This is a genomic window from Pseudomonas sp. GW821-FHT09C08 (assembly GCF_059418125.1).
In genome coordinates this window covers 1-57231 of sequence record NZ_JBWKPG010000015.1, presented here as the reverse complement: position 1 = coordinate 57231, position 57231 = coordinate 1, and the positions used below count along the sequence as shown (strand labels likewise).

The window sequence follows — 57231 nt, the reverse complement described above, 5'->3', positions numbered from 1 at the left end:
CCACAAGCTGGAGATCTTCCCGGTCTACAAGCGCGTTGACACCTGCGCCGCCGAGTTCTCCACCGACACCGCCTACCTGTACTCCACCTATGAGGAAGAGTGCGAAGCCGCCCCGTCGGGTCGCGACAAGATCATGATCCTGGGCGGCGGTCCGAACCGTATCGGCCAGGGTATCGAGTTCGACTACTGCTGCGTACACGCCGCTCTCGCCCTGCGCGAAGACGGGTACGAGACCATCATGGTCAACTGCAACCCGGAAACTGTTTCCACCGACTACGACACCTCTGATCGCCTGTATTTCGAGCCAGTGACCCTGGAAGACGTGCTGGAAATCGTGCGCGTCGAGAAGCCAAAAGGCGTGATCGTCCAGTACGGCGGCCAAACTCCGCTGAAACTGGCGCGTGCCCTTGAAGCGGCCGGCGTGCCGATCATTGGCACCAGCCCAGATGCCATCGACCGTGCGGAAGACCGTGAGCGCTTCCAGCAGATGGTTGAACGCCTGAACCTGCGTCAGCCGCCGAACGCCACCGTGCGCAGCGAAGACGAGGCCATCCGCGCCGCCAGCAAGATCGGCTACCCGCTGGTGGTGCGTCCGTCCTACGTACTGGGCGGTCGGGCGATGGAAATTGTCTACGAAGAAGAAGAACTCAAGCGTTACCTGCGCGATGCGGTGAAAGTGTCCAACGACAGCCCGGTGCTGCTGGACCACTTCCTCAACTGCGCTATCGAAATGGATGTGGATGCGGTCTGCGACGGCACTGACGTCGTGATCGGCGCGATCATGCAGCACATCGAGCAGGCGGGTGTTCACTCCGGTGACTCGGCGTGCTCGCTGCCACCGTACTCGCTGCCGGCGCACATCCAGGACGAGATGCGCGAACAGGTCAAGAAAATGGCCCTGGAACTGGGCGTGGTCGGCTTGATGAACGTACAGTTGGCGCTGCAAGGCGAAGACATCTACGTCATCGAAGTCAACCCGCGCGCTTCGCGTACCGTGCCATTTGTTTCCAAGTGCATCGGTGTGTCCCTGGCCATGATCGCTGCCCGCGTGATGGCCGGTAAGACCCTGAAGGAAATCGGCTTCACCAAGGAAATCATTCCGAACTTCTACAGTGTGAAAGAGGCGGTGTTCCCATTCGCCAAATTCCCTGGTGTGGACCCGATCCTGGGCCCAGAGATGAAGTCCACCGGTGAAGTGATGGGCGTGGGCGATACCTTCGGTGAAGCGTTCGCCAAGGCCCAGATGGGTGCCAGCGAGGTGCTGCCGACCGGCGGTACTGCGTTTATCAGCGTGCGTGATGATGACAAGCCACTGGTTGCAGGCGTGGCCCGTGATCTGATCAACTTGGGTTTTGAAGTCGTGGCCACCGCCGGGACCGCCAAGCTGATCGAGGCTGCCGGCCTGAAAGTGCGTCGCGTGAACAAGGTGACGGAAGGCCGTCCGCACGTGGTCGACATGATCAAGAATGACGAAGTCACGCTGATCATCAACACCACCGAAGGTCGCCAGTCGATCGCGGACTCCTATTCCATTCGTCGTAACGCCTTGCAGCACAAGATCTACTGCACCACCACCATTGCTGCTGGCGAAGCCATCTGCGAAGCACTCAAGTTCGGTCCGGAAAAGACCGTGCGTCGCTTGCAGGATCTACACGCAGGATTGAAGGCATGACCAAATACCCAATGACCGTCCAGGGCTTCAAGGCCCTGGAAGAGGAGCACGCCCATCTGACCAAGGTCGTACGTCCAAAGCTGAGCCAGGACATCGGTACGGCCCGCGAACTGGGTGACCTTAAGGAAAACGCCGAATACCATGCTGCTCGCGAGCAGCAAGGTATGGTCGAGGCGCGGATCCGTGACATCGAAGGCCGCCTGCAGAACTCGGTGGTCATCGACGTAACGACCATTCCGAAGACCGGCAAGGTGATTTTCGGTACCACCGTGGAAATCGCCAACGTCGAGACTGACGAAAGCGTGGTCTACCACATCGTCGGGGAAGACGAAGCTGACTTCAAACTCGGCAAGATCTCCGTCGGCTCCCCGCTTGCCCGCGCCTTGATTGCCAAGGAAGAGGGTGACGTGGTGGCGGTCAAGACGCCGGGTGGCGTGATCGAGTACGAGATTGTTGAAGTTCGTCACGTCTGAACGGCGGCGCCCGCTTCGTGCGGGCGCCATGCTTTGGCAGCTTGCCCAGATGCTTTGGGTGGGCGGCCTGTGGTTGTTGCACATTGGCGTGTTACCGGCGCTGGGCCTGATTGGCCTGGCACCGTTGCTGATCGATGAGATCGATGGATTACTGAGTGCGCTGCTGGTGGGTTTTGCGGCGGCGTGCGTGACGCTCCAGGCGTTGGTGCTGGTCAAGGCCGAAGGCTTGGAGAGTTTGTGGCGGGATATTCGCGGCCAACTGCTGTTGATGGCGCTGTATGCATGTGCGATGTACTGCATTGTGCATGTGTGGCTGCCGGAAGCGTTGCGCTGGCAGCTATTCAGCTATCTTGTGCTAGGGTTCTCCGGCCTGGTGCTGGTTATACAGCCTGCACCGGGATGGAGTGGCGGGGCGCGCGAAGCACGCCCGTGACCCTTGTTGTCATTTGAAGCGATGAACGTTCGACAGTTGCTTGTTGACGCTGAAGTTCTTGCGATACAGCAGCGCCATCTTGCCGATGACCTGGACCAGGTCCGCTTTGCCAACCTTGCACAGTTCTGCAATGGCGGCCAGGCGCGCTTCACGGTCAAGGATATTGACCTTGATCTTGATCAGTTCGTGATCGTTCAGTGCGCGTTCAAATTCGGCTAACACACCTTCAGTCAAACCGTTATCTGCCACAATCAAAACTGGTTTCAGATGGTGGCCAATGGATTTGTACTGTTTCTTCTGCTCTTGAGTGAGCGGCATAATCTGACCCCTGCGTCTGATCTTGTAAAAAGCGGCGGCCAGTTTACCCGAGCGAGTCCGGGACCGCCCAGTTAATCACGACCCGTTTTATTTTTCGAGGTGGCCCGTGGCCCGTTCCAAAACTAGCCTTAAGTGGCTGCAAGAGCATTTCAACGATCCTTACGTCAAAAAGGCGCAGAAGGACGGCTACCGGTCCCGGGCCAGCTACAAGCTGCTGGAGCTCCAGGACAAGGACAAATTGTTTCGCCCCGGCATGAGCGTAATCGACCTGGGTGCAGCACCCGGTGGCTGGTCCCAGGTGGCCAGTCGTCTGATTGGCGGGCAAGGCCGATTGATCGCTTCCGACATCCTCGAGATGGACAGCATCCCGGATGTAACCTTCGTGCACGGCGATTTTACCCAGGACGCCGTACTGGCCGAGATCCTGGAAGCCGTCGGAAATTCGCAGGTAGACCTTGTGATTTCCGACATGGCCCCCAATATGAGTGGATTACCGGCTGTTGATATGCCGCGAGCCATGTTCCTGTGCGAGTTGGCGCTGGATCTGGCGGGGCGGGTATTGCGTCCGGGTGGTGATTTCCTGGTCAAGGTCTTCCAGGGTGAAGGCTTCGACGAGTACCACAAGAACATCCGCAAGCTGTTCGACAAGGTACAGATGCGTAAACCGGACTCTTCCCGGGACCGGTCTCGCGAGCAATATCTGCTGGCGCGGGGGTTCCGCGGCATTGAAGGCGCTGCCAGTGATGAGCGTCTTTGAAGGTTTGAAGGGAGTCGATAGGTTTTTTTATATCGCTTTCGTCACGAAGCTTTACGAATATTGTGTAGTCAAAGTTTCACAAAGGGTTACAGACGGCGCCTGCCAGAGTTGTAGGTAATGTAGTAAGTTAGGCCGGTGAATATCATGCGAAGCGCGCGCCAGTAGCGGAGCTTGCTTCAGAGGGTAGTTAATTGAACGATATGGCAAAGAATCTGATCCTGTGGTTGATCATCGCGGCTGTCCTGGTGACGGTGATGAACAACTTCTCCAGCCCTAACGAGCCGCAGACCCTCAACTATTCCGACTTCATCCAGCAAGTTAAGGATGGCAAGGTCGAGCGCGTGGCGGTTGATGGCTACGTGATCACCGGCAAACGCAACGATGGCGATAGCTTCAAGACCATTCGTCCGGCCATTCAGGACAACGGTCTGATCGGCGACCTGGTGGATAACCATGTGGTTGTCGAAGGCAAGCAGCCTGAGCAGCAGAGCATCTGGACTCAACTCCTGGTGGCCAGCTTCCCGATCCTGGTGATCATCGCCGTGTTCATGTTCTTCATGCGCCAGATGCAAGGCGGTGCGGGAGGCAAGGGCGGGCCGATGAGCTTCGGCAAGAGCAAGGCGCGCCTGCTCTCCGAAGATCAGGTGAAGACCACCCTGGCTGACGTCGCGGGTTGCGACGAGGCAAAGGAAGAAGTCGGTGAGTTGGTTGAATTCCTGCGCGATCCGGGCAAGTTCCAGCGCCTGGGCGGCCGTATTCCTCGCGGCGTGCTGATGGTCGGTCCTCCGGGTACCGGTAAAACCTTGCTGGCCAAGGCGATTGCCGGTGAAGCCAAGGTGCCTTTTTTCACCATTTCCGGTTCTGACTTCGTCGAAATGTTCGTCGGTGTCGGCGCCAGCCGCGTTCGCGATATGTTCGAGCAGGCCAAGAAACACGCACCGTGCATTATCTTCATCGATGAAATCGACGCTGTTGGTCGCCATCGTGGTGCTGGCATGGGCGGTGGTCACGATGAGCGTGAGCAGACCCTCAACCAGTTGCTGGTCGAGATGGATGGTTTCGAGATGAATGACGGCATCATCGTCATCGCTGCGACCAACCGTCCTGACGTGCTGGACCCTGCGCTGCTGCGTCCAGGCCGCTTCGACCGTCAGGTTGTCGTAGGCTTGCCGGATATCCGTGGTCGCGAGCAGATCCTCAAAGTCCACATGCGCAAAGTGCCGATGGGTGACGATGTCGCTCCAGCAGTGATTGCGCGTGGTACGCCGGGTTTCTCCGGTGCCGACCTGGCCAACCTGGTGAACGAAGCTTCGTTGTTCGCGGCCCGTACAGGCAAGCGCATCGTCGAGATGAAAGAGTTCGAACTGGCGAAAGACAAGATCATGATGGGCGCAGAGCGCAAATCCATGGTCATGTCCGAGAAAGAAAAGCAGAACACCGCTTACCACGAAGCCGGTCACGCCATTGTGGGTCGCGTTGTGCCAGAGCATGATCCGGTCTACAAAGTGTCGATCATTCCTCGGGGTCGGGCGCTGGGTGTCACCATGTTCCTGCCGGAAGAGGATCGTTACAGCCTCTCCAAGCGTGCGCTGATCAGCCAGATCTGCTCACTGTACGGCGGTCGAATTGCTGAAGAGATGACCCTGGGCTTTGATGGCGTAACGACCGGTGCTTCCAATGACATCATGCGTGCCAGTCAGATTGCGCGGAACATGGTGACCAAGTGGGGCTTGTCGGAGAAACTCGGTCCGTTGATGTACGCCGAGGAAGAGGGTGAGGTGTTCCTGGGTCGTGGGGGTGGTGGTCAGAGTGCCAGCTTCTCCGGCGAGACAGCCAAACTGATCGACTCCGAAGTGCGCAGCATCATTGACCAGTGCTATGGCACGGCCAAGCAGATCCTGACCGACAACCGTGACAAGTTGGACGCCATGGCTGACGCGTTGATGAAGTACGAGACTATCGATGCTGACCAGATCGACGACATCATGGCGGGCCGTACGCCGCGTGAGCCGCGTGATTGGGAAGGTGGTTCGGGCACCTCTGGCACTCCGCCTGTCGTGCAGAACGAACGCCCTGAAACCCCGATCGGTGGTCCGGCAGCTGACCACTAAGGTTTTAAATGACTTCTGTGTTGTCCTCCACCCGGTTGCCTTGCGGCAACCGGGCTCTTGATTTGGCCCATACGCACGTGATGGGCATTCTTAATGTCACCCCTGACTCCTTTTCCGACGGCGGCCGCTTCAGTCAGCTCGATGCTGCGTTGCGCCATGCCGAAGCAATGGTGTCGGCGGGGGCGACCCTGATTGATGTCGGCGGTGAGTCGACTCGGCCGGGCGCTCGGGTGGTTTCTCCGTTGGAGGAGCTGGAGCGTGTGGCGCCGATTGTCGAGCGCATTGCTCGCGAGCTGGATGTCATTATCTCGGTCGATACTTCCACCCCGGCAGTCATGCGTGAGACGGCGCGCCTGGGGGCAGGGTTGATCAACGACGTGCGTTCCCTGCGGCGTGACGGCGCCCTGGACGCGGCGGCGGCTACCGGTCTGCCGGTGTGCCTGATGCATATGCTGGGTGAGCCCGGCAATATGCAGGACAACCCGCACTATGATGACCTGGTGGGTGAAGTGAGCAGCTTCCTGGCTGAAAGGGTCGCCCAATGCGCCGCAGTCGGGATTGCGCCTGAAAAGATTATCCTGGATCCAGGGTTTGGCTTCGCCAAGTCCTTGCAGCACAACTTAAGCCTGTTCAAGCACATGGAGTCCCTGCATGCCCTTGGTCGGCCCCTGTTGGTCGGTGTTTCGCGCAAGAGCATGATAGGGATGGCACTGAATCGTCCGGTAGGTGAGCGGTTGTACGGCGGTCTCGCACTCGCGGCGCTTGCTATGACCAAGGGTGCGCGTATCTTGCGCGTGCATGATGTCGCCGAGACGGTGGATGTGGTGCGCATGATTGCCGCGGTAGAATCAGCCGAATAAGAATGATGGAGCACTTATGACTAAAAAATATTTTGGCACCGACGGTATCCGTGGGCGGGTCGGCGAGTTTCCGATTACTCCGGACTTCATGCTCAAGCTGGGGTGGGCGGCAGGTATGGCGTTCCGTAGCATGGGCGCCTGCCGCATCCTGGTGGGTAAGGACACTCGAATTTCCGGGTACATGTTTGAGTCCGCACTGGAAGCTGGTTTGTCCGCCGCGGGCGCCGATGTGATGCTGTTGGGGCCGATGCCGACGCCGGCTATCGCCTACCTCACGCGTACCTTCCACGCGGAAGCCGGGATTGTCATCAGTGCTTCTCACAATCCCCATGATGACAACGGCATCAAGTTTTTCTCGGGTCTGGGCACCAAGCTGCCGGATGAGATCGAGTTGATGATCGAAGAGCTGCTGGACGCACCGATGACGGTGGTTGAGTCCAGCAAGCTGGGCAAGGTGTCGCGTATCAACGACGCCTCTGGCCGCTACATCGAATTCTGCAAGAGCAGCGTACCAAGCAGCACCAATTTTGCCGGGCTGAAAATTGTTGTCGACTGCGCCCATGGTGCGACCTACAAGGTGGCCCCGAGCGTATTCAAGGAGCTTGGGGCTGATGTGACAGTGCTGTCGGCCCAGCCTAACGGGTTGAACATCAACGACAACTGTGGCTCGACGCATATGGGTCAGCTGCAGGCGGCGGTCCTGGCCGAGCATGCGGACCTGGGCATTGCCTTCGACGGTGATGGCGATCGCGTGCTCATGGTGGATCACACCGGTGCCGTGGTCGACGGGGATGACCTGCTGTTCATCATTGCTCGCGACCTGCATGAGCGTAACAAGCTGCAAGGGGGTGTCGTCGGTACGCTGATGAGCAACCTGGGGTTGGAGTTGGCCCTGGCAGATCTTGGCATTCCGTTCGTGCGTGCCAATGTCGGTGACCGCTATGTGATCGCCGAGTTGCTTGAGCGTAACTGGCAGATCGGTGGGGAAAACTCGGGGCATGTTGTTTGCTTCCAGCACACCACCACCGGTGACGCGATCATTGCTGCGCTGCAGGTGCTATTGGCCCTGCGTCGCCGTGAAGAGAGCCTGGCCCAGGCGCGCCAGGCCCTGCGCAAGTGCCCACAAGTATTGCTCAACGTGCGTTTTGCCGGTGGCGAAAACCCGATCGAGCATCCCGCTGTCAAAGAGGCGTGCGAGCGTGTGACCCTGGCAATGGCGGGGCGTGGCCGGGTGTTGTTGCGCAAGTCCGGCACAGAGCCTCTGGTGCGTGTCATGGTCGAAGGTGACGACGAAACTCAGGTTCGCGGCCACGCCGAAGACCTGGCAAAACTGGTAACTGAAGTTTGCGCCTGAATTCGGCTTGCCAGTGATGATGTGGTTGGGTAACATCTGCGCCCACTTTGACCGACGAGGTACAGCATGCGTCGCACTATGGTAGCTGGTAACTGGAAGATGCACGGTACCCGCGCCAGTGTCGCTGAGCTGATCAATGGCCTTCGTCACTTGGCCTTGCCTAGCGGTGTTGATGTCGCGGTTTTCCCGCCTTGCTTGCATATCACTCAAGTAGTTGATGGCTTGAAAGGCAAGTCGATTCAGGTCGGCGCGCAGAATTCTGCGGTGGAAGCCATGCAAGGTGCGTTGACCGGTGAGATTGCACCGAGTCAATTGGTCGATGCGGGTTGTTCCTATGTGCTTGTCGGGCACTCCGAGCGCCGTCAGATGATGGGCGAGCGTGATGGGACACTCAATCGCAAGTTCGCAGCGGCACAGGCTTGTGGCTTGATTCCAGTGTTGTGCATAGGGGAGACCCTGGAGCAGCGTGAATCGGGCAAGACTCTTGAAGTTGTCTCGCGTCAGCTGGGCAGCATCATCGAGGAACTGGGTGTTGGTGCGTTTGCAAAGGCAGTTATTGCTTATGAGCCGGTCTGGGCCATTGGTACCGGGCTGACTGCTACACCGCAACAGGCGCAGGATGTGCACGCAGCCATCCGCGCGCAGTTGGCGGCAGAGAATTCTGAAGTCGCACAAGGTGTGCGTCTTCTATACGGCGGCAGCGTGAAGGCGGCCAATGCGGTCGAACTGTTCGGCATGCCGGATATCGATGGGGGGCTCATTGGTGGAGCTTCCCTGAATGCAGATGAGTTCGGTGCGATCTGTCGCGCCGCGGGAAACTGAAAAAATGCTGGAAACAGTCGTAGTCGTTTTTCATCTGTTGGCTGCCCTGGGCGTAGTTGCCCTGGTTTTGTTGCAACAGGGTAAAGGTGCGGATGCTGGTGCGTCTTTCGGTGCAGGTGCTTCAAATACTGTGTTCGGAAGCCAAGGTTCCTCTACCTTTCTTAGTAAGTTTACTGCTATACTTGCCGCCGGTTTCTTCATAACCAGCTTGGGGTTAGGTTACTTTGCTAAAGAGAAAGCTCATGTGCTGACTCAAGTAGGTCTCCCAAACCCAGCAGTGTTGGAAGTACCAAAAGCAAAACCGGCTTCTGATGATGTCCCGGTGCTTCAAGAGCAAAAGTCGGCTACTCCAGCGACTGACGTACCTCCAGCTCAAGAGCAGAAGTAAGAAGGGTTGTAAACGCTGTATTGCCGAGGTGGTGGAATTGGTAGACACGCAACCTTGAGGTGGTTGTGCCCATAGGGTGTAGGGGTTCGAGTCCCCTTCTCGGTACCAATTATCAGGAGAGCCCGCTGTTGCGGGCTTTCTTGTAGGTGGAAGGTTACATTGACCCTGTAAGGGATCGGTCGTATACTTCCGCCCCAGCTTTGTCGCGGGGTGGAGCAGTCTGGTAGCTCGTCGGGCTCATAACCCGAAGGTCGTCGGTTCAAATCCGGCCCCCGCAACCAGTTTTAGCGGAGCCCCTTTTAAGGGGCTTTTTGTTAGCTGGACACTTTCAACGCCGCTGTTCGACGGCGTTTCAAGGATGGGCGTTTCGCCCATTTTTTTATTTTGCACAGCATGCACATACATGCACGAGGGGGTTCAGGTGTCGAGCAAGCTAGAAGAGTTGCAGGCCTTGTTGGCCCCGGTGGTCGTGGCCCTAGGCTATGAATGCTGGGGTATTGAGTTTTCGGCTCAAGGTCGCCACTCAATGTTGCGCGTTTATATCGATAAAGAGGGCGGCGTGCTGGTGGACGATTGTGCCATTGTCAGCCGTCAGATCAGCGGTGTCCTGGATGTTGAAGATCCGATCTCCGTTGAATACACCCTCGAAGTTTCCTCGCCAGGCATGGAACGCCCACTGTTCACTATTGATCAGTTTGCAAAATTTGCCGGTGAACAAGTGAAGATCAAGCTGCGATCCCCGTTCGAAGGGCGTCGCAACTTTCAGGGCCTTCTGCGCGGTGTAGAAGAACAGGATGTCGTGGTGCAGGTAGAAGACCATGAGTTCCTGTTGCCGATCGATATGATCGACAAGGCCAACATTATTCCCAGTTTTGACTGAGACGCGGATCCCGCGGATCCAATGGCTTGCGAAAGGCGAGGCGTACGATGAGCAAAGAAGTACTGCTGGTTGTTGAGTCGGTATCCAATGAAAAGGGCGTACCGGCAAACGTGATTTTTGAAGCGCTGGAGCTGGCCCTGGCCACTGCAACCAAAAAGCGTTTTGAAGACGAAGTTGATCTGCGTGTGGAAATCAACCGCCACACCGGTGCCTATGAGACTTTCCGTCGCTGGACGGTCGTCGAAGAAGCCGATCTTGATGATCCGGCCATCGAAACCTGGCCAAGCAAGGTTGCTGAAACGCACCCTGGCGCCAAGGTCGGTGATGTCGTCGAAGAAAAGATCGAATCGATCGAATTCGGCCGTATTGCTGCACAGACCGCCAAGCAGGTCATTGTGCAGAAGGTTCGCGAAGCCGAGCGCGCTCAAGTCGTTGACGCTTATCGCGAGCGCCTGGGTGAAATCATCTCCGGCACCGTGAAAAAAGTTACCCGCGACAACGTGATCGTCGACCTGGGCAACAACGCCGAAGCGTTGCTGGCCCGCGAAGACATTATCTCTCGCGAAACTTTCCGTGTTGGCGTGCGTTTGCGTGCGCTGCTCAAGGAAATCCGCACCGAGAACCGCGGCCCTCAGTTGATCCTGTCGCGTACCGCGCCGGAAATGCTGATCGAGCTGTTCCGTATTGAAGTGCCGGAAATTGCCGAAGGCCTGATCGAAGTCATGGCTGCGTCCCGCGACCCGGGTTCACGCGCCAAGATCGCGGTTCGCTCCAAGGACAAACGCATCGACCCGCAAGGCGCTTGCATTGGTATGCGCGGTTCGCGCGTCCAGGCAGTGTCGGGCGAATTGGGCGGTGAGCGTGTGGACATCGTCCTGTGGGACGATAACCCGGCGCAGTTCGTGATCAACGCCATGTCGCCGGCTGAAGTGGCGGCAATTATCGTTGACGAAGATGCCCATGCAATGGACATCGCCGTTGGCGCAGACAATCTGGCTCAGGCCATTGGTCGTGGTGGTCAGAACGTGCGTCTGGCCAGCCAACTGACCGGCTGGACCCTGAACGTGATGACCGAATCGGACATCCAGGCTAAGCAGCAAGCTGAAACCGGTGACATCCTGCGCAACTTCATCGACGAGCTGGAAGTCGACGAAGACCTGGCGCAGGTGCTGGTAGATGAAGGCTTCACCAGCCTGGAAGAGATTGCCTACGTACCGTTGGAAGAAATGCTCAACATCGACGGCTTTGACGAAGACACCGTCAACGAGCTTCGCGCTCGGGCCAAGGATCGTTTGTTGACTAAAGCCATCGCTACTGAGGAAAAGCTGGCAGACGCCCATCCGGCCGAAGACCTGCTCTCGCTTGAGGGTATGGACAAGGATTTGGCGATGGAACTGGCGGTGCGCGGCGTAATTACCCGCGAAGACCTGGCCGAGCAGTCTATTGACGATCTGCTCGACATCGACGGCATTGACGATGATCGTGCCGGCAAGTTGATCATGGCCGCCCGAGCCCATTGGTTCGAGTAATTAGGCGCGGCCTGAGGAGAGAAGTGCATGACGCAAGTCACGGTGAAACAACTGGCCGATGAGGTCAAAACACCGGTAGAGCGCCTGTTGCAGCAGATGCGTGAGGCAGGTCTGCCGCACACCGCCGCCGATGAAGGTGTGAGCGATAGTGAGAAGCAGTCTTTGCTGACTCACTTGAAGAGCAGCCACAAGGCGAAAGTGGAAGAACCGCGCAAGATTACATTGCAGCGCAAAACCACCAGCACACTGCGTGTTGCTGGTAGCAAGAGCATCAGCGTTGAAGTACGCAAGAAGAAAGTCTTCGTACAGCGCAGCCCGGAAGAAATCGAAGCCGAGCGCAAACGCGAACTGGAAGAACGTCGCGCAGTAGAAAATGCTGCTCGTCAGAAGGCTGAAGAAGAAGCCAAGCGTCGCGCCGAAGAAGAAGCGCGTCGCCAGCCTGCTGCTGCGCAACCTGCTGCCACTGAAGCAGTCGCCGCGCCAAGCGCGCCGGTAGAAGCTGTGCGTGAGGCCGCTCCGGTTGCCGCCGCACCTGCTCCTGCAGCTGACGCCCGCAAGCGCGACGAACCGCGTCGTCCAGACAAGCCACGTGCCGACGATAACAATCGTCGTGGTGGTGGCGGTGATGGCGAGCGCAAAAACGCTCCGCATCGTGCGTCGGTCAAAGAGAAAGCGCCTGCTCCACGCGTTGCCCCACGTACTACCGACGAAGAAAGCGATGGCTTCCGTCGTGGTGGTCGCGGCAAGGCCAAGCTGAAAAAACGCAACGCCCACGGTTTCCAGAGCCCAACCGGCCCTGTCGTGCGTGAAGTGAAGATCGGCGAGACCATCACTGTGGGCGATCTGGCCCAGCAGATGTCGGTCAAGGCTGCTGAAATCATCAAGTTCATGTTCAAGCTGGGTACTCCGGCCACCATCAACCAGGTACTGGATCAGGAAACTGCCCAACTGGTTGCTGAAGAGCTGGGCCACAAAGTGACCCTGGTCAGCGACACCGCCCTGGAAGATTCCCTGGCCGAGTCCCTGAAGTTTGAAGGCGAGGCTGTTTCCCGTGCGCCGGTCGTGACCGTAATGGGCCACGTTGACCACGGTAAGACATCCCTGCTCGACTACATCCGTCGTGCCAAGGTAGCTGCAGGCGAAGCCGGCGGCATTACCCAGCACATCGGCGCTTACCACGTTGAAACCGACCGTGGCATGGTGACGTTCCTCGACACCCCGGGTCACGCCGCGTTTACCGCAATGCGTGCTCGTGGTGCCAAGGCGACCGACATCGTGATCCTGGTGGTTGCAGCGGACGACGGCGTGATGCCACAAACCATCGAAGCTGTTCAGCACGCGAAAGCGGCTGGCGTGCCGCTGGTGGTTGCCGTGAACAAGATCGACAAGCCGGGCGCTGATCTCGATCGCATCCGTAGCGAACTGTCGGTTCATGGCGTGACTTCCGAAGAGTGGGGTGGTGACACTCCGTTCGTACCGGTCTCTGCGAAGATGGGTACCGGCGTTGACGAACTGCTCGAAGCCGTTCTGCTGCAAGCCGAAGTTCTGGAACTGACTGCTACCCCATCGGCTCCTGGCCGTGGTGTCGTGGTTGAGTCCCGCCTCGACAAGGGCCGTGGCCCGGTGGCGACCGTCCTGGTTCAAGACGGTACCCTGCGCCAAGGCGACATGGTGCTGGTCGGTTCGAACTACGGCCGTGTACGTGCCATGCTCGACGAGAACGGCAAGCCAATCAAGGAAGCAGGTCCAGCTATCCCGGTCGAGATCCTCGGCCTGGACGGTACGCCGGACGCTGGCGACGAGATGAGCGTGGTTGCCGACGAGAAGAAAGCCCGTGAAGTGGCTCTGTTCCGTCAAGGCAAGTTCCGCGAAGTCAAACTGGCCCGTGCTCACGCTGGCAAGCTGGAAAACATCTTCGAGAACATGGGCCAGGAAGAGAAGAAGACGCTTAACATCGTCCTCAAATCTGACGTCCGTGGTTCCCTCGAAGCGTTGAACGGCGCCCTGAACGGCCTGGGTAACGACGAAGTGCAAGTGCGCGTTGTCGGTGGCGGTGTCGGTGGTATCACCGAATCCGACGCCAACCTGGCACTGGCTTCCAACGCTGTACTGTTCGGCTTCAACGTGCGTGCCGATGCTGGCGCTCGCAAGATCGTCGAGCAGGAAGGCCTGGACATGCGTTACTACAACGTCATCTACGACATCATCGAAGACGTCAAGAAGGCCCTTACCGGCATGCTTGGCAGTGACGTCCGGGAGAACATCCTGGGTATCGCCGAAGTACGTGACGTGTTCCGCTCGCCGAAATTCGGCGCGATCGCCGGCTGCATGGTTGTCGAAGGCACCGTGTACCGTAACCGTCCAATCCGCGTACTGCGTGAAGACATCGTTATCTTCGAAGGCGAGCTGGAATCCCTGCGCCGCTTCAAGGATGACGCTTCTGAAGTACGTGCCGGCATGGAATGCGGTATCGGCGTCAAGAGCTACAACGACGTCAAGGTTGGCGACAAGATCGAAGTCTTCGAGAAGGTTCAGGTTGCTCGCAGCCTCTAACTCGCGCACTTCAGGAGCCACACGGCGTGTGGGCATGCAGATGCCCCACGCAGTGTCCGGACTCTAAACGCAACGCCCGGTCTGGCTTTTGTCAGGCCGGGCGTTTGCCGCTTTCAGACCCCACGGGTTTCACCGTGTGGCAGTAACAGGTAACAAGACATGGCAAAAGAATACAGCCGTACCCAGCGTATCGGCGATCAGATGCAGCGTGAGCTGGCCCAACTGATCCGTCGCGAAGTCAAAGATCCGCGCGTTGGCCTGGTCACCATCACCGCCGTTGAAGTGAGCCGTGACGTTGGTCACGCGAAGATTTTCATCACCGTGATGGGCCAGGACAGCAGCGAAGAAATCGCGCAAAGCATCAAGGTGCTCAACTCGGCTGCAGGTTTCCTGCGCATGCAGTTGGCCCGTGAGATGAAGCTGCGCAGCGTGCCCCAGTTGCATTTCCACTACGACGAAAGCGTCGTGCGTGGTGCGCACCTGTCGGCACTCATCGAGCGCGCCGTGGCTGAAGACAGCCAGCACCCGTCCACACCTGAAGACGCCAAGGAGTAAGCGGTGGCTCAGGTCAAACGTATTCGTCGCAATGTCAGCGGCATCATTCTGCTCGACAAGCCCATTGGCTTTACCTCCAATGCTGCGTTGCAGAAGGTTCGCTGGCTGCTCAATGCCGAGAAGGCCGGGCATACGGGCAGCCTCGATCCCCTGGCCACCGGTGTATTACCGTTGTGCTTTGGCGAGGCCACCAAGTTCTCGCAATACCTGCTCGATTCCGACAAGGGTTATGAAACCCTGATGCAACTGGGCAAGACCACTACCACGGCTGACGCCGAAGGTGATGTTCTGCAGGTTCGCGACGTGACCGTTGGTCGTGCTGATATCGAGGCTGCTTTACCCGCTTTTCGTGGAGAAATCAGTCAGATACCGCCGATGTACTCGGCTCTCAAGCGCGATGGGCAGCCTCTTTACAAGCTGGCACGTGCGGGCGAAGTAGTGGAGCGCGAACCGCGTTCTGTTACTATTGCGCGCTTGGAATTGCTCGCCTGTGAAGGTGACACTGCGCGCCTGGCCGTGGACTGCAGCAAAGGCACCTATATCCGTACCCTGGTGGAAGATATCGGTGAAAAGCTCGGTTGCGGCGCGTACGTTGCAGAGCTGCGACGTACCCAGGCCGGACCTTTCAGCCTGGCCCAGACGGTGACGCTGGAAGAGTTGGAAGCGGTTCACGCCGAAGGCGGCAATGAAGCGGTGGATCGCTTCCTGATGCCATCGGACAGCGGTTTGCTGGATTGGCCATTGCTGCACTTCTCGGAGCACAGCGCGTTCTACTGGCTCAACGGCCAGCCGGTACGTGCCCCGGATGCCCCGAAGTTCGGCATGGTGCGGGTACAGGATCATAACGGTCGCTTTATCGGTATCGGTGAAGTGAGCGAAGACGGGCGCATCGCGCCGCGTCGATTGATTCGGTCAGAATGACCGAAACCAGTTTGTGGTAAAAGCGCAGTAGATTTTACGCAAACTGGTACGAGGGTGGCTGTTAACAGGCACGGTCACTACTCATTTTTAGATACAGGGATTTGTCCCTGGCCTGTTGAGACTGCCCTTTGGGTGGTTTCCTGAAAAAAGGATTGCCTCATGGCTCTCGACGTTCAAGAAAAAGCACAAATCGTAGCTGACTATCAGCAAGCTGTTGGTGACACTGGTTCGCCAGAAGTGCAAGTTGCACTGCTGACCCACAACATCAACAAGCTGCAAGGTCACTTCAAGGCCAACGGTAAAGATCACCACTCCCGTCGTGGTCTGATCCGCATGGTAAACCAGCGCCGTAAGCTGCTGGACTACCTGAAAGGCAAGGATCTGGGTCGTTATCAGGCTCTGATCGGTCGCCTGGGTCTGCGTCGCTAATAAGCGATTGCGCTAGAGGTTGGTTGTCTGTCGTGTGTCAGTGGGATTCCCGCTGGCCCATGGCAGGCTCCCAGCCTCAAGTTTTATCTGGACACACGTTTTACCCTGGACAGCGGTCGGGCCGACTCCCGGCATTGCCCAAGAATTTCGCAAGAAGACAAGTTCCCCAAGAGCCACAAAGAAGGTAGGACACCGTGAACCCGGTTATCAAAAAATTCCAGTTCGGTCAGTCGACCGTTACCCTCGAGACAGGCCGTATCGCCCGTCAAGCCTCCGGCGCAGTGCTGGTCACCGTTGACGATGACGTCACCGTACTGGTGACCGTAGTCGGCGCGAAGACCGCTGACCCGAGCAAGGGCTTCTTCCCTCTGTCCGTTCACTACCAGGAAAAGACTTACGCTGCCGGTAAGATCCCTGGCGGTTTCTTCAAGCGCGAAGGCCGTCCTTCCGAGAAAGAAACCCTGACTTCCCGACTGATCGACCGTCCGATCCGTCCGCTGTTCCCAGAAGGCTTCATGAACGAAGTGCAGGTTGTCTGCACCGTCGTTTCCACCAGCAAGAAAACCGATCCGGACATCGCTGCGATGATCGGTACTTCGGCTGCCCTGGCCATCTCCGGCATTCCTTTCGATGGTCCGATCGGCGCAGCTCGCGTTGCTTTCCACGAGAGCACCGGTTACCTGCTGAACCCGACTTACGAGCAACTGAAAGCATCGAGCCTGGACATGGTCGTTGCCGGTACCTCGGAAGCCGTTCTGATGGTTGAATCGGAAGCCAAAGAGCTGACCGAAGACCAGATGCTGGGCGCCGTGCTGTTCGCCCACGACGAATTCCAGGCTGTCATCAAGGCTGTCACCGAGCTGGCTGCCGAAGCTGCCAAGCCAACCTGGACCTGGGCTGCTGCCCCGGAAGCCACCGAACTGCTGGGTGCTATCCGCTCCGAGTTCGGCGCAGCTATCTCCGACGCCTACACCATCACCGTCAAGGCCGACCGTTACGCTCGCCTGGGCGAGCTGAAGGATCAGGTTGTGGCCAAGCTGTCCGGCGAAGAAGGCCAGCCTTCCGCCAGCGACGTCAAAGCTGCATTCGGTGAAATCGAATACCGCACCGTTCGCGAAAACATCGTAAACGGCAAGCCACGTATCGACGGTCGCGACACTCGCACCGTGCGTCCGCTGAATATCGAAGTCGGCGTTCTGCCGAAGACTCACGGTTCGGCCCTGTTCACCCGTGGTGAAACCCAGGCCCTGGTAGTCGCGACTCTGGGTACTGCCCGTGACGCACAGCTGCTGGACACCCTGGAAGGCGAGAAAAAAGACCCGTTCATGCTGCACTACAACTTCCCTCCGTTCTCGGTGGGCGAGTGTGGTCGCATGGGTGGCGCTGGTCGTCGCGAAATCGGTCACGGCCGTCTGGCCCGTCGTTCGGTCCAGGCCATGCTGCCGGCGGCTGACGTGTTCCCGTACACCATCCGTGTTGTCTCGGAAATCACCGAGTCCAACGGTTCCAGCTCGATGGCTTCCGTGTGCGGTGCTTCCCTGGCACTGATGGACGCTGGTGTGCCGATGAAGGCACCGGTTGCCGGTATCGCCATGGGCCTGGTTAAAGAAGGCGAGAAGTTCGCCATCCTGACCGACATCCTGGGTGACGAAGACCACCTGGGCGACATGGACTTCAAAGTAGCCGGTACCGCTAAAGGTGTGACCGCGCTGCAGATGGACATCAAGATCAAGGGCATCACCGAAGAAATCATGGAAATCGCTCTGGGCCAAGCCCTGGAAGCGCGCCTGAACATCCTCGGCCAGATGAACCAGATCATTGGTCAGTCGCGTACCGAGCTGTCGGAAAATGCTCCGACCATGATCGCGATGAAAATCGACACCGACAAAATCCGTGATGTCATCGGTAAAGGCGGCGCGACCATCCGTGCGATCTGCGAAGAGACCAAGGCTTCGATCGACATCGAAGACGATGGCTCGATCAAGATCTTCGGCGAAACCAAGGAAGCGGCTGAAGCAGCACGTCAGCGCGTTCTGGGCATCACCGCTGAAGCCGAGATCGGCAAGATCTACGTCGGCAAGGTTGAGCGTATCGTCGACTTCGGCGCATTCGTCAACATCCTGCCTGGCAAGGACGGTCTGGTTCACATCTCCATGCTGAGCGATGCTCGCGTCGAGAAAGTGACTGACATCCTGAAAGAAGGCCAGGAAGTGGAAGTGCTGGTACTGGACGTGGACAACCGCGGCCGTATCAAGCTGTCCATCAAGGACGTAGCAGCAGCCAAGGCTTCGGGCGTTTAAATACCCGCAGGCTGTAAGCTGAAAAAGGGACCCTTCGGGGTCCTTTTTTTATGTCCATGAGAAAATGCCGGTAAATCAGGCGCTTAGTAAATCGAAAAAACCGCAACTTGCATGCAGCATCGGTCAGGTTCATGCAAGTTGCACGATTCCGAAAAAAGCGTGTTTTCTTAACGTATTGTTTTATAAGGATTTATTTGGATGTCGAGACTTGGCACACTGTCTGCAATATCCCTGTTAACGCTGCAGCATCAAGGTTCACACACTGCAGACTTTTAATAAAACAGGAGTTACTCGTATGAAGAAGTTCGCTCTCGCTACTGCTACCGCTCTGACCCTGGCCATGGGTGCTAACGTGGCCTTTGCCCAGACTTCCCAAGCTCCAATGACCATGGCGGCGGGTGAAGCCACCAAGGCAAAAGAAAGCGTTTCGGATACTTGGATCACCACCAAAGTTAAGTCTGATCTGCTGACCGAAAAAGGCATTCCTGGTTCGGACATCAAGGTTGAAACCAACAAAGGTGTGGTTTCCCTCTCGTCGACCGTAGCCATTTCGGATTCGCAAAAAGCGACCGCTGTAGCGATCACCAAGAAAATCAAAGGCGTAACTGCAGTTTCTGCTGATGGCCTGTTGGCTGGCGGCGCTACCAAGGCAGACAACGTCGACAAAACCAAAAGCGCAGCTGCAGGTGCCAAAGAGTCCACCTCGGACACTTGGATCACCACCAAAGTGAAAGCTGACCTGGTAACCGAGAAAGGCATTCCTGGTACCGACATCAAAGTCGAAACCAATAAGGGTGTAGTTTCCCTGTCCTCTTCGGTCGCTGTGACTGAAGCGCAGAAAACTACCGCGGTGAACATCACCAAGAAAATCAAAGGCGTTAAAGCTGTATCGGCCGATGGCCTGAAAGCAGAGTAACGCTTACCCATTCGTCTGAACTAGGCGAAGGCGGCAACGAGTGAGCTAGATATCCACTCAATGCACCTCACGAGTTCATGCGACCGGCCACAAGGATGTGGTCATTACAGGCCCCGGCATTCGTGTCGGGGCCTGTTCTATTCTGGGTCGAAATAAAATCTTAGTGCGAAAGCGGTCAGATGTGGGAGCGGGCTTGCCCGCGAATTCGGTGTGTCAGCCCATAGTGACTGACGCACCGCCTTCGCAGGCTACTCGGCATCCAGGTGCATTGGCGTCACCACCCGGCCATCCTTCTCGGCCTGGCCCAGGTTGGCATCGATGAAGTACACCCGGTCATCTTCCAACTGCCCTTTATCCACCAGGTAATCCTTGATGGTACTGGCGCGATCCTGGCCGAGCTGGCGCAGCAGCACATCACTGCTGCTCCAGAACTTGATTACACCGTCTTTCAACTTGGCCGTGCGGTCGTCGCGGCTGATGTCTTTCCACTCGGCTGGCGGCTGCTGCTTCAGGCGCGTGCGGTAGATGCCTTCCAACAGCGGGGCCTTCTCGCTTTCCGGAACCACCAACAGCGATGCCTGGGCCGGGACCTTGTCGCCGCGGCGCTGGAGCATCTTGTAGTAGTTGTATTGGTATTCACGCTCCAGGCGCTGGGAGGCAAGGAACGGGCCGTCGCTGCTGGCCGCGGCCGTGCCTTCGATTTCCAGGCGCAGGGTAGGGCGTTCCTTGAGTGCCTTGGCCAGTGTATTCAGTGCACCTTCGGCGTCCTTGCTCAATTCGCTGGAGCCGGCGGCGAAGGACACATTACCCAGGTCCTCCGAGCCTCCCCCGGTGATCAACCCGCCGATGAATTTGAACGGCGCTGTCGCCGCACGTACCACCAGGTTTCGCAGGGTCTGCCAGACGATCGGCATCACGCTGAATTGCGGGTTGTTCAAGTCGCCGGTGACCGGCAGTTCGATCGAGATCTTGCCGTCGCTGTCCTTGAGCAACGCGATGGCCAGGCGAATCGGCAGGTCCACGGCATCGGCGCTGTCGACTTTCTCACCCAACTGCAGTTGCTCGACCACCACCTTGTTTTCGGCCTTCAGTTGGCCTTTGGTGATCACGTAGTGCAAGTCGAGATTGAGACGGCCCTTGCGGATACGGAAGCCGGCGAACTTGCCCGAGTAAGGCGTCAGGGTGGTCAGCTCGACACGTTTGAAGCTGGTGGCGATATCCAGCGCCGCCATCGGATCAAACGGGTTTACGCTGCCTTTGATGGTGACGGGAGCGTAACGGTCGACCTTGCCCTTGATGTCGACGCTGGCCGGTTTGGCCTGGCGGCTGTCGATGGTGCCGATCTGCCCGTTGAGTTGTTGAATCGCCGTGGCGAAGTTGGGCGTGAGGCTGAAGTCGGCGAAGTTGGCCGAGCCGTCGTTGATCGCGATTTGCCCGACATGAATGCCCAGGGGTTTGTCTTTGCTGGCCGGTTTTGCTGCTGACTTGGCGCCACTGTTGGCCGGCTGTGGAATCAGCAGGTCATCCACGTTGGTGGTGCGGTCATCGTTGATCATGAACCGTGCATACGGTTGCAGCAGGTTGACCTTGTCAATCGACAGGCTCTCACCGTGCTGGTAGTTCACGCCTTCCAGCACCAGGCGCTGCCACTTCACGAAGTCGCGGGTCTTCAGGGTGTCGAGGGTGTGCAACTGGTCGACTTGCGCCCGGCCCGTTACCTGGAGCTTCAGCGGATCGGCGCTCTTGAGGTTGACGTCCAGATTGCTGCCGAGCATGCCGCTACGCAGTTCCAGGCGAATAAACGGGCTGATATAGGACTGCGCCACCCGAAGGTCGATGTCCTGGGTATTCACTTTCAGCTTGGCGCTGATCGGGTTGAGGTTGACCTCGCCGGTTGCCTGGATCTTGCCCTGCTTGCCCAGGCCGGAGTCGACCTTCAAGGTGAAGGGGCTCTGGTTGAGGCTGTCGAAGTTCTGCATGTCGACGTTCAACGGGCCCAGTTCAAGCGCGACGGCGGGTTTGGCCTGGCGGTCGGCCAGGTGCACTTGATAGTTGCGCAACTGCACATCCTTGAGCAGCACTTGCCAGGGTTTGCTCGGCGCGGCGGGTTCGGGTTTTGGCGAGTCGGCGGTGGCCGGTGCTGTGGCAGGTTCCGGCGCCTTGGCCGGTTTGCTCGGTTGGCTGGCGAACAGTTTCTGCCAGTCCAGTTGGCCGTCGGCTTCACGGGCGGCCCAGGTTTCCAGTTTGTTGCTGCGAATCTTGCCGATGACGACCTGCTGCTTGGCCAGGTCAACCGTGGTCTCACTGACGTCCAGGCGCTCCAGGCGCACCAGCGGGCGACCATCCGGCGCGTTGATGGCAAACGGCGCGACGCTCGCTGCGGTGTTGGTCAGGTTCAGCTCGGTCTCTTTGGCCAGGCTGAATCGGTAGTCGGTACTGAAGTTGAGTACGCCGTCTTCGAGCACCAGTGGCAAGGCGTCGCGTACATAAGGCCACCAGGCTTTCATCTTGCCGTCGGTAACCTTCAGGGTCCCTTCGGAAATGATCGGCACCAAGCTGAAATTGCCTTTCCAGTCGATCCGCCCGCCTTCAGGGCCGGCGGCCACCAAGGTCATGTCGGCGTTGTCTTCGGGCAAGGTGCTGAGGTTCTTCAGTTCGAAGTCGAGCGTGTCGTAGAGAAATTCGATAGGTTCGCTGGGGCGCAGGTCCTGAAAGTGCACATAGCCGCCCGCCAGCTTGATGCTGTCGATACGCAATGGAAACGGCTTGGCATTGGGATCGGCCGGGCTAGGCTCGCTGGGCGGCAGCTTGAACAGCTGTGCCAGGTTCAACTGGCCGGACTTGTCGAACAGCAGCTCGGTCTTGGGCTTGTCCAATTGCACATCGGCCAGGTGCAGCGCGCGAGTCCACAGGCTGTCGATCTGCAGGTTGGCGTAGAGACGCTCGAAACCCACTTGCTCCTTGCCCGGCTCGCCGATTTTCAGGCCCCATGCCGTCACTTCCAGGCTGAACGGGTTGAGCTCGATGCGCTCGATCCGGGCCGGCACCGTGGCGTAATGGGCCAGTTGTTGGTTGGCAATGCGAAGGGCGATGCCCGGCAGAATCAGAAAGCCCAGCAAGCTGTACAGGGCAAGGGCGGTCAACAGGGCGCCAGCGGCGCGAATCAATCCTTTGGGCATGGGTGACGCCATCTATGTCGAACAAGAGTGCCTTGGAGTATGGCACGGGATTTCGGTTCCGAAGTACGCGGCTTCTTGGGAAAAGTACTACAGCTGCAGGATCAGGGTCTTCAACGGCGGCTGTTGGTCTTGCGAGGGAAAGTCCGCGCCAGGTGTCATGATCTGCCAGTCGCGTACCGGCCGCCCGGCTTTCTCGGCGCAGCGCAGCACCTGGTCGCGCCAGTCGTCCATGCTGACTTTTGCGAGGTTGTTGCAGCAGATCAGCACGCCGTTGTCGGCGGTGGCGAGCAGCGCCGGCTTGAGCAGGCTCTGGTAGTCGCGCAGCAGGTCGACAGTGCCGAATGCGCTCTTGGCCCAGGCCGGTGGGTCGAGCAATACCAGGTCATATTGACGTGGCTCCAGGCGCGGGTAACTCGGCAGCTTCTGCCCACGACGTTGGGTAATCGGCAAGCCGGCCAACTGGCGAATCGCTGGGAAATAATCTGACTGCACAAACTCCATGGTCGGCAATTGCGGGTTGAGCAGGCCGTTCTCACGGCCGACCGCCAGATTGCCTTCGGCGAAGTCCAGGTTGCACACCTCGCGGGCACCGCCGGCTGCGGCACTCAAACCGACGCCACAGGTGTAGGCAAACAGGTTCAGCACGCTTTTGCCCGCGCTGTGCGCCTTGACCCAGCCACGGGTGTTGCGCAGGTCGAGGAACAGCAACGGGTCCTGCCCGGCATGCCGCCCGCGCACGCGGTAATTGAGACCCCACTCGTGGCCGATCATGTCTTCCAGCGCAGCGGGTTCGGCGCGGTACACCGTGTCTTCGCGGTCGATTCGCGAGTTGCCACGGGAGCGGTCGTTGTACACCAGCAGCAGTTCCAGGCCCAAGTGCTGGTTGATCTGTTGATGCAACGCCAGCAGGTCGCTGGTTTCCAGGCTCTGATGGAAGCTCTGCACCAGCAGTTGCGGGCCGTAGCGGTCGACGGTCAGGCCGCCGGCGCCTTCCTGGCTGCCATGGAAGAGCCGATAGCAATCGGTGCCCTGGGCATGCAGCTCGTTGATCAGGTCTTGGCGTTGATCGAGGGCGGCGCGCAGCGCCTGATTCAAGGAAGACATGGAGCGCGCCTTGCTGGGGAAATGAGGGCGCGGAGTTTAACAGTTATGCGCCACGGCCTACATCAACCCCATCCGCCGATGGGCGCGTTGCACCGAACCATTGCGCATCGCCCAACGCAGCAACGGCGCACTGCGCTTGACCCCGGCGCGGATCATCTGGCGCTGCAGCGGGCTCTGCTGTTGGTCGAGCATGGCGCTTGCCCAGTCCGGCAGCAGATCAATGCCGGCCTGCATCATCAAGGCACCGAAAGGCTTGGCCAGGTGGCTGGGCGCAGGCGCATTGAGCAGCAGGCGCAGCACTTCATGGCTGCGCTCGTCGCACAGCAGTTGAGGACGAATACGCGCCATGTAATCCGCCACTTCCTGCCGCGAGCGAGGCACATGCCGCGCGCCCAGTCGCTCGGCGACCAAGGCAATCTCGCTGTAGTAACGGTCCTGATCCCGGCCCGACAGGTGCGGGTTGCGATAGCGCAGGTGGGCCGCGAGGAAATTGCTTACCTCGGCCACGTGCACCCAGGTCAGCAGCTCCGGATCGCTGGCGGCATAAGGTCGCCCGTCCGGCGCATGGCCGACCACCTGCAGGTGAATGGTGCGGACTTTTTCGATCAGCCATTCGGCATCCTTGCGCGAGCCGAAGGTGGTCCCGGAGATGAACTGCGAAGTCCGCCGCAGCCGCCCGAGCATGTCCTGGCGGAAGTTCGAGTGATCCCACACGCCCGCCAGGGCCAGCGGGTGCAAGGCTTGCAGCATCAAGGCGCTGATGCCGCCGATCAGCATGCTGCTGAAGTCGCCATGCACCTGCCAACTGACCGAGTCCGGCCCGAACAGGCCTGGGTCGCCCTTGGGGTTTTCCAGGTCCAGCTGGCCCAGTGACAAGCCCGTCAGGCTCATCAACTGGGTTTCGATACGGCTGCGCAGAAATTCCATGGTGTCCTATCGGTTCAGGCGTTTGTCGATCAGGCCGTCGACCACACTCGGATCGGCCAGGGTGGAAGTATCACCGAGGCTGTCGAGTTCGTTACAGGCGATCTTGCGCAGGATCCTGCGCATGATCTTGCCCGAGCGAGTCTTCGGCAATGCGGGCGCCCATTGGATCAGTTCCGGCTTGGCAAAGCTGCCAATTTCCTTGCTGACCAGCTCCAGCAGGTGCTTTTTCAATGTGTCATCGGGCTCGACGCCATTCATCGGGGTGACGAACGCATAAATGCCCTGGCCCTTGACGTCATGGGGGTAGCCGACCACGGCCGCTTCGGCCACCTGGTCATGCAGCACCAGGGCGCTCTCCACTTCGGCGGTGCCGATACGGTGGCCGGACACGTTGATCACATCGTCGATGCGCCCGGTGATCCAGTAGTCGCCGTCTTCGTCGCGCCGGGCGCCGTCACCGGTGAAGTAGTAGCCGGGGTAGGGTTTGAAGTAGGTGTCGATCATGCGCTGCGGATCGCCATACACACTGCGGATCTGCCCCGGCCAACTGGCCTTGATCGCCAGCACGCCGCTGCCGGCGCCGCTGATCACCTTGCCGTGCTCATCCAGCAGCACGGGCTGTACGCCAAACATCGGCTGGGTCGCACAACCCGGCTTGATCCGCCGGGCGCTGACCAGCGGGCTGAGCATGATGCCGCCGGTTTCGGTCTGCCACCAGGTATCGACAATCGGGCAGCGCTGTTCGCCGACCGCGTTGAAATACCAGTCCCACGCCTCCGGGTTGATCGGCTCCCCGACACTGCCCAGCAGGCGCAGGCTGGCGCGGGAGGTGCTCTGCAAGGGGCCATGGCCTTCACGCATCAAGGCGCGCAGGGCGGTGGGCGCCGTGTAGAAGATGTTGACCTGGTGCTTGTCGATCACCTGCCAAAAGCGCGAGCTGTCCGGGTAACTCGGTACGCCCTCGAACATCAGCGAGGTGGCGCCATTGGCCAGCGGGCCATACACGATATAGCTGTGGCCGGTGACCCAGCCGACATCGGCGGTGCACCAAAACACCTCGCCATCGCGGTAATCGAGCACGTACTTGAAGGTCATCGCCGCCTGCAGCAGGTAGCCGCCGGTGGTGTGCAGCACGCCCTTGGGCTTGCCGGTGCTGCCGGAGGTGTAGAGGATGAACAGTGGGTCTTCGGCGTCCATGGGCTCGGGTTGGCAGTCGTCGCTTGCGGCTTCCAGGGATTGCCGATACTTCAGGTCGCGGCCTTCGCTCCAGTTCACAGTCGCGCCGGTGCGCTCGACCACCAGCACCGTACTGACGTCCGGGCAACTGGCCAGGGCCTTGTCGACATTCTGTTTCAGTGCCACCGGCTTGCCGCCGCGCACGCCTTCATCGGCGGTGATCACGGTGCGGCAGTCGGCATCGAGGATGCGGTCGCGCAAGGCATCCGGCGAGAACCCCCCAAACACCACCGAGTGCACTGCACCAATGCGCGTGCAGGCGAGCATGGCGTAGGCCGCCTCCGGGATCATCGGCATGTAGATGCACACCCGGTCACCTTTCTTCACGCCGCGGCTTTTCAGCACGTTGGCGAGCCGGGAGACGTTTTGGTGCAGTTGGCGGTAGGTGATTTTGGACGCGTTTGTCGGATCATCGCCTTCCCAGATGAAGGCCGCCTGATCGGCGCGTTGCGCCAGGTGACGGTCGATACAGTTGTAGCTGACGTTCAGTGTGCCGCCGGCGAACCACTGGGCGGCGCCGGTGTGGATGTCCGACTGCTGGACGGTGTGCCACGGAGTTATCCAGTCGAGAAAGGCCATGGCCTGTTCAGCCCAGAAAGTATCCGGCTGGTCGATGGATTGGCGATAGAGGCGCTGATAGTCCTCTTGGCTGAGTTGCGCAGCCCGGCGGACGGCATCGGCGGTGGGGAATTGGCTGAGGTCGAACATGAGCGGTCCTTATTCTTGTTTTAGGGACAAGAGGGGAGCCGTGCGACCCTCGTAGGCGCTGGCTTGCCGGCGATGGCGTCCTGAAGATCGCCATCGCTGGCAAGCCCGCTCCTAAACAGGGTGTGCTCCCGCAGGTTCAGACCGTAAGTGTAGTGCCGATCCCTTTAACCGCGGTGACGACCGCGGAAGTAGTTGATCAGGCCCTGGGTCGAAGCATCCTCGGCGGAGGTTTCTTCGGCGCCGGTCAGACGGTTGTAGACGCCCTTGCCCAGCTCCTTGCCCAGCTCCACGCCCCATTGGTCGAAGGCGTTGATGCCCCAGATCACGCTCTGCACGAACACCTTGTGCTCATACATCGCCACCAGCGCGCCCAGGCGGCGCGGGCTGATCCGTTCGACCACAAGGGTGTTGCTCGGGCGGTTGCCCGGGATCACCTTGTGTGGCGCCAGTTTCTGCACTTCGGCTTCCGGCAGGCCTTTGTCGCGCAGTTCGGCTTCGGCTTCGCTGCGGGTCTTGCCGAGCATCAGCGCCTGGCTCTGGGACAGGCAGTTGGCGTACAGCCACTGATGGTGATCGGACACCGGGTTGAAGCTGACAATCGGCACGATGAAGTCAGCCGGAATCAGTTGGGTCCCCTGGTGCAGCAACTGGTGGTACGCGTGCTGACCGTTGCAGCCGACGCCGCCCCAGATCACCGGGCCGGTATCGGTGGACACCGGCGTGCCATCCTGGCGCACGCTCTTGCCGTTGGATTCCATGTCCAGCTGTTGCAAATGCTTGGTGATGTTACGCAGGTAGTGGTCGTACGGCAGGATCGCATGGCTCTGCGCGCCCCAGAAGTTGCCGTACCACACGCCCAGCAGGCCCAGCAGCACCGGCATGTTCGACTCGAACGGGGCGTTCTGGAAGTGCTGGTCCATGGTGTAGGCACCGGACAGCAGCTCCTTGAAGTTGGACATGCCGATGGCCAGGGCGATGGGCAGGCCTATGGCCGACCACAGCGAGTAACGACCGCCGACCCAGTCCCACATCGGGAAGATGTTCTCTTCGCGAATACCGAAGGCCACCGCTGCCGCGTTGTTGCTCGATACGGCGATGAAATGGCGATACAGCTCGGCTTCCGAGCCACCCTGGGCCAGGTACCAGGCGCGGGCGGCCTGGGCATTCTTCAGGGTTTCGAGGGTGTTGAAGGACTTCGACGAGACGATAAACAGCGTGGTCTCGGCGCGCAGCTTCATGGTCAGTTCGTGGAACTCACTGCCGTCGATATTCGCCAGGTAGTGGCAGCGCACGCCTTTATGGGCGTAGGACAACAGCGCTTCGGAGACCAGCTCCGGGCCGAGGAACGAGCCACCGATACCGATGTTCACCACGTCGGTGATCGGCTTCTCGGTGTAGCCACGCCATAGGCCGTCGTGGATGCGGCCGACCAGGTCAGTGATCTGGTTCAGCACCTTGTGCACGTCCGGCATGATGTTCACGCCGTTGACCGACAGCTTGTCGCCCACCGGGCGGCGCAGTGCGGTGTGCAGGGCCGGGCGGCCTTCGGAGGAGTTGACTGGCTCGCCGGCGTACAGGGCGTCGATCGCGCCTTTGAGATTCACTTCCTTGGCCAGGCCCACCAGCAGGTCGCGGGTTTCGCTGGTGATCAGGTTTTTCGAGTAATCGAGGAAAAGTCCGCAGCTGCTCAAGGTGAACTGGGAAAAACGCTGGGGATCGGCAGTGAACGCTTCGCGCATGCTGAAATCCTGCATGGCTTGGCGATGTTGATTGAGCGCTTGCCAGGCGGGCAGAGCGGTAACGTCATGAGGAGTGCGGTAGTACGCCATCGCTGCGGGTTTCCTTTTATTACGGGGACTGCCTTTAGGACACTTCAAAGCCCGGAACGTCCAGTCTTTCATCAAGGGCGGGTTCCGGACAGCGCTAACCATAGCGCAGGGCGATTACATTAAACCTAGCGTGTCGATATGTCTTGGCTTTGTCTGCGCTGTGGCCGGTACTTTTTTATACCGGCACAGCGAGGAGGGCAACTGGCGGGGGGATCAGAGGTTCAGGTGCATGTTGTCGATGAGGCGGGTAGCGCCCAGATAGGCGGCGACCAGGATCACCACATCGCGGTCCTCGGGCGTGGCCGGGCGCAGGTTTACGCCCTGGCGCACTTCAAGGTAATCCAGGCGCAGCCCGGCGGCTTCGATCTGCCGGACCTGTTCGGCGCGCAGCGTGGCGAAATCGTGGTCACCGCCTTTGATGGCGGCGGCGATCTGGCCGAGGCTGCGGTACAGCACCGGGGCGATGGCGCGTTGCTCATCGCTGAGGTAACCGTTGCGCGATGAGAGCGCCAGGCCGTCGTCGGCACGCACGGTCGGTTCGCCGATGATCTGGATCGGCATGTTCAGGTCATGGACCATGGCGCGAATCACCGCCAGTTGCTGGTAGTCCTTCTGGCCGAACACGGCCATGTCCGGCTGGACCATGTTGAACAGCTTGCTGACCACCGTCGCCACGCCCTCGAAGTGCCCGGGACGACTGGCGCCGCACAGGCCTTCGGACAACTGCGGGACGCTGACGCGGGTCTGGCCGCTCATACCGCCGGGGTACATTTCCTCGACGGTCGGCGCGAACAACAGGTTGCAGCCGGCTTGCAGGAGCTTTTCCTGGTCCGCGGCCAAGGTCCGCGGGTATTTGTCCAAGTCTTCGCCAGCGCCGAACTGCAGTGGGTTGACGAAGATGCTCGCGACGACGAAGTCAGCCTGTTGCGCGGCTTTGGTCACCAGGGTGGCGTGGCCGCTGTGCAGGTTGCCCATGGTGGGCACGAAGCCGATGCGTTTGCCGGCTTTACGGGCATGGGCGACGGCAGCCCGCAGTTCGCGGACGGTTTTTACGGTGTTCATGCAGAGAATCCGTGTTCGGCGCCGGGGAAGGTCACGCCTTTGACTTCGGCGACATAGGCGCTCAGCGCGGCGTGGATGCTGTCCTGGCCGGTCATGAAGTTTTTCACGAATTTCGGCACGCGGCCGGTGAGCGACAGGCCGAGCATGTCGTGCAGCACCAAGACCTGGCCATCGGTGGCCGAGCCTGCGCCAATACCGATCACCGGCACTTTAACGGCCTGGGTGATTTCCGCTGCCAGTTCGCTGGGCACGCATTCGAGCAGGATCATCGCCGCGCCGGCTTGTTCCAGTGCGATGGCATCGGCACGCATCTGGCGCGCCTGGGCTTCGTTGCGGCCTTGTACCTTGTAGCCGCCGAGGATGTTCACCGACTGTGGCGTAAGGCCCATATGTGCACAGACCGGCACGCCGCGTTCAGCCAGCAGGCGAATCGACTCGGCGAGCCATACGGCGCCTTCCACTTTGACCATGTGCGCACCGGCGCGCATCAGTTTGCCAGCGTTGTGGAACGTCTGCTCGACAGTGGCGTAATCCATGAACGGCAGGTCGGCAATGATAAATGCGCCGTCGTTGCCGCGCTTGACGCTGGCGGTGTGATAGGCGAGTTCATCGGTGGTGACGGGCAGCGTGCTGTCATTCCCTTGAAGAACCATGCCCAGGGAGTCACCTACCAGCAACACTTCAACCCCGGCCTGGCAACTGGCTTGGGCGAAGGTGGCGTCATAGCAGGTGAGCATGGTGATTTTTTCACCTTTGAGCTTGAGGCTCTGCAAGGTGGTCAGGGTAATGTCTGGCATGAAAAGGGTCCTCGTTCAGGCGCTTGGAAACAGCGAGTAACGCGCGTGAGTCTTCGTTTATACAGGCGCACTGTCTTGAGAGCAGTGCTTATAAGGCCTGGATTGCGCCCTTCAGCGCCGGGTTGGCGGCAGCGGGACGCCTATAGTCGTGAGGAGGACACGGGAAGTCAATTGGATGTGTTACCGCATTGTTACGATGGCGGTGTTACCGCTGTTACTGACGCGATTCAGCAAGTGGGAAAGGGATTTTGAGGGCGTAGGTGAACAAAATGTGGGAGCTGGCTTGCCTGCGATGCAGGCGCCTCGGTCTTTCAGTGAAACCGAGGTGATGCTATCGCAGGCAAGCCAGCTCCCACATTGATTGAGTCAGTTTTGGGGCAAGCGTTCCAGGCCGACAAACGGGCAGGCGGTCAGCAAGTCGTTGAGCGTTTGACCGTTGGGCATTTGCAGCGATGCGGGCGCCAACTCAGCCAGCGGGTACAGCACAAACGCGCGCAGGTGCATCTGGTAATGGGGCACCTTGAGGCGCGGCTCGTCGATCAGGCGATCGCCAAACAGCAGGATGTCCAGGTCCAGTGTGCGCGGCCCCCAGCGCTCGAGGCGCTCGCGGCCCTGATCGTTTTCGATGGCTTGCAGCGCATCCAGCAGCTCAAGGGGCGCCAGGCTGCTGTCCAGGGCCGCCACCGCGTTGGTGTAGCGCGGTTGGCCCGGGAGCAGGGAATCGCTTTGGTAAAACGCCGACACACCGGCGACGGTGGTCCCCGGTAGTTGTGCGAGCGCTTCGATGGCGCTGCGCAATTGCTGATCCGGGGCGGCCAGGTTACTGCCCATGCCGATGTAGATACGTTCCACGTTTATTCGCCTGCGGCGCCCGAGGCATCGGCGGCGCTGCGCTTGCGCTTAGTACCGCTGCGACGACGTTTCTTCGGCCCTTCGCCGGCGCTCTCGCCCTTGCTGCCAAGGTCGCGAATCATGTCGCGGCGCTGGCTTTCATTGGCGTCCTGGTAGTCGGTCCACCATTCACCCAGGCCATCGGTCTGCTCGCCGGCGCTTTCGCGCAACAGCAGGAAATCGTAGCCGGCACGGAAGCGCGGGTTGTCCAACAGCAGGTCGGCGCGCTTGCCGCTGCGGCGTGGCAGGCGCTCCTGCATGTCCCAGATCTCGCGGATCGGCAGGGTAAAGCGTTTCGGAATGGCGATGCGCTGGCACTGCTCGGCGATCAACTCATGAGCCGCTTCCTGCATGGCCGGAATCGGCGGCATGCCACGCTCTTGCAGGCGCAGTACGCGTTTGGGCAGGGCCGGCCACAACAGCGCGGCAAACAGGAACGCCGGGGTCACCGGTTTGTTCTGCTTGATGCGCAAGTCGGTATTGATCAGCGCTTCGCTGATCAGCGTGTGGGTGTACGTCGGGTTGTATTCCAACGCCTCGGCACTGGCCGGGAACAGCGGATCGAACAGCTGCAGGTCGACGAGCATTTCGAAGGTGTCGGCAGCGTAGCCCGAGAGGAACAGCTTGAGTACTTCCTCGAACAGGCGCGCCGAAGGAATCTCGCGCAGCATCGGTGCCAGGTCGCGGATCGGCGCGGCCGTGTGCTTTTCGATGCCGAAGTTGAGCTTGGCGGCGAAACGCACGGCCCGCAGCATGCGCACCGGATCTTCCTGGTAGCGCTGCACCGGGTCGCCGATCAGGCGGATCAGGTTGTTGCGGATGTCGTGCACGCCATTGGCGTAATCGAGAATGCGCTCGCTGACCGGGTCGTAATACAGGGCGTTGATGGTGAAGTCGCGGCGCTGCGCATCTTCTTCCAGGGTGCCATAGACGTTGTCGCGCAGGATGCGCCCGCTTTCGTTGCGGGAAGACTGGTTGGTGTCTTCCTCTTCATCGTTTTGCGGGTGGCCGGCGCGGAAGGTCGCCACCTCAATGATTTCGCGGCCGAAGTGGATATGCACCAGCTTGAAGCGGCGGCCGATGATGCGCGCATTGCGAAACTCGGCACGGACCTGTTCAGGCGTGGCGCTGGTGGCGACGTCGAAATCCTTGGGTGTGATATTGAGCAACATGTCGCGTACGCAACCGCCGACCAGATAAGCCTGGTAGCCGGCGTTCTGCAAACGTTCGACGATGTTCACTGCATAACGGCTGAACTGAGCGCGCTGCAGCGAATGCTGGCTGCTATTGAGCACTTCAGGCGTGCTGCGTTTGTGTTGCGTACGACGCAAGGGAGAACGGAATGACTGGAACAACTTCTTCAGCATGGGATGCACTGTTTGAAGGAATGTTCGGCCATAACGAAGAATGACCGCATGATGGGCGGGGATTCTAGCATTTAGTCAGGGGATGGTGTAGGAACAAGCTGCAGGCCTTGCGCCATAAGCCTTAAATCGTCAAATGCTCGAGTTTTCATGCGGAAACTACAAGGGGAGCCGAAGCTCCCCCAGAAGTAGTTGCGTGCTCTATTTTTATTATTGATTTCGGGCTTCTTGTTTTTGTTGATCGCCCTCGCCATGAAGCTTCACCTTCATGACACTCCCAATCGGGAGTCAAGAGCAAACGGATTGCTTTGGTCGCTGAGTTGCTGATCTACGATCCAACCAGTTCAGGCTCTGCCTTAGGGCAGTTTTTGTTGTTCTCGGCCTGGTTGCGGGGCAAGCCCCAAATGCAACGCCTCTCCAAAAGAATCAGTTAGCTGCGCCTCCGCCGTGTTGTTTTTATTGTGCGTGAGTCGATTCGTCTTATTTTTATTGTCTTGTACAAAGCTTGTTATTGTTTTTGTACTAAGCATATAGCAGGGTGCGTGCCAACTTTTGTGCCGCCCAGCAAAAGCAGGGGTTTGAGGCGGTTTTGGGTTTTCGACGGGCGAAAAAAAGCCGGGGCTTCGTTACCGTAAGCCCCGGCTTTTGTTACGTGAAAAATCAGCGGTAACAGTTTTTTCACATCTGAGGGTGTTACCTGTGGGGGCGCACCCTCAACTCTCGCTGGCCACCCCGGTCTTGCGCCGTGGGATGCCCAGGCGCTGGCGCCGTTCCCACAGGCACTTGCGGCTCACGCCCAGCTTGCGTGCCAGTTCGGTTTCGGTCATGTGGTCCTGGTGCTCAAGGACGAAATGCTGGAAGTAGTCTTCCAGTGACAAATCCTCCGTCGGCTCGTGGCTGGTATTACTACCGCCGCCCTGTTGTGGGGCCAGGCCGATGAAGTCGTCATCCTCAAGGTCACTGAGCTCGATATCGATGCCCAGCAGCTCGGCGGAAATCTCCGGGCTCTCCGACAGAATCACCGCACGTTCGACTGCATTCTCCAGTTCACGCACGTTACCCGGCCACGAGTAATGCCGAATGGCCTGCTCGGCATCCGGGGCGAACTTGAGGTCGGTACGGTTGATGCGGGCGCTCTGGCGCAGCAGGAACGCGTTGGCGATCTCGTTGACGTCGGCGCCACGCTCGCGCAGGGCCGGCAGCTTGAGGGCGATCACGTGCAAGCGGTAATACAAGTCTTCACGGAACTGGCCGATCTTGGCCAGGCTCTTCAGGTCACGGTGCGTGGCTGCGATCAGGCGCACATCCACCTTCTGCGATTGCACCGAACCGACGCGGCGAATCTCGCCTTCCTGCAGCACGCGCAGCAGGCGCGCCTGGGCTTCCAGGGGCAGCTCACCGATTTCATCGAGGAACAATGTGCCGCCGTCCGCCGCTTCGACCAAACCTGCACGGCCGGCGCTGGCGCCGGTGAACGCGCCTTTCTCGTGCCCGAACAGCTCGGACTCGATCAGCGATTCGGGGATCGCCGCGCAGTTCACCGAGATCATCGGTGCCTTGGCGCGCTTGGAGAGGTTGTGCAGGGCGCGGGCTACCAGTTCTTTACCGGTACCCGACTCGCCCTGGATCAGTACATTGGAATCAGTCGGCGCGACCTTGCGGATCTTGCTGTACAGGTCCTGCATCGGTGGGCAGGAGCCGATGATGCCGATCTCGCCGTTACTGTTGTCGACGCCCGGCTTGTCGGCGCCGTTGGCCGCTTTACCGGCGGGGCGCTGTTCGGCAGGAGCGCTGCTGGCCGACTGGCGGTCACGCAGGATGCGGGCCACGGCCTGGAGCATTTCATCGTGGTCGAAAGGCTTGGCGATGTAGTCCACCGCGCCCATCTTCATGGAGTCCACCGCCGAGCGCAGGCTGGCGTAGCTGGTCATGATCAGCACCGGGGTGCCCTGGCCAAGCTTGATCAACTCGGTGCCAGGCGCGCCCGGCAGGCGCAGGTCACTGACAATCAGGTCGAACGTGGGAATGCTGAACCGCTCCTGGGCTTCCTGCACCGAGCCGGCTTCGCTGACCTGGTACTGATTACGTTCAAGCAGGCGACGCAAGGCAGAGCGGATAATGGTTTCGTCTTCGACGATCAAAATGTGCGGCATTGATTCAATTCTCTCGACGGTCTCAGTTCACAGCGGACGTCGCTTCGACATGACGCGGCAAGGTCACCCGAATACGGGTGCCGCGTTGGCTTTCGGTGTCAGCCGGGCTGTCGATGGTGATTTGTCCATAATGCTCTTCAACGATGGAATAGACCAGTGCAAGGCCCAGACCGGTACCTTCACCCGGATCCTTGGTGGTGAAGAAGGGTTCGAACAATCGGTCCATGATGTTCTGTGGAATGCCGCTGCCTTCATCCTCCACGATCAGGTCGACCGTGTGCTCGAAAGCCTCGCTCTTGACGCGTACCGCGCTGTGCGGCGGCGACGCGTCACGGGCGTTGGACAGCAGGTTGATCAGCACTTGGGCCAGGCGTTGTGAGTCGCCGTCGACCCAGTGGTCGGGGTCGCACAAGTTGAAGAACTGTACTTCGAAATTACGCCGGTTCAAGGCCAGCAGCCCAATGGCATCCTGCGCCACCTCGGCCAGGCACACGGCCTCGTCCTGATTCTGATGGGCCCCGGCATGGGCAAAGCTCATCAGCGACTGCACGATGCGCGAGACTCGCTTGGTCTGTTCGAGTATTTGCCCGCTGATCTCGGTGATTTCGCCGTCTTCCTCGCGCTCTTCGCGCAGGTTCTGCGCCAGGCAAGCGATACCGGTGATCGGATTGCCGATTTCATGGGCCACGCCTGCGGCCAGGCGACCGATGCTGGCCAGGCGCTCGGAGTGCACCAGCTTGTCTTCGAGCATCTGCGTGTCGGTCAAGTCTTCGACCAGCAGCACCAGGCCGCTGTTGCCGGGGGCCAGCGGCTCGTCGATGGCGGCTTTGTGCAGGTTGAGCCAGCGGGTCTGGCCGTCAAGGGCCAGATGCTGCTTGTGCAAGTGCTCGTCGGGCAGGTTGATAAAGCCTTGCAGCAGTTCTTTCCACGGATCGCCCAGGGTGTTGAGGCGCGAGCCGACCACCCGTTGTGCGGCGATGCCGGTGAGTTCTTCCATGGCCTTGTTCCACATCAGGATCTCTTGATCCTTGGCCAGCGAGCACACGCCCATCGGCAGTTCCTGCAGGGTCTGGCGGTGGTAGCGACGCAGGGCATCAAGTTCGGCGGCCAGTCCGGTGAGGCGTGAGTGGTAATCCTCCAGCCGGCTCTCGATGAAATGGATGTCTTCGGTGACGTAGTTTTCGCCGCCGGCCTTGTAGGGCAAAAAGGTTTCGACGATGTCCTGGGACACGCTGGGGCCCATCAGGCCGGACAGGTTGGCTTCGATACGGTCACGCAGGCGGCGCAGGGCATACGGGCGGCGCTCGTCAAACGGCAGGTAAAGGTCGCGCAGCGCCTGCTCGACCTCCTTTTGCGCGGCCTTGGCGCCCAGCGGCTTGGCCAGTTGCGTGGCGAACTCCTGGGGCGAGGCGGCGTGCAGTTCGCGGCGCTGCGGGCGGCGCACGTTGTCTACTGCGCAGGCTTCGGCGGCGCTGGTTTCTTCGGGGCTGGCGTTGGTGAACAACGAAATCAGGGTGAACATCAGCACGTTGGCCGCCAGCGAGGCAATCGCCGCCATGTGCCAGCTGGTGTCGTCCAGCACGTAGATCATGTTCAGCAGCGGGATGTAGAAGCCCTGCAGATTGCCGACCAGCGGCAGCAGCATGGTCACGAGCCACACCAGGATTCCGGCCAGCAGCCCGGCGATGAAGCCACGTCGATTGGCCGTCGGCCAGTACAGCACCGACAGCACTCCCGGCAGGAACTGCAAGGTCGCGACAAACGCGACGATGCCCAGGTTGGCGAGGTCTTGTCCGGCGCCGAGCAACAGATAGAACCCGTAGCCGGCCATGATGATGGCGACAATCAGCGCGCGGCGCGTCCACTTCAGCCAGCGGTAGATATTGCCTTCGGCCGGTGGCTGGTACAGCGGCAGCACCAGGTGATTGAGCGCCATGCCCGACAGCGCCAGCGTGGTGACAATGATCAGCCCGCTGGCTGCCGACAAGCCGCCGACATACGCCAGCAGCGCCAGGGCCGGGCTGTTGGCAGCGATGCCGATGCCGAGGGTGAAGTATTCCGGATTGGTCGTTGCCCCGAGTTTGAGGCCGGCCCACAGGATCAGCGGCACCGCCAGGCTCATCAGCAGCAGGAACAGCGGCAAGCCCCAACTGGCGCTGACCAGCGAGCGCGGGTTGAGGTTCTCGGTGAAAGTCATGTGATACATGTGCGGCATCACAATGGCCGAGGCGAAGAACACCAGCAGCAGCGTGCGCCATGGACCTTCCTGCAGCGGCGTGTGCAGGGCGGCGAGGGCCGTCTGGTTTTGCAGCAGCCACAGTTCCAGCTGTTGCGGGCCATCGAACACGCCGTAGAGCGCGTAAAGGCCGACACCGCCGATGGCGATCAGCTTGATCACCGACTCGAACGCAATCGCGAACACCAGGCCTTCATGCTTCTCGCGGGTGGCGATATGGCGTGAGCCGAAGAAAATCGTGAACAGCGTGATCAGCGCGCAGAAGGCCAGGGCGACGCGGTGCTGCACGGGCTCGCGGGTGAGGATGCTGATGGAGTCTGCCACCGCTTGAATCTGCAGGGCCAGCAAGGGCAGTACGCCGATCAGCATGAAAACGGTGGTCAGCGCGCCGGCCCAGGTGCTGCGAAAACGGAAGGCGAACAGGTCGGCCAATGACGACAGTTGATAGGTGCGGGTGATCTTCAGGATCGGGTAGAGCAGCACCGGCGCGAGCAAAAATGCGCCGGACACGCCGAGGTAGCTGGACAGGAAGCCGTAGCCATACTGATAGGCCAGGCCCACCGTGCCATAGAACGCCCAGGCGCTGGCGTAGACGCCCAGGGACAAGGTGTAGGTCAGCGGATGGCGAATGATCGCCCGCGGAATCATTCCGCGCTCACTGATCCAGGCGACCCCGAACAGCGCCGCCAGGTAGGCGGCGCTGATCAGCAGCATCTGGGTGAGGCTAAAGCTCATCGGCATCTTTTTGGCTCTGCAGGATAAAGGTCACGACGATCAGGATCAGCCACAGCAGATATGGGCGGTACCAGGCGCCCGTGGCGTCGATCCACCAATCCATGATGGCGGGGGAAAACAGGTAGATCCCGACGACCAGCAGCAGGACCAATCGATAGATGTACATGTTGGCCTCTGATTGAAAAACTGCGGCGATGGTAACGGATGGTGGGCAAGCTGCAAGCGCCTTCAGCTCAATTGCGCTTCGGCCAACGTGAGTGTGCGCGGGATGCGGCTGGCATCCCACTGCGCAATGCCCCAATCCAGCAGCTCCCGTGGGCTGGCGTGGAGCAACTCGCTGCCGGGTTGCTGGCCGAGCGCGCGCAGGGCTCTCAATAGCAAAGGCGTGGCCTGGTCAGGTGTCAACGGCGGGGAACGATAGGATTTTCCCAATTTGTTACCGTCCGGCTGGACGATCAACGGTACGTGAAGATAGCGCGGTTGGCGCAGGCCCAGCAGCTCCTGCAGATACAACTGGCGCGGCGTGGAGTCGAGCAGGTCAGCGCCGCGCACGATGTCGGTCACCCCTTGCCAGGCATCGTCGAGGACCACGGCCAATTGATAGGCGTACAGGCCGTCACGGCGGCGGATGATGAAATCGCCCACATCGCGGCCCAAGTGCTGTCGGAATTCACCCTGAACGCGGTCAGTAAAGTGGTATTCCAGCTCAGGAACGCGCAGGCGAATGGCGGCATTTTGCTGGTCATGCCCGGCATTGCGGCACAGCCCCGGATAAATCCCGTTGTAGCCCTCCAGCTGTTTGCGCGAGCAGGTGCACGCATAGGCCAGGCCGTGGTTGAACATATCGTTCAGCACTTTGGCGTAGGCATCATGCCGCTCGCTTTGTCGGACCAATTCACCGTCCCACTCAAAGCCGTAGCTTTCCAGGGCGTGCAGGATCGCCGTTTGGGCGCCGGGCTCTTCACGTGGCGGGTCGAGGTCTTCCATACGCATCAGCCAGCGGCCGTGGTTGGCGCGGGCGTCGAGGTAGGAGGCGAGGGCGGCGACCAGCGAGCCGAAGTGCAAATGGCCGCTGGGCGTGGGGGCGAAACGCCCGATATAAGTAGAGGCTGTCATGGGCCGGATACTACTGGAAAAGCAGTAAATTCCAGAAACAAAAATGGGGCGTTCGCACGCCCCATTTCTTTCAGCTCGGCGGGATTACTTGCCGACCTGTTTTTCCTTGATTTCAGCCAAGGTCTTGCAGTCTACGCAGAGGTCCGCGGTAGGACGGGCTTCCAGGCGACGAATACCGATCTCGACGCCGCAGGATTCGCACCAGCCGTATTCTTCGTCTTCGATCAGTTGCAACGTCTTGTCGATTTTCTTGATCAGCTTGCGCTCGCGATCACGGGCGCGCAGTTCGAGGGCGAACTCCTCTTCCTGGCTGGCACGGTCGGCCGGGTCCGGGAAGTTGGCGGCTTCGTCCTTCATATGGTCAACCGTGCGGTCGACTTCCTGCATCAAGTCCTGCTTCCACTTCTTCAGGATATTGGAGAAGTGCTTGCGCATGGGCTCGCTCATGTACTCCTCACCCTTCGCCTCAACATAGGGTGTGAAGCCGCTGAGGCCTGAGGATTGTTGTTGCTTTGCTTGGGTGGACATGAATAGACCGCCTCTCACTCTTCTAATCCATTGCGCAGGATTGCAACGTCACCGACACCTGCCGGCCCTGCGGCTGCAAGCGGGCGAACTTACCAGATAGATTCAGGGTGCGCCACTCCCGGTTGTCGAGGGCCATCACGCCAGGGTTGCTGACAGCAGCAGCCCGCTTTGGCTGGGTATGGATCGCCCTGCGTGTTGATTTTAGTCGTTTTACAAGCGCTTGCTGGCCCATCTTGAGCGGCCGAGCAGGCAATAGAACATGTTTTACGCCAGGGGTTCGGTAGAATCCTTATTTTGTCCTCACCGTTAAGGAAGGCTAATGGCTCAGCCCTACAGTGCGCGCAGTCGCGCCATCGAACCTTTTCATGTCATGGCATTGCTGGCGCGAGCCAATGAGCTGCAGGCGGCCGGCCATGATGTGATCCACCTGGAAATCGGCGAACCGGATTTCACCACCGCCGATCCGATCATCCAGGCCGGCCAGGCAGCATTGGCCAACGGCAAAACCCGCTATACGGCGGCCCGTGGCCTGCCGGAGCTGCGCGAGGCCATCAGCGGCTTCTACCAGCAGCGCTACCGCCTGGACATCGATCCCGAGCGCATCTTGATTACCCCGGGCGGTTCCGGCGCCTTGCTGCTGGCCAGCAGCCTGTTGGTGGACCCCGGCAAGCATTGGCTGCTGGCTGACCCGGGTTACCCGTGCAACCGGCACTTCCTGCGACTGGTGGAAGGGGCGGCGCAGTTGGTGCCGGTGGGCCCCGATGTCCGTTATCAACTGACCGCCGACCTGGTTGCCAGGCATTGGGACCAGGACAGTGTGGGGGCTCTGGTGGCCTCGCCGGCCAACCCCACCGGCACAATCCTCACGCGGGATGAATTGGCAGGGCTGTCCAGTGCCATCAAGGCCCGTAACGGCCATTTGGTCGTGGACGAGATTTATCACGGCCTCACCTACGGCACCGACGCCGCCAGCGTGCTGGAGGTCGATGATGAAGCGTTTGTCCTGAATAGTTTTTCGAAGTATTTCGGCATGACCGGCTGGCGCCTGGGGTGGCTGGTGGCACCACCGGCAGCCGTCGGTGAGTTGGAGAAGTTGGCGCAGAACCTGTACATCAGCGCGCCCAGCATGGCCCAGCATGCGGCACTGGCCTGCTTTACCCCGCAAACCTTGAGCATTCTGGAAGAGCGCCGCGCCGAATTCGGCCGTCGCCGTGACTTCCTGCTGCCAGCGTTGCGCGAACTGGGTTTCGGCATCGCCGTCGAGCCGGAAGGGGCGTTCTACCTGTACGCCGACATCAGCGCCTTCGGCGGTGATGCCTTCGCGTTCTGCCGACACTTCCTCGAAACCGAGCATGTCGCGTTTACGCCCGGCCTGGACTTCGGCCGTTATCAAGCCGGTCACCATGTGCGATTTGCCTACACGCAAAACCTTGATCGGCTACAAGAAGCGGTGGAGCGGATCGCCCGTGGCCTGCGGAGTTGGCAAGGCTGATGCGTTTTTATCCTCCCCTCGAAGAAGCGCGCCTGATTCGCCGATACAAGCGTTTTCTCACCGATATCGAGACCGTTACCGGCGAATTGCTGACCATTCACTGCCCCAACACCGGCTCGATGCTCAATTGCATGGTCGAGGGCGGGCAGGTCTGGTTCAGCCGTTCCAATGACCCCAAGCGCAAATTGCCGGGCACCTGGGAAATCGCCGAAACGCCCCAGGGCCGGCTGGCCTGTGTCAACACCGCGCGCGCCAATCAGCTGGTCGAAGAGGCGTTGCTGGCCGGGGTGATTGTCGAGCTCAATGGCTTTACTGCATTGAAGCGCGAAGTGCCTTACGGCCAAGAGAAAAGCCGCATCGACTTTCGCCTGGATTACCCGAATGGCGCGGCCTATGTCGAGGTCAAGAGCGTGACCCTGGGTTTCGATGACACTCCCGTTGCCGCCTTCCCCGATGCAGTCACCCAGCGCGGCGCCAAGCATTTGCGCGAATTGGCGCACCTGGCGCGTGACGGCGTGCGCGCGGTGCAGCTGTATTGCGTCAATCTCTCCGGCATTGACGCAGTGCGCCCGGCGGTGGAGATCGACGCCGCCTATGCCGCGGCCTTGCGTGAGGCAAAGGCGGCGGGCGTCGAGGTGCTGGCGTATGGCGTGAAGGTTACGCCTGAGGAAATCTTCGTTGACCGTCGACTGGAGGTGCTGCTCGACTAGAGTTGCACCCACAGCCCCTGTTCGTCTTCGCGGCCGGGCAGGGCGGTAAGGCTTGCGCCTGCGCAGGGTCCGGCGATGCACTCGCCGCTCTCGATCAGGAACAGCGCACCGTGGGTCGCGCACTGGATCAGGCTGGCACTGGTGTCGAGGAAGCGGTCGGGCTGCCATTCCAAGGGGATACCGCGATGGGGGCAGCGGTTGATATAGAAGTAGGCAACGCCGTCGCGGCGCACTGCCAGCAGCTTGCAGCCGTCCAGATCAAACCCCAGGCTGCAGTTGGGGGCGAGGGCGTCGGAGGGGCAGAGAAACTTCATTTCAATCCTTAAGTGCCTTGACGTGCAAATGCAAACAATTATCAAATGCCGGCTTCGCCCGTCAGCTGACTGGGTGCTTAGTTCGATGTTCGGCAGGGGTTACCTGTCACATCACTGAGTGCTCGAAAGGCCCTGCCCTTGGAAGGAAACCCTGTTATGCGCCTGAGTGCCAGCGCTATTGCGCTTGTTGTCGGACTGCTCGTCAACCACGGGGCGCAAGCCTCTGAACTGCCTCAACGCTGGGTGAGTGCCGGTGGGGCGCTGTCGGAGTGGGTGACGGCCCTGGGCGGTGAGTCGAAGCTGGTGGGGGTGGACACCACCAGCCAGCATCCGGAATCGCTCAAGGCGTTGCCGAGCATTGGCTATCAGCGTCAGTTGTCGGCTGAAGGCATTCTCAGCCTGCGTCCACAGGTGCTGGTAGGGACCGACGAAATGGGGCCGCCGCCGGTGCTGGCGCAAATCCGCAGCGCGGGCGTGCAGGTGGAGATGTTCTCGGCGGAACCGGACCTCCCGGCCCTCAAAGGCAATCTCCAGCACCTCGGCAAGTTGCTGGGCAACCCGGCCAAGGCCGATGAGTTGTTTACTGGATATGAACAAGCCCTCGATCAACAGAAACGCTGGGTTGCCAAGGCCCAGGCCACGCAAAAGGCGCCGGGTGTGTTGGTGCTGATCGGCCACGCCGGCGGTAAATCGCTGATTGCGGGCAAGGACACTGCCGCCGACTGGGTGTTGCAGCAGGCGGGCGGGCACAACCTGGCGACTCATAATGGTTACAAGCCGTTTTCGCTGGAGTCGCTGGCGGGGTTGAGCCCTGATGTGTTGGTGTTCGCTGATCGTGCCCTGACCGGCGACGCGGCACGCGCGGCGTTGTTCAAGGAGAATCCGATCCTTGCCTCGACGCCGGCGGCCAAGAATGGGCGAGTGTTTGAGCTGGACCCGACCTTGCTGGTCGGCGGCCTGGGGCCGCGTCTGCCGCAAAGCCTGGTAGAGCTGTCCGCCGGGTTCTATCCCGCCCAGGCTAAAGCCGCCCCATGATCACTCTGGTTAAACCGCGAACGTTATTTATCGGGCTGACGATACTGTGCGCCCTCGCGACTTGGCTATCCCTGGCGCTGGGGCCTGTGAGCCTGCCCTTGCTGGATACGCTCAAGGCGGCGCTGCGATTGATCGGGGTGCCGATCCAGGCGCAAGGGTTGGAGCAGGCGGAGCTGATCCTGGGGCAGATTCGTCTGCCGCGAACCTTGCTGGGGCTGGCTGTCGGCGGTGTATTGGCATTGTCGGGCGTGGCCATGCAGGGGCTGTTTCGCAACCCGCTGGCGGATCCGGGATTGGTGGGCGTTTCCAGTGGTGCGGCGCTGGGCGCAGCAGTGGCGATTGTCGGGAGGGCGTTTTTCGGCGGCTTGCCGGATGCCTTCGGGCCTTACCTGTTGTCGTTGTGTGCATTCCTCGGTGGCCTGGGGGTGACCGCGCTGGTCTATCGACTGGGTCGGCGTAACGGCCAGACCAATGTCGCCACGATGCTGCTCGCCGGTATCGCGCTGACGGCCCTCGCGACCTCGGTGGTCGGCTTGTTCACTTACCTGGCCGAGGACGCGACCCTGCGCACCCTTACGTTCTGGAACCTGGGCAGCCTCAATGGCGCCAGTTATTCGCGGCTGTGGCCTCTGTTGCTGGTGAGCGCTGGCGTAGCACTGTGGTTGCCGCGCCGCGCGAAGGCGCTGAATGCCTTGCTGCTGGGCGAGTCGGAAGCGAGCCACCTCGGGATCGATGTCGAGCGGCTCAAGCGCGAGTTGGTGTTCTGCACCGCGTTAGGAGTAGGCGCAGCGGTGGCCGCGGCGGGCATGATCGGCTTCGTGGGGTTGGTGGTGCCGCACCTGGTGCGCCTGTTGGCGGGGCCGGATCATCGCGTGCTGTTGCCGGCTTCGGTGTTGGCGGGCGCCAGCCTGCTGCTGTTTGCCGACCTGGTCGCGCGCCTTGCCTTGGCGCCGGCTGAATTGCCGATCGGTATTGTTACTGCATTTATCGGTGCGCCGTTTTTTCTGTACCTGTTGTTGCGGGGGCGTGCCTGATGCTGCGTGTGGAAGACCTGCATATCCGTCGCGGCAGCAAGACGGTGTTGGCGGATATCACTCTCGAACTGTTGCCGGGCCAGGTGCTCGGCGTACTCGGCCCCAACGGTGCGGGCAAGAGTACGTTGCTCGGCGCGTTGTGCGGTGAGCTGCATCCCGACCAGGGCAAGGTGTGGCTGGACCAGCAAGCCCTCAAAGACTGGACCGGCGCACAGCGCGCGCAGCGCTTGGCGGTATTGCCGCAAAGCTCGACCCTGGACTTTGCTTTTCGCGTGGAGGAAGTCGTCGGCATGGGGCGTTTGCCGCATCAGACCGGCCGCACGCGCGATGACGAGATTATCGACGCGGCGCTACAGGCTGCGGATGTCGGCCACTTGAGCGGTCGCAGTTACCTGGCGTTGTCCGGTGGCGAGCGTCAGCGCGTCCACCTGGCGCGGGTGCTGGCGCAGTTATGGCCGGGCGAGACGGGGCAGACGTTGCTGCTTGATGAGCCCACTTCAATGCTGGACCCGTTACATCAACACACCACGTTGCAGGCGATTCGCACCTTTGCTGATCGCGGCGCGGCGGTGCTGGTGATTCTGCATGACTTGAATCTGGCTGCACGTTATTGCGACCGGATTTTGCTGCTGGAGCAGGGCCGACCGCATGCGCTGGACACGCCTGAACAGGTGATGCGTCCGGAGCCGCTGAAAGCCGTGTTCGGCCTGGACGTGTTGGTGCAGCCCCATCCTGAGCGGGGGCATCCCCTGATCATCGCTCGCTGAACGGTATGGCAGGCAGCTTTCTGCAGGCAAAAAAAGACCCGGCAAGAGCCGGGTCAAATAACCGTGATTAGCCTGATGAGGAGATAATCTGAGAGTCCGAACCAATGGTCTTTCAGTTATCGGCTGATCTCGCGACCAGTTGTGATAATCATAACGATTCTCATTTGAGAGTCAATGCCTGTTTTTGGTCGCTTCGAATTTTTCCTCAAACGATCGTTCGAAAGGCCCGTAATTGTTGGGCTTGCTGACTGATCTAATTTCTCTGCCGTGCCGAGAGGGCGTCCAGCTGGCGGTTCAACGCCTCCTTGCGCTCGGTCGGAATGTCGTTCCAGTGCACATCCATCAAGGCCCCTTCGATTGCATACAGCAGCACTTTCGAAGCCCGGAACCCGCGCGTTCTCACTGCTCGATAGGCATCCACAGCCCCCAGGCGGCGCAAGTCGGACGCACTGTGGATGCCCACCGCATGCAGCCACTGTGCAGACGTCTTGCCGAGGTTTTTCAGGTGTTGCAGCTCATCATTCATCAAGCCTCCTTGCGACGGCCGAATGGTGCGGTGGGTATCGTGACCAGGCAAGCCTGAAAAGGAGTGTAGCGCTCAGTAGGAAAAGCGTAGTTCTTTGGTCAGGAACGGCCTAAAAGCTTATAAGAATGACGCGGGGATTTTGACGGCGGGCAGGTGCAAGGTCCTTGGTACGTGGGTGCGTACCAAGGCCTGGGAGGACAATGTCTACTTGGTGCGGTAACGCAGGCGAGTGCCGAAATTGACCGACATGAGGATCTCGTCGGCGGTCAGTTCAGGTGGGAAGTAGGTGCCCGAGATTTGCGCATGGGCCAGGCTGGCGCCTTCCAGTGAGCAGTCACGCAAATCCAGGCCACGCAGGTCGGCAGAGCGGAAGTACGCGTCGGTGAAATCCACGCCGACGGCATTCAGCTCGCGCAGGTCCAAGCCTCGGAAATCGCCGCCACGCATGTCGATCGCCCCTTCTTTTGGGCGTTCCTGATTGAAACCGCGGATATCGTCTTTATGCAGGAGCGAGTAGAGCGGTGTATCGAGAAGCTTGGGCTGACTCATGACGGCGACTCCTGTTGGATTTATGACGCCATTATAGTGCCACTATTGCTTGGTCGTGCGCCCAAGTAGACGACACGACCAAGAAATTTTTCTTACAGGCCCGGCAAGCGCTGACGAATATGCGCGACCAAGGCATCCAGTGTCCCGCTTTCATTGGTCTCGACGCGTTTGCTCAGCAGCAGTTCTTCGGCCGTCAGTGGGTCACGATTGGCCTGCTGTTCTTCGATTACCGCCAGCGTTGCGTCAGACGGATCGTTCTTGTCTGCCTGACGTTGTGCCAGCCAGGCGCTGATAACGGCTTGAGGTGCGTTGCAATCCAGGATCAGGAAAGGCGCGCCAGTGGCCTCGGCCACCTTGGCCGCTGCGTCGCGCTGTTCGCGTTTGAGGAAGGTCGCATCCAGCACTACCGGGTAGCCAGCACGCAATACGATGTCGGCGATTTCATTCAGGCGTGCGTAGGTGGCGGCGCTGGCATCCGCGGCATAAATGCCGGCCTGTGGCGTGTTTTCCACGTGTTGCTCGCCGAACAGGCGCTTGCGCTCCACATCCGAACGCAGGCGCACCGCCCCCAGTGCTTCGACCAGGCGCATGGCGACGTGGCTTTTGCCGACCGCCGAAACACCGTGGGTGATCGCCAGGAAGCGCGATGGAATGGTGCTGTAGCTTTCGGCCAGGTTGGCGTAGTTACGGTACTGGCGCAGGGTAGTGGCGCGCTGCACCGGGCTTGCCTCGCTCGGCATGCTGAACAGCGAGATCTTGGCGCGAACGAGCGCACGGTAGGCTTTGTAGAAGTTCAGGACTTCGAGGCCCTGATAGTCGCCGGTCAATTCCAGGTACTGGCTGATAAAGCGCCGCGACAGCGACTTGAGGCCACGGTCTTCCAGGTCCATCGCCAGGAAGCCGGTGTCGGCGTACACGTCGGTGAAACGGAACGGTTCGTTGAACTCGATGCAGTCGAAAATAACCACGTGGCCATCGATCAAGGTGGCGTTGCCCAGGTGGATATCACCGTGACATTCGCGGGTGAAGCCTTCCAGCTTGCGCTGTGCCAGCAATGGCTTGAGGCGCTCGAAGCTGCTTTCAGCCCAGGCTTGCAGTGCTTCGAGTTGGTCCAGGTCGGCCTTGTCGCTGAGGAACGGGCGGATCTGGTCGAAGTTCTGCCGGACCGGTGCCATCACTTCGTCCGGCGTGCCGGCAGGGTGATCCTGCGGGACTTTCGGCGCGGTAAGGTGAAAGTGCGCGATCTGTTTGGCCATTTCATCGATGTGTGCGCTGGTCAGTTCGCCATTGGCCTGCAGGGTGCTGAGCAGTTGGCTTTGCGGGAACTGACGCATTTTCAATGCGTATTCGATGACCGGGCCGTCGCCGCCCAATTGCGGGGCTTCGGCCGTGCCGGTGATTGGCAATACTTCAAGATACAAATCTTCGGTCAGGCGCTGGTTGAGGCGCAGTTCTTCCTTGCAGAAGTGACCCCGGTCGTCCAGCTGGGTGAAGTCCAGGAAGCCGAAGTTCATCGGCTTCTTCAATTTATACGCATAAGGACCGGTCAGGATGACCCATGAAATATGGGTCTCGATGACGTGGAACGCTTCTACCGGATGGGGGTATAAAGCCGGGTTTTGCAGGGCGGCGATCAGGGACTGGCTCACGGGCGATCCTTCAGAGTCTGGAGAAAAACATGGCGGGCATTATGGCTGCTGCGGCCGGTCGTGCAAACCGCTGTCCGGCTCATGTTGATCAGCAATAAAGTGCGTATAATCCGCCGCCATGACTCGAACCCGATCTCCCCGTTCCCGTAAAAAACCTCCTTCGCGTGGCCTGCGCCCATGGCTGGGCTGGGCGCTCAAGCTCGGCCTGGTGGGCCTTGTGGTGCTTGCCGGCTTCGCCGTTTACCTCGACGCCGTGGTCCAGGAGAAGTTCTCCGGCAAGCGCTGGACCATTCCGGCCAAGGTGTACGCACGCCCGCTGGAATTATTCACCGGCCAGAAGCTGAGCAAGGATGACTTCCTCACCGAACTCGATGCCCTGGGCTACCGCCGCGAACCCGTGAGCAACGGTCCGGGCGCTGCGGCTGTCAGCGGCAATACCGTCGACCTCAATACCCGTGGCTTCCAGTTCTATGAAGGCCTGGAAAAAGCCCAGCCGGTGCGCGTGCGTTTTTCCGGTGACTATGTAGCCGAGCTGTCATCGCTCAATGGCTCGAAGCTGCCGGTGGTGCGCCTCGAACCGCTGATGATCGGCGGGATTTACCCGAAGAATCTTGAAGATCGCATCCTGATCAAGCTGGATCAGGTGCCGCCGTATCTGCTCGAAACCCTGGTTGCTGTCGAGGACCGCGATTTCTACAGCCACTGGGGCGTGTCGCCGAAGTCGATTGCCCGCGCCATCTGGGTCAACACGTCTGGCGGCAAGATGACTCAGGGCGGCAGTACGCTCACCCAGCAGTTGGTGAAGAACTTCTACCTCACCAACGAGCGCAGCCTGACCCGTAAGCTCACGGAAGCCATGATGGCGATGCTGCTTGAATTGCATTACAGCAAGCAGGAAATCCTCGAGGCTTACCTCAATGAGGTCTTCGTAGGCCAGGACGGCCAGCGCGCAGTGCACGGTTTCGGTCTGGCCAGCCAGTTCTTCTTTGGCCAGCCGCTGTCCGAGTTGAAGCTGCATCAGGTCGCGTTGCTGGTGGGCATGGTCAAGGGGCCTTCCTACTACAACCCGCGTCGCAACCCTGAGCGTGCGCTGGAACGCCGCAACCTGGTGCTCGATGTGCTTGAGCAGCAGGGCGTGGCCACCGCGGAACAAGTCGCTGCAGCCAAGAAAATGCCACTGGGTGTGACTACCCGCGGCAAACTGGCCGACAGCTCCTTCCCGGGCTTTATCGACCTGGTCAAGCGCCAGTTGCGTGAAGACTACCGTGACGAAGACTTGACCGAAGAAGGCCTGCGGATCTTCACCAGTTTCGACCCGATCCTGCAGATGAAGGCCGAAGCCTCGGTCAACGACACCTTCAAGCGCCTGACCGGCCGCAAAGGCTCCGACGAAGTCGAGGCCGCCATGGTCGTGACCAACCCGGAAACCGGTGAAGTCCAGGCCATGATCGGCAGCCGCCAGGCCAGTTTTGCCGGTTTCAACCGTGCACTGGATGCGGTACGGCCGATCGGCTCGCTGGTCAAGCCGGCCGTCTACCTGACCGCGCTGGAAAAACCGAGCAAATACTCGCTGACCAGTTGGCTGTCGGACGATCCGCTGTCGGTCAAAGGGGCCGATGGCCAGGTGTGGACGCCGCAGAACTTCGACCGTCGCTCCCACGGTACGGTGTTCCTGTACCAGGGGCTGGCGCATTCCTACAACATCTCCACCTCCCGGCTCGGCCTGGAAGTGGGCGTGCCGAACGTCCTCAAGACGCTGGCGCGCCTGGGCATCACCCGCGAGTTCCCGGCTTTCCCGTCGATCCTGCTGGGCGCTGGCGCAATGACGCCGATGGAAGTGGCGACCATGTACCAGACCCTTGCCAACGGTGGCTTCAATACGCCGATGCGCGGGATCCGCAGTGTGCTGACCGCCGAGGGCGAGCCGCTCAAGCGCTATCCCTTCCAGATCCAGCAGCGGTTCGACGCAGGCTCCATCTACCTGATCCAGAACGCCATGCAGCGCGTGATGCGCGAAGGTACCGGCAGCTCTGTCTATAAAGTGCTGCCGTCCAACCTGACGTTGGCGGGCAAGACGGGTACCAGTAACGACTCGCGCGACAGTTGGTTCGCAGGCTTCGGCCAGGACGTGCTGGCAGTGGTGTGGTTGGGGCGCGACGACAATGGCAAGACGCCGTTTACCGGTGCGACCGGTGCGCTGCAGGTCTGGACCAGTTTCATGCGCAAGGCCGACCCGCTGCCGCTGAACATGCCGCAGCCGGACAATATCGTGCAGGCCTGGATTGATCCGCACACCGGCCAGGGCTCTGACGCCAACTGTCCGGGCGCGGTGCAGATGCCGTATATTCGCGGCAGCGAACCACCACCCGGTGCCGCATGCGGTGGCAGTGCCCCTGCTGACGCGGAATCGGTGATGGATTGGGTCAAGGGCTGGATGAATTAAGCAAAGAGGGTTTCAAGTGAACAAGTGGTGGATTCCAGCTATTACAGCTCTGGCTTTGCTCAATGGTTGCGCCAGCGTGCAGCGCGGCTCCATTCCCGTGGTGGACTCGAGCACCGCTGTCTCCAATAACGACCGGATTTCGGCCAACGGCGGGTTCCGCCAGACCGTGACCACGCGTCCTGCCCAGGCCGCCACCCAGGCTGTACCGCAGGATTCGGGCGTGGTGGTGATGGTGCCGGGCGCCGGGGCGGCTACCTCCGCGCCGATCAGCGCCGAGCCGTGGACCCCGGGGCCGAGCACTTCGGGCCCGATCGACACCGCGCCGGTCCAGGCGGCGCCGATCAATCAGGGCACCTACAACATGCCGTCGACACCCAGCGGCATCCCGTCATCGTCCAGCGCTGGCGGCCTGTCGGCTGACGAGCAACTGGATGGGCCGGTACTGGCCTTGCTGACCACCGCCCAGCAACAACAGGCTGGTGGAGACTTGAACGGTGCATCATCGAGCCTGGAGCGCGCCCAGCGTGTGGCGCCGCGCGAGCCGCAAGTGCTGTATCGCCTGGCTCAGGTACGCATGGCCCAGGGCGACGCACCGCAAGCCGAACAGTTCGCCCGTCGTGGCCTGACCCTGGCCAATGGGCGTCCCGACCTGCAAGCCAGCCTGTGGGCCCTGATCGGCGATGCACGGGCTGCACAGGGCGACGCTGCCGGTGCTGCCCAGGCACGTCAGAAAGCCAAGGTCAGCCTCTGATGGATGCACGTTTTCCAGCGATTGCCGAACAGTTATTGCTGATCGAGCGCGAATTGCGCGTGCAAGGCTGGTGGGATGAAGTGCCCCCCAGCCCCGAGGCGCTCAGCAGCGTCGAGCCGTTCTCGGTGGACACCCTGGACTTTCATCAGTGGCTGCAGTGGATCTTCCTCGTGCGCATGAAGCAGATCCTCGAGCAGGACCTGCCACTGCCCAACGCATCCGGGATCCTGGAGATGGCCGAGATGGTCTATGCCGACCGTCCGTTGCAGAGCCTCGGATTGCGCAATGCGCTGAAAAAGTTCGACCAATTGATCGTCGACGCTCGTTAATTGCCTGACTGTCGGGTTTTCCGGCAGTCTTGCGCACATTTCTACCGCTTGACGACATTCAGGCGAGTTTTATCCCTCCTCAAAGCCCTTTCTTCTACGTTCTCATGCGCTTAGTTGGAAAAAAGCGCAATTATTGCTTGACTTGAAGGGGCTGAAACAGAAGAATCCAAAGTCCGCTGTATCGGGACTGCCAGAAGCAGACCCGCTCAGCAGATCATGAGGCGCACATCCGCGCCGACCTGTTACACCCGCAACGCGTTACCTCGCGCTGGGTGGGAAAAGCCCGCAACACTTGGGACGATCCCAATACTTGCTCAGTCAGTGCTGACGTAGTCGGCGACCACCGTCGCTCATGCTCTGTTGAGAAGTAAACCTATTAAGACCCGTCGGTTTTCAACGGACGGTATTCTGGCGTTTTAGAGGTGAACAACGTGGAGCTTTTATCTGGCGGTGAGATGCTCGTCCGCTTTTTGCGTGACGAAGGCGTCGACTATATCTACGGGTACCCAGGTGGTGCTCTGCTGCATGTCTACGACGCACTGTTCAAGGAACCGGCTGTTACCCACATCCTGGTTCGCCACGAACAAGCTGCTACCCATATGGCTGACGGTTATGCCCGTGCCACCGGTAAAGCCGGTGTGGTACTGGTAACGTCCGGCCCAGGCGCGACCAATGCCATTACCGGCATCGCGACTGCTTATATGGACTCCATCCCGATGGTGATCATTTCCGGCCAGGTCGCCAGCACCATGGTGGGTACCGATGCATTCCAGGAAACCGACATGATCGGTATCTCCCGGCCGATCGTGAAACACAGCTTCATGATCAAGCATGCGTCGGAAATCCCGGAAGTCATGAAGAAGGCCTTCTACCTCGCTCAGTCCGGTCGCCCGGGTCCTGTGGTGGTCGATATCCCGAAGGACATGACCAACCCTGCGGAAAAATTCGAATACGTGTTCCCGAAGAAAGCCAAGCTGCGCTCCTACAGCCCGGCTGTTCGTGGGCACTCGGGCCAAATCCGCAAGGCGGCAGAAATGCTCCTGGCGGCCAAGCGCCCGGTGCTGTACTCGGGCGGTGGCGTGATTCTGGGCGGTGGTTCTGCACCACTGACCGAACTCGCCAAGCTGCTTAACCTGCCGGTGACCAACACCTTGATGGGCCTCGGCGCGTTCCCGGGCACGGACCGTCAGTTTGTCGGCATGCTTGGCATGCACGGCAGCTACACCGCCAACCTGGCCATGCACCACGCCGACGTGATCCTGGCAGTCGGCGCACGGTTCGATGATCGGGTGATCAACGGCGCGAGCAAATTCTGCCCGAATGCCAAGATCATCCATATCGACATCGACCCGGCGTCCATCTCCAAGACCATCAAGGCCGACGTGCCGATCGTGGGTCCTGTTGAAAGCGTGCTGACCGAAATGGTTGCTGCGCTCAAGGACATCGGCGAGACGCCGAACAAGGAATCCGTTGCCAGTTGGTGGAAGCAGATCGACGAATGGCGCGGTGATCGCGGCCTGTTCCCTTACGACAAGGGCGACGGCAGCATCATCAAGCCACAAACCGTGATCGAGACCCTGTGCGAAGTGACCAAGGGCGACGCCTTTGTGACCTCCGACGTGGGCCAGCACCAGATGTTCGCGGCGCAGTACTACAAGTTCGACAAGCCTAACCGCTGGATCAACTCCGGTGGCCTGGGCACGATGGGCTTTGGTTTCCCTGCGGCGATGGGTGTGAAGCTGAGCTTCCCGGACACTGACGTTGCGTGCGTCACTGGTGAAGGCAGTATCCAGATGAACATCCAAGAGCTGTCGACGTGCCTGCAATACGGCCTTCCGGTGAAGATCGTCTGCCTGAACAACGGCGTGCTGGGCATGGTTCGTCAATGGCAGGACATGAGCTACAACAGCCGTCACTCCCATTCCTACATGGAATCGTTGCCGGATTTCGTCAAATTGGTTGAAGCCTATGGCCACGTCGGCATTCGCATCACCGATCTGAAAGATCTGAAGCCGAAGATGGAAGAGGCGTTCGCCATGAAGGATCGCCTGGTGTTCATCGATATTCAGGTGGATACCAGCGAGCACGTCTACCCGATGCAGATCAAAGACGGCTCTATGCGCGACATGTGGCTGAACAAGACGGAGCGTACTTAATCATGCGGCACATTATCTCCCTGCTTCTGGAGAACGAACCCGGCGCTCTGTCTCGTGTTGTCGGCCTGTTTTCGCAACGCAACTACAACATCGAAAGCCTGACCGTGGCCCCGACCGAAGACCCGACCCTGTCGCGCCTGACGTTGACTACTGTTGGCCACGATGAGGTGATCGAGCAGATCACCAAAAACCTCAACAAGCTGATCGAAGTGGTCAAGCTGGTCGACTTGTCGGAAAGTGCCCACATCGAGCGCGAGCTGATGCTGGTTAAGGTCAAGGCCACGGGCGCCCAACGTGCCGAGATCAAGCGTACTACCGACATCTATCGCGGGCAGATCGTCGATGTGAGCGCCAGCGTTTATACCGTTCAATTGACCGGTACGAGCGACAAACTGGACAGCTTCATCCAGTCGATCGGGACGGCCTCGATTCTGGAAACTGTACGCAGTGGTGTCACCGGGATTGCCCGTGGCGACAAAGTACTGAGCATCTAACCCAATTAGTGAATGGCCTCACGGCCTGGATATATAGAGGAACCTCATGAAAGTTTATTACGATAAAGATTGTGACCTGTCGATCATCCAGGGCAAGAAAGTCGCCATCATCGGCTACGGCTCCCAGGGTCACGCGCAAGCTTGCAACCTGAAAGATTCCGGCGTTGACGTGACTGTTGGCCTGCGTAAAGGCTCGGCCACCGTTGCCAAGGCTGAGGCCCATGGCCTGAAAGTGACTGACGTTGCTTCCGCCGTTGCTGCTGCCGACCTGGTCATGATCCTGACCCCGGACGAGTTCCAGTCCGCGCTGTACAAGAACGAAATCGAGCCGAACATCAAGAAGGGCGCCACCCTGGCCTTCTCCCACGGCTTCGCGATCCACTACAACCAGGTAGTGCCACGCGCTGACCTCGACGTGATCATGATCGCGCCGAAAGCACCGGGTCACACCGTGCGTTCCGAGTTCGTCAAGGGCGGCGGTATCCCTGACCTGATCGCGATCTACCAGGACGCTTCGGGCAACGCCAAGAACGTTGCACTGTCCTACGCTGCTGGCGTGGGTGGCGGTCGTACCGGCATCATCGAAACCACCTTCAAGGACGAGACTGAAACCGACCTGTTCGGTGAACAAGCCGTTCTGTGCGGCGGTACTGTCGAGCTGGTCAAGGCCGGTTTCGAAACCCTGGTTGAAGCTGGCTACGCGCCGGAAATGGCCTACTTCGAGTGCCTGCACGAACTGAAACTGATCGTTGACCTCATGTACGAAGGCGGTATCGCCAACATGAACTACTCGATCTCCAACAACGCTGAATACGGCGAGTACGTGACGGGTCCGGAAGTGATCAACGCCGAATCCCGCCAGGCTATGCGCAACGCCCTGAAACGTATTCAGGACGGCGAATACGCCAAAATGTTCATCAGCGAAGGCGCTACCGGCTACCCTTCGATGACCGCCAAGCGTCGTAACAACGCCGCTCACGGTATCGAAGTCATCGGCGAGCAACTGCGCTCCATGATGCCGTGGATCGGTGCCAACAAGATCGTCGACAAAGCCAAGAACTAAGTCGCACGCATCAAGAGAAAACGCGGCTTAGGCCGCGTTTTTTCGTTTGGGGGGCGGGTTCTGGTATAAAGCTGCATCGTTTGCGGGCGAACACTCGCCGCACGTATTTGTCGAATTTTTTCAAACCGTTGCAAGGTAAAGTCCATGAGCGAACGTCCCGAAGAGCCAAGCCAGGCTTCTGACGCCGAAAGCCTGCTACCGATCGATGAACATGTCGAGGAAGGGCATGACGCTGAAGGCCGCAAGGTCCGGCATCGTGGCATCTATCTGCTGCCCAATCTGTTCACCACGGCGAACCTGTTCGCCGGGTTCTATTCCATCATCAACTCCATGAGTGCCCAGAGTGCGCTGGCGGCAGGTGATGCGGCGAGTGCCAGCAAGTATTTCGGCTTTGCCGCGATTGCGATCTTCGTGGCCATGGTGCTCGACGGCCTTGATGGTCGGGTGGCGCGCATGACCAATACCCAAAGCGCCTTCGGTGCCGAGTATGACTCGCTGTCCGACATGGTCGCCTTCGGTGTCGCGCCGGCGTTGCTGGCGTTTGCCTGGGCGCTGGGTGATATGGGCAAGGTCGGCTGGATGGTTGCCTTCATCTATGTGGCGGGCGCCGCTTTGCGTCTGGCGCGCTTCAATACCCAGGTGGGGACTGCCGACAAGCGCTACTTCATTGGTCTGGCCAGCCCTGCGGCTGCCGGGGTGGTGGCGGGTATTGTCTGGGCGTTCAGTGACTACGGCATCCAGGGGTCCAAGATGTCGTTCCTGGTGGCATTGATGGTGGCTGCTGCCGGCATGCTGATGGTCAGCAACATCAAGTACAACAGCTTCAAGGAGCTGGACTTGAAGGGGCGCGTGCCTTTCGTGGCAATTCTGGCGGTGGTGCTGGTGTTCGCCGTGGTGTTCAGTGATCCGCCGCGCATTCTGTTGCTGGCGTTCCTGGTCTACGCCGCTTCGGGGCCGGTTCAGTACTTGTTGCATATGCGCCGGGACAAAACATTGCCTTAATGTAATTTCCCCCATACTCCGCAGTCTATTGGTGCATCAGTTCTCCAATGCTGCGGAGTTGCCATGTTAATCAAATTCCCCAAAGCGTCCGATTGCAATGAATCGGATGTCACACCTGAATCCCTCTATTTTTCTCGCCGTACGTTGCTCGGCGGTGCGCTTGCCGGTATGGCTGCCAGCAGTCTACCGCGTTGGGCCAGTGCGGATGATGCTGCGCGTTACGCCGACGTCGAGCCAGGTAAGGCCCCGGGATGGTTTGCTGAAAAGCTGCCAGGCACCCAATGGCAGGCGGTGACGGTAAAAAACGAAGCCATCACCCCCTTCAAGGATGCTACTCACTACAACAATTTCTATGAGTTCGGTACCGGCAAGGGCGATCCAGCGGTGAATGCGGGCTCACTCAAGACCGAGCCGTGGAGCGTGGTGATTGATGGTGAAGTCGCCAAGCCTGGGCGTTACGCCCTGGAAGACTTCATGAAGCCGTATCAGTTGGAAGAGCGTATCTACCGTTTGCGCTGTGTCGAGGCGTGGTCGATGGTCATTCCCTGGATAGGCTTCCCTATAGCAGCCTTGCTTAAACAGGTCGAACCCACCTCCAAGGCCAAGTACATCCGCTTTGAAACCCTTCAGGACCCCAAGAGCATGCCGGGGCAGCGCTCGAGCTTCGGTTTGATCGACTGGCCTTATGTTGAAGGCCTGCGTCTGGATGAGGCGATGAACCCTTTGGCAATCCTTGCCGTGGGTATGTATGGGCGCGAGTTGCCGAACCAGAATGGGGCGCCGCTGCGTTTGGTCGTGCCGTGGAAGTATGGCTTCAAAAGCGTGAAGTCAATCGTGCGGATCAGCCTGGTGAGTGAGCAGCCGAAAACCACCTGGCAGAGTATCGCGGCGGATGAGTATGGGTTCTATGCGAACGTGAACCCTACGGTTGATCACCCGCGCTGGACCCAGGCCCGCGAGCGCCGTTTACCGAGTGGTTTGTTCAGCCCCAATGTGCGCGAGACGCAGATGTTCAATGGTTACTCGGACGAGGTTGCCTCTCTTTATACCGACCTCGATTTACGGAAGAACTATTGATGCGCTATCCGATCTGGCGTGCCAGCGTCTTTATCGCGGCGGGAGTCTGGCCGTTGTACTGGTTGTATGAGGCCTGGAGCTCCGCCCTGGGCCCAGATCCCGGAAAGGTGCTGGTTGACCGTTTGGGGTTGGGGACCCTGATCTTGTTGCTGGTCACCCTTGGGATGACACCGTTGCAGAAGCTGAGCGGGTGGGCAGGGTGGATAGCTGTACGTCGGCAGTTGGGGTTGTGGTGTTTTGCTTACGTGGTGCTGCACCTGGCGGCGTATTGTGTTTTTGTCCTGGGGTTGGATTGGTCGCAGTTGGGGGTTGAGCTGCGCAAGAGGCCGTACATTATTGTGGGGACGCTGGGTTTCTTGTGCTTGCTGATATTGGCGGTGACGTCCAATCGCTACAGTCAGCGTCGGCTGGGTGTCCGTTGGAAGAAACTGCATCGCCTGGTATATGTGATTCTCGGCCTTGGGTTACTGCATATGTTGTGGATTGTGCGGGCGGACCTGAAGGAGTGGGCTATCTATGCTTCTATAGGGGCGCTGCTGTTAGTCCTTCGAATCCCTCCTGTAATGCGCAGGATTCCCCGCCTTATCGCGAAAAAATCACTTTCTGCAACAAAAGCGTAATTAGTGCTTGACGGCAGATTCTGGAAGTCTATAATTCGCCCCACTTCCGGCGCAGTCGAAACGGAAAACTCCTTGGTAAACAAA

50 protein-coding genes and 2 tRNA genes (1 of these 52 only partly in view) are annotated in these 57231 nt (G+C 59.8%); 33 read left to right on the top strand and 19 right to left on the bottom strand.

The genetic code is table 11. The annotated features are described in order from the left end of the window. The 3 genes in view from carB to AC07OJ_RS29230 are tightly spaced (at most 28 nt apart) and all read left to right on the top strand, a layout consistent with a single transcriptional unit that may run on beyond the window. Window positions 1–1672, top strand: partial view of a carbamoyl-phosphate synthase large subunit gene (gene carB, locus AC07OJ_RS29240; RefSeq protein WP_065910267.1) — the 3' portion only. Its footprint begins 1550 nt before the window's first position; only the last 1672 of its 3222 coding nucleotides appear in the window; the start codon falls outside the window, past its left edge; the stop codon is at window positions 1670–1672. Further along, complete coding sequence (gene greA / locus AC07OJ_RS29235; protein WP_003235048.1) at window positions 1669–2145, top strand: transcription elongation factor GreA; 477 nt, start codon at window positions 1669–1671, stop codon at window positions 2143–2145. The genes carB and greA overlap by 4 nt, the downstream gene beginning before the upstream one ends. A 28-nt stretch (window positions 2146–2173) precedes the next feature. After that, window positions 2174–2578 carry an MFS transporter gene (locus AC07OJ_RS29230; RefSeq protein WP_495095702.1) on the top strand — a complete coding sequence of 135 codons (405 nt, stop codon included), beginning with the start codon at window positions 2174–2176 and terminating at the stop codon, window positions 2576–2578. A gap of 9 nt (window positions 2579–2587) precedes the next feature. Here AC07OJ_RS29230 and AC07OJ_RS29225 read toward each other — a convergent pair whose 3' ends face one another. Beyond that, window positions 2588–2896 carry a YhbY family RNA-binding protein gene (locus tag AC07OJ_RS29225; RefSeq protein ID WP_010206607.1) on the bottom strand — a complete coding sequence of 103 codons (309 nt, stop codon included), beginning with the start codon at window positions 2894–2896 and terminating at the stop codon, window positions 2588–2590. Between the two features lie 106 nt (window positions 2897–3002). On the opposite strand from AC07OJ_RS29225, the gene rlmE reads away from it, so the two are divergent. From rlmE to AC07OJ_RS29145, 16 genes are all read left to right on the top strand, one after another. Beyond that, window positions 3003–3653 carry a 23S rRNA (uridine(2552)-2'-O)-methyltransferase RlmE gene (gene rlmE / locus AC07OJ_RS29220; protein WP_010206606.1) on the top strand — a complete coding sequence of 217 codons (651 nt, stop codon included), beginning with the start codon at window positions 3003–3005 and terminating at the stop codon, window positions 3651–3653. A 200-nt stretch (window positions 3654–3853) separates the two neighbouring features. Then, complete coding sequence (ftsH, locus tag AC07OJ_RS29215; protein WP_032803717.1) at window positions 3854–5764, top strand: ATP-dependent zinc metalloprotease FtsH; 1911 nt, start codon at window positions 3854–3856, stop codon at window positions 5762–5764. A gap of 8 nt (window positions 5765–5772) precedes the next feature. Beyond that, on the top strand, window positions 5773–6624 hold the full coding sequence (gene folP, locus AC07OJ_RS29210; protein WP_495095701.1) for a dihydropteroate synthase: 852 nt from the start codon (window positions 5773–5775) through the stop codon (window positions 6622–6624). Window positions 6625–6640: 16 nt separating this feature from the next. Further along, window positions 6641–7978 carry a phosphoglucosamine mutase gene (glmM, locus tag AC07OJ_RS29205; RefSeq protein ID WP_065910270.1) on the top strand — a complete coding sequence of 446 codons (1338 nt, stop codon included), beginning with the start codon at window positions 6641–6643 and terminating at the stop codon, window positions 7976–7978. Window positions 7979–8044: 66 nt separating this feature from the next. Continuing rightward, window positions 8045–8800: a triose-phosphate isomerase gene (gene tpiA, locus AC07OJ_RS29200; RefSeq protein ID WP_058427650.1), complete on the top strand. Its 756-nt coding sequence runs from the start codon at window positions 8045–8047 to the stop codon at window positions 8798–8800. Between the two features lie 4 nt (window positions 8801–8804). Then, window positions 8805–9188 (top strand): preprotein translocase subunit SecG, encoded by a 384-nt coding sequence (gene secG, locus AC07OJ_RS29195; protein ID WP_010206600.1) that lies wholly within the window; start codon window positions 8805–8807, stop codon window positions 9186–9188. 22 nt (window positions 9189–9210) lie between these two features. Further along, window positions 9211–9296 (top strand) — tRNA-Leu (locus AC07OJ_RS29190). 96 nt (window positions 9297–9392) lie between these two features. Next, window positions 9393–9469, top strand: a tRNA-Met gene (locus AC07OJ_RS29185). Between the two features lie 140 nt (window positions 9470–9609). Then, a complete protein-coding gene (gene rimP, locus AC07OJ_RS29180) occupies window positions 9610–10068 on the top strand; it encodes a ribosome maturation factor RimP (RefSeq protein WP_003235029.1) in 459 nt (152 codons plus the stop codon). Between the two features lie 47 nt (window positions 10069–10115). Beyond that, entirely contained in the window at window positions 10116–11597 is a 1482-nt protein-coding gene (nusA, locus tag AC07OJ_RS29175; protein ID WP_008057419.1) for a transcription termination factor NusA, read from the top strand. Window positions 11598–11624: 27 nt separating this feature from the next. After that, on the top strand, window positions 11625–14150 hold the full coding sequence (gene infB / locus AC07OJ_RS29170) for a translation initiation factor IF-2 (protein ID WP_025857113.1): 2526 nt from the start codon (window positions 11625–11627) through the stop codon (window positions 14148–14150). A gap of 159 nt (window positions 14151–14309) precedes the next feature. Then, entirely contained in the window at window positions 14310–14705 is a 396-nt protein-coding gene (gene rbfA, locus AC07OJ_RS29165) for a 30S ribosome-binding factor RbfA (RefSeq protein WP_016973761.1), read from the top strand. 3 nt (window positions 14706–14708) lie between these two features. Continuing rightward, window positions 14709–15626, top strand: coding sequence for a tRNA pseudouridine(55) synthase TruB (truB, locus tag AC07OJ_RS29160; RefSeq protein WP_034117853.1), 918 nt, complete (start codon window positions 14709–14711; stop codon window positions 15624–15626). 159 nt (window positions 15627–15785) lie between these two features. Further along, window positions 15786–16055: a 30S ribosomal protein S15 gene (gene rpsO / locus AC07OJ_RS29155; RefSeq protein WP_003176135.1), complete on the top strand. Its 270-nt coding sequence runs from the start codon at window positions 15786–15788 to the stop codon at window positions 16053–16055. 194 nt (window positions 16056–16249) lie between these two features. Next, window positions 16250–18355 (top strand): polyribonucleotide nucleotidyltransferase, encoded by a 2106-nt coding sequence (gene pnp, locus AC07OJ_RS29150; protein ID WP_017528788.1) that lies wholly within the window; start codon window positions 16250–16252, stop codon window positions 18353–18355. A gap of 295 nt (window positions 18356–18650) precedes the next feature. Further along, window positions 18651–19271: a BON domain-containing protein gene (locus AC07OJ_RS29145; protein WP_065910272.1), complete on the top strand. Its 621-nt coding sequence runs from the start codon at window positions 18651–18653 to the stop codon at window positions 19269–19271. 248 nt (window positions 19272–19519) lie between these two features. Here the strand turns inward: AC07OJ_RS29145 and AC07OJ_RS29140 are convergent, their stop codons facing one another. The 14 genes from AC07OJ_RS29140 to dksA form a co-directional block, all read right to left on the bottom strand. Continuing rightward, entirely contained in the window at window positions 19520–22450 is a 2931-nt protein-coding gene (locus AC07OJ_RS29140) for a DUF748 domain-containing protein (RefSeq protein WP_495095700.1), read from the bottom strand. An 87-nt stretch (window positions 22451–22537) separates the two neighbouring features. Beyond that, on the bottom strand, window positions 22538–23554 hold the full coding sequence (locus tag AC07OJ_RS29135; protein ID WP_065910276.1) for a class I SAM-dependent rRNA methyltransferase: 1017 nt from the start codon (window positions 23552–23554) through the stop codon (window positions 22538–22540). Between the two features lie 57 nt (window positions 23555–23611). Further along, complete coding sequence (locus AC07OJ_RS29130; RefSeq protein WP_106802607.1) at window positions 23612–24481, bottom strand: oxygenase MpaB family protein; 870 nt, start codon at window positions 24479–24481, stop codon at window positions 23612–23614. Between the two features lie 6 nt (window positions 24482–24487). After that, the gene (gene acs / locus AC07OJ_RS29125) at window positions 24488–26425 is read right to left on the bottom strand and encodes an acetate--CoA ligase (protein ID WP_495095699.1); all 1938 of its coding nucleotides are present in this window, start codon (window positions 26423–26425) and stop codon (window positions 24488–24490) included. 164 nt (window positions 26426–26589) lie between these two features. Beyond that, window positions 26590–28254 (bottom strand): glucose-6-phosphate isomerase, encoded by a 1665-nt coding sequence (gene pgi / locus AC07OJ_RS29120; protein ID WP_065910282.1) that lies wholly within the window; start codon window positions 28252–28254, stop codon window positions 26590–26592. Between the two features lie 213 nt (window positions 28255–28467). Further along, on the bottom strand, window positions 28468–29316 hold the full coding sequence (panC, locus tag AC07OJ_RS29115; protein ID WP_495095698.1) for a pantoate--beta-alanine ligase: 849 nt from the start codon (window positions 29314–29316) through the stop codon (window positions 28468–28470). Next, on the bottom strand, window positions 29313–30113 hold the full coding sequence (panB, locus tag AC07OJ_RS29110; protein ID WP_495095697.1) for a 3-methyl-2-oxobutanoate hydroxymethyltransferase: 801 nt from the start codon (window positions 30111–30113) through the stop codon (window positions 29313–29315). Before panB ends, panC begins: the two co-directional genes overlap by 4 nt. 366 nt (window positions 30114–30479) lie before the next feature. After that, window positions 30480–30965, bottom strand: a complete 486-nt coding sequence (folK, locus tag AC07OJ_RS29105; RefSeq protein WP_065910288.1) for a 2-amino-4-hydroxy-6-hydroxymethyldihydropteridine diphosphokinase — start codon at window positions 30963–30965, stop codon at window positions 30480–30482. A gap of 2 nt (window positions 30966–30967) precedes the next feature. Then, complete coding sequence (locus AC07OJ_RS29100; protein WP_065910290.1) at window positions 30968–32371, bottom strand: polynucleotide adenylyltransferase PcnB; 1404 nt, start codon at window positions 32369–32371, stop codon at window positions 30968–30970. A 710-nt stretch (window positions 32372–33081) separates the two neighbouring features. Further along, complete coding sequence (locus AC07OJ_RS29095) at window positions 33082–34521, bottom strand: sigma-54-dependent transcriptional regulator (protein WP_065910292.1); 1440 nt, start codon at window positions 34519–34521, stop codon at window positions 33082–33084. Window positions 34522–34543: 22 nt separating this feature from the next. Next, complete coding sequence (locus AC07OJ_RS29090; protein WP_168167075.1) at window positions 34544–37498, bottom strand: sensor histidine kinase; 2955 nt, start codon at window positions 37496–37498, stop codon at window positions 34544–34546. Beyond that, complete coding sequence (locus AC07OJ_RS29085; protein WP_003176118.1) at window positions 37482–37658, bottom strand: hypothetical protein; 177 nt, start codon at window positions 37656–37658, stop codon at window positions 37482–37484. The genes AC07OJ_RS29090 and AC07OJ_RS29085 overlap by 17 nt, the downstream gene beginning before the upstream one ends. 62 nt (window positions 37659–37720) lie before the next feature. Further along, window positions 37721–38608 (bottom strand): tRNA glutamyl-Q(34) synthetase GluQRS, encoded by an 888-nt coding sequence (gluQRS, locus tag AC07OJ_RS29080; RefSeq protein WP_262135300.1) that lies wholly within the window; start codon window positions 38606–38608, stop codon window positions 37721–37723. Between the two features lie 84 nt (window positions 38609–38692). Then, on the bottom strand, window positions 38693–39136 hold the full coding sequence (dksA, locus tag AC07OJ_RS29075; RefSeq protein WP_065910298.1) for an RNA polymerase-binding protein DksA: 444 nt from the start codon (window positions 39134–39136) through the stop codon (window positions 38693–38695). 319 nt (window positions 39137–39455) lie between these two features. On the opposite strand from dksA, the gene AC07OJ_RS29070 reads away from it, so the two are divergent. Together AC07OJ_RS29070 and sfsA are read left to right on the top strand one after the other, a co-directional pair. Next, window positions 39456–40628, top strand: a complete 1173-nt coding sequence (locus AC07OJ_RS29070; RefSeq protein WP_065910300.1) for a pyridoxal phosphate-dependent aminotransferase — start codon at window positions 39456–39458, stop codon at window positions 40626–40628. After that, complete coding sequence (sfsA, locus tag AC07OJ_RS29065; RefSeq protein WP_065910302.1) at window positions 40628–41338, top strand: DNA/RNA nuclease SfsA; 711 nt, start codon at window positions 40628–40630, stop codon at window positions 41336–41338. Before AC07OJ_RS29070 ends, sfsA begins: the two co-directional genes overlap by 1 nt. On the opposite strand, the gene AC07OJ_RS29060 is transcribed toward sfsA, so the two are convergent. Beyond that, on the bottom strand, window positions 41335–41652 hold the full coding sequence (locus AC07OJ_RS29060; protein WP_495095696.1) for a Rieske (2Fe-2S) protein: 318 nt from the start codon (window positions 41650–41652) through the stop codon (window positions 41335–41337). The two genes, sfsA and AC07OJ_RS29060, sit on opposite strands and share 4 nt — an antisense overlap. A 156-nt stretch (window positions 41653–41808) precedes the next feature. Here AC07OJ_RS29060 and AC07OJ_RS29055 point away from each other — a divergent pair, with 156 nt between their 5' ends. The 3 genes from AC07OJ_RS29055 to AC07OJ_RS29045 are packed head-to-tail and all read left to right on the top strand — an operon-like array spanning window position 41809 to window position 44488. Beyond that, the gene (locus AC07OJ_RS29055) at window positions 41809–42687 is read left to right on the top strand and encodes a heme/hemin ABC transporter substrate-binding protein (protein ID WP_106802616.1); all 879 of its coding nucleotides are present in this window, start codon (window positions 41809–41811) and stop codon (window positions 42685–42687) included. Further along, window positions 42684–43721 carry a FecCD family ABC transporter permease gene (locus AC07OJ_RS29050; RefSeq protein WP_495095695.1) on the top strand — a complete coding sequence of 346 codons (1038 nt, stop codon included), beginning with the start codon at window positions 42684–42686 and terminating at the stop codon, window positions 43719–43721. Before AC07OJ_RS29055 ends, AC07OJ_RS29050 begins: the two co-directional genes overlap by 4 nt. Then, window positions 43721–44488, top strand: a complete 768-nt coding sequence (locus tag AC07OJ_RS29045) for a heme ABC transporter ATP-binding protein (RefSeq protein ID WP_201145881.1) — start codon at window positions 43721–43723, stop codon at window positions 44486–44488. The genes AC07OJ_RS29050 and AC07OJ_RS29045 overlap by 1 nt, the downstream gene beginning before the upstream one ends. Before the next feature lie 253 nt (window positions 44489–44741). Here AC07OJ_RS29045 and AC07OJ_RS29040 read toward each other — a convergent pair whose 3' ends face one another. The 3 genes from AC07OJ_RS29040 to AC07OJ_RS29030 form a co-directional block, all read right to left on the bottom strand. Further along, window positions 44742–45014: a TfoX/Sxy family protein gene (locus AC07OJ_RS29040; RefSeq protein WP_106802618.1), complete on the bottom strand. Its 273-nt coding sequence runs from the start codon at window positions 45012–45014 to the stop codon at window positions 44742–44744. Window positions 45015–45218: 204 nt separating this feature from the next. Beyond that, complete coding sequence (locus AC07OJ_RS29035; protein WP_065910314.1) at window positions 45219–45563, bottom strand: pentapeptide repeat-containing protein; 345 nt, start codon at window positions 45561–45563, stop codon at window positions 45219–45221. 92 nt (window positions 45564–45655) lie between these two features. Next, window positions 45656–47212: a bifunctional aminoglycoside phosphotransferase/ATP-binding protein gene (locus tag AC07OJ_RS29030; RefSeq protein ID WP_106802619.1), complete on the bottom strand. Its 1557-nt coding sequence runs from the start codon at window positions 47210–47212 to the stop codon at window positions 45656–45658. A gap of 118 nt (window positions 47213–47330) precedes the next feature. Here AC07OJ_RS29030 and mrcB point away from each other — a divergent pair, with 118 nt between their 5' ends. The 9 genes from mrcB (at window position 47331) to msrQ (ending at window position 57147) form a co-directional block, all read left to right on the top strand. Beyond that, window positions 47331–49655 (top strand): penicillin-binding protein 1B, encoded by a 2325-nt coding sequence (gene mrcB, locus AC07OJ_RS29025; RefSeq protein ID WP_065910318.1) that lies wholly within the window; start codon window positions 47331–47333, stop codon window positions 49653–49655. A gap of 16 nt (window positions 49656–49671) precedes the next feature. Beyond that, window positions 49672–50406, top strand: coding sequence for a tetratricopeptide repeat protein (locus tag AC07OJ_RS29020; RefSeq protein WP_065910320.1), 735 nt, complete (start codon window positions 49672–49674; stop codon window positions 50404–50406). Further along, window positions 50406–50735 carry a YqcC family protein gene (locus AC07OJ_RS29015; RefSeq protein ID WP_065910322.1) on the top strand — a complete coding sequence of 110 codons (330 nt, stop codon included), beginning with the start codon at window positions 50406–50408 and terminating at the stop codon, window positions 50733–50735. Before AC07OJ_RS29020 ends, AC07OJ_RS29015 begins: the two co-directional genes overlap by 1 nt. 431 nt (window positions 50736–51166) lie before the next feature. Next, complete coding sequence (locus AC07OJ_RS29010; RefSeq protein ID WP_065910352.1) at window positions 51167–52891, top strand: acetolactate synthase 3 large subunit; 1725 nt, start codon at window positions 51167–51169, stop codon at window positions 52889–52891. A 2-nt stretch (window positions 52892–52893) separates the two neighbouring features. After that, the gene (gene ilvN, locus AC07OJ_RS29005; protein ID WP_003176102.1) at window positions 52894–53385 is read left to right on the top strand and encodes an acetolactate synthase small subunit; all 492 of its coding nucleotides are present in this window, start codon (window positions 52894–52896) and stop codon (window positions 53383–53385) included. A 46-nt stretch (window positions 53386–53431) separates the two neighbouring features. Then, window positions 53432–54448 carry a ketol-acid reductoisomerase gene (ilvC, locus tag AC07OJ_RS29000; protein ID WP_003176099.1) on the top strand — a complete coding sequence of 339 codons (1017 nt, stop codon included), beginning with the start codon at window positions 53432–53434 and terminating at the stop codon, window positions 54446–54448. A gap of 144 nt (window positions 54449–54592) precedes the next feature. Next, window positions 54593–55450 (top strand): CDP-diacylglycerol--serine O-phosphatidyltransferase, encoded by an 858-nt coding sequence (gene pssA, locus AC07OJ_RS28995; protein ID WP_065910324.1) that lies wholly within the window; start codon window positions 54593–54595, stop codon window positions 55448–55450. A gap of 63 nt (window positions 55451–55513) precedes the next feature. After that, window positions 55514–56527: a protein-methionine-sulfoxide reductase catalytic subunit MsrP gene (gene msrP, locus AC07OJ_RS28990; protein WP_495095694.1), complete on the top strand. Its 1014-nt coding sequence runs from the start codon at window positions 55514–55516 to the stop codon at window positions 56525–56527. Then, window positions 56527–57147, top strand: coding sequence for a protein-methionine-sulfoxide reductase heme-binding subunit MsrQ (gene msrQ / locus AC07OJ_RS28985; RefSeq protein ID WP_495095693.1), 621 nt, complete (start codon window positions 56527–56529; stop codon window positions 57145–57147). Before msrP ends, msrQ begins: the two co-directional genes overlap by 1 nt. Window positions 57148–57231 lie beyond the last annotated feature (84 nt).

What these genes read in the sequence shown, in the direction of transcription:
- greA (WP_003235048.1), top strand. Translation starts at nt 1,669, where the DNA reads ATGACCAAATACCCAATGACCGTCCAGGGCTTCAAGGCCCTGGAAGAG.
- AC07OJ_RS29230 (WP_495095702.1), top strand. Translation starts at nt 2,174, where the DNA reads ATGCTTTGGCAGCTTGCCCAGATGCTTTGGGTGGGCGGCCTGTGGTTG.
- AC07OJ_RS29225 (WP_010206607.1), bottom strand. Translation starts at nt 2,896, where the DNA reads ATGCCGCTCACTCAAGAGCAGAAGAAACAGTACAAATCCATTGGCCAC.
- ftsH (WP_032803717.1), top strand. Translation starts at nt 3,854, where the DNA reads ATGGCAAAGAATCTGATCCTGTGGTTGATCATCGCGGCTGTCCTGGTG.
- folP (WP_495095701.1), top strand. Translation starts at nt 5,773, where the DNA reads ATGACTTCTGTGTTGTCCTCCACCCGGTTGCCTTGCGGCAACCGGGCT.
- glmM (WP_065910270.1), top strand. Translation starts at nt 6,641, where the DNA reads ATGACTAAAAAATATTTTGGCACCGACGGTATCCGTGGGCGGGTCGGC.
- tpiA (WP_058427650.1), top strand. Translation starts at nt 8,045, where the DNA reads ATGCGTCGCACTATGGTAGCTGGTAACTGGAAGATGCACGGTACCCGC.
- secG (WP_010206600.1), top strand. Translation starts at nt 8,805, where the DNA reads ATGCTGGAAACAGTCGTAGTCGTTTTTCATCTGTTGGCTGCCCTGGGC.
- nusA (WP_008057419.1), top strand. Translation starts at nt 10,116, where the DNA reads ATGAGCAAAGAAGTACTGCTGGTTGTTGAGTCGGTATCCAATGAAAAG.
- infB (WP_025857113.1), top strand. Translation starts at nt 11,625, where the DNA reads ATGACGCAAGTCACGGTGAAACAACTGGCCGATGAGGTCAAAACACCG.
- rbfA (WP_016973761.1), top strand. Translation starts at nt 14,310, where the DNA reads ATGGCAAAAGAATACAGCCGTACCCAGCGTATCGGCGATCAGATGCAG.
- rpsO (WP_003176135.1), top strand. Translation starts at nt 15,786, where the DNA reads ATGGCTCTCGACGTTCAAGAAAAAGCACAAATCGTAGCTGACTATCAG.
- AC07OJ_RS29145 (WP_065910272.1), top strand. Translation starts at nt 18,651, where the DNA reads ATGAAGAAGTTCGCTCTCGCTACTGCTACCGCTCTGACCCTGGCCATG.
- AC07OJ_RS29140 (WP_495095700.1), bottom strand. Translation starts at nt 22,450, where the DNA reads ATGCCCAAAGGATTGATTCGCGCCGCTGGCGCCCTGTTGACCGCCCTT.
- AC07OJ_RS29135 (WP_065910276.1), bottom strand. Translation starts at nt 23,554, where the DNA reads ATGTCTTCCTTGAATCAGGCGCTGCGCGCCGCCCTCGATCAACGCCAA.
- AC07OJ_RS29130 (WP_106802607.1), bottom strand. Translation starts at nt 24,481, where the DNA reads ATGGAATTTCTGCGCAGCCGTATCGAAACCCAGTTGATGAGCCTGACG.
- acs (WP_495095699.1), bottom strand. Translation starts at nt 26,425, where the DNA reads ATGTTCGACCTCAGCCAATTCCCCACCGCCGATGCCGTCCGCCGGGCT.
- pgi (WP_065910282.1), bottom strand. Translation starts at nt 28,254, where the DNA reads ATGGCGTACTACCGCACTCCTCATGACGTTACCGCTCTGCCCGCCTGG.
- panC (WP_495095698.1), bottom strand. Translation starts at nt 29,316, where the DNA reads ATGAACACCGTAAAAACCGTCCGCGAACTGCGGGCTGCCGTCGCCCAT.
- panB (WP_495095697.1), bottom strand. Translation starts at nt 30,113, where the DNA reads ATGCCAGACATTACCCTGACCACCTTGCAGAGCCTCAAGCTCAAAGGT.
- AC07OJ_RS29100 (WP_065910290.1), bottom strand. Translation starts at nt 32,371, where the DNA reads ATGCTGAAGAAGTTGTTCCAGTCATTCCGTTCTCCCTTGCGTCGTACG.
- AC07OJ_RS29095 (WP_065910292.1), bottom strand. Translation starts at nt 34,521, where the DNA reads ATGCCGCACATTTTGATCGTCGAAGACGAAACCATTATCCGCTCTGCC.
- AC07OJ_RS29090 (WP_168167075.1), bottom strand. Translation starts at nt 37,498, where the DNA reads ATGCCGATGAGCTTTAGCCTCACCCAGATGCTGCTGATCAGCGCCGCC.
- AC07OJ_RS29085 (WP_003176118.1), bottom strand. Translation starts at nt 37,658, where the DNA reads ATGTACATCTATCGATTGGTCCTGCTGCTGGTCGTCGGGATCTACCTG.
- gluQRS (WP_262135300.1), bottom strand. Translation starts at nt 38,608, where the DNA reads ATGACAGCCTCTACTTATATCGGGCGTTTCGCCCCCACGCCCAGCGGC.
- dksA (WP_065910298.1), bottom strand. Translation starts at nt 39,136, where the DNA reads ATGTCCACCCAAGCAAAGCAACAACAATCCTCAGGCCTCAGCGGCTTC.
- AC07OJ_RS29070 (WP_065910300.1), top strand. Translation starts at nt 39,456, where the DNA reads ATGGCTCAGCCCTACAGTGCGCGCAGTCGCGCCATCGAACCTTTTCAT.
- sfsA (WP_065910302.1), top strand. Translation starts at nt 40,628, where the DNA reads ATGCGTTTTTATCCTCCCCTCGAAGAAGCGCGCCTGATTCGCCGATAC.
- AC07OJ_RS29060 (WP_495095696.1), bottom strand. Translation starts at nt 41,652, where the DNA reads ATGAAGTTTCTCTGCCCCTCCGACGCCCTCGCCCCCAACTGCAGCCTG.
- AC07OJ_RS29055 (WP_106802616.1), top strand. Translation starts at nt 41,809, where the DNA reads ATGCGCCTGAGTGCCAGCGCTATTGCGCTTGTTGTCGGACTGCTCGTC.
- AC07OJ_RS29050 (WP_495095695.1), top strand. Translation starts at nt 42,684, where the DNA reads ATGATCACTCTGGTTAAACCGCGAACGTTATTTATCGGGCTGACGATA.
- AC07OJ_RS29045 (WP_201145881.1), top strand. Translation starts at nt 43,721, where the DNA reads ATGCTGCGTGTGGAAGACCTGCATATCCGTCGCGGCAGCAAGACGGTG.
- AC07OJ_RS29040 (WP_106802618.1), bottom strand. Translation starts at nt 45,014, where the DNA reads ATGAATGATGAGCTGCAACACCTGAAAAACCTCGGCAAGACGTCTGCA.
- AC07OJ_RS29035 (WP_065910314.1), bottom strand. Translation starts at nt 45,563, where the DNA reads ATGAGTCAGCCCAAGCTTCTCGATACACCGCTCTACTCGCTCCTGCAT.
- mrcB (WP_065910318.1), top strand. Translation starts at nt 47,331, where the DNA reads ATGACTCGAACCCGATCTCCCCGTTCCCGTAAAAAACCTCCTTCGCGT.
- AC07OJ_RS29015 (WP_065910322.1), top strand. Translation starts at nt 50,406, where the DNA reads ATGGATGCACGTTTTCCAGCGATTGCCGAACAGTTATTGCTGATCGAG.
- ilvN (WP_003176102.1), top strand. Translation starts at nt 52,894, where the DNA reads ATGCGGCACATTATCTCCCTGCTTCTGGAGAACGAACCCGGCGCTCTG.
- ilvC (WP_003176099.1), top strand. Translation starts at nt 53,432, where the DNA reads ATGAAAGTTTATTACGATAAAGATTGTGACCTGTCGATCATCCAGGGC.
- pssA (WP_065910324.1), top strand. Translation starts at nt 54,593, where the DNA reads ATGAGCGAACGTCCCGAAGAGCCAAGCCAGGCTTCTGACGCCGAAAGC.
- msrP (WP_495095694.1), top strand. Translation starts at nt 55,514, where the DNA reads ATGTTAATCAAATTCCCCAAAGCGTCCGATTGCAATGAATCGGATGTC.
- msrQ (WP_495095693.1), top strand. Translation starts at nt 56,527, where the DNA reads ATGCGCTATCCGATCTGGCGTGCCAGCGTCTTTATCGCGGCGGGAGTC.